The 46,411-nt window shown below is 65.0% G+C and carries 35 protein-coding genes (1 of these 35 running past the window's edge); 17 read left to right on the top strand and 18 right to left on the bottom strand.

Annotated features, from left to right (window positions below; translation table 11 throughout):
* The 8 genes from JQ616_RS25150 to JQ616_RS25115 form a co-directional block, all read left to right on the top strand.
* Window positions 1–3,535: autotransporter domain-containing protein (locus JQ616_RS25150; protein WP_212019077.1), on the top strand; the 3,535-nt coding region annotated here is incomplete at its 5' end.
* A gap of 187 nt (window positions 3,536–3,722) precedes the next feature.
* Entirely contained in the window at window positions 3,723–3,875 is a 153-nt protein-coding gene (locus tag JQ616_RS25145; protein ID WP_212019075.1) for a hypothetical protein, read from the top strand.
* 252 nt (window positions 3,876–4,127) lie between these two features.
* Entirely contained in the window at window positions 4,128–5,420 is a 1,293-nt protein-coding gene (gene oxlT, locus JQ616_RS25140; RefSeq protein WP_212019073.1) for an oxalate/formate MFS antiporter, read from the top strand.
* 242 nt (window positions 5,421–5,662) lie between these two features.
* Window positions 5,663–6,979, top strand: coding sequence for an oxalate/formate MFS antiporter (gene oxlT, locus JQ616_RS25135; protein WP_212019071.1), 1,317 nt, complete (start codon window positions 5,663–5,665; stop codon window positions 6,977–6,979).
* 258 nt (window positions 6,980–7,237) lie between these two features.
* Complete coding sequence (locus JQ616_RS25130; protein WP_212019069.1) at window positions 7,238–7,705, top strand: CBS domain-containing protein; 468 nt, start codon at window positions 7,238–7,240, stop codon at window positions 7,703–7,705.
* 245 nt (window positions 7,706–7,950) lie between these two features.
* Window positions 7,951–8,946, top strand: coding sequence for an NAD(P)H-dependent flavin oxidoreductase (locus tag JQ616_RS25125; RefSeq protein WP_212019067.1), 996 nt, complete (start codon window positions 7,951–7,953; stop codon window positions 8,944–8,946).
* 96 nt (window positions 8,947–9,042) lie between these two features.
* Entirely contained in the window at window positions 9,043–10,035 is a 993-nt protein-coding gene (locus JQ616_RS25120; protein WP_212019065.1) for an alpha/beta hydrolase family protein, read from the top strand.
* A gap of 65 nt (window positions 10,036–10,100) precedes the next feature.
* On the top strand, window positions 10,101–11,069 hold the full coding sequence (locus tag JQ616_RS25115; protein ID WP_212019063.1) for a zinc-binding dehydrogenase: 969 nt from the start codon (window positions 10,101–10,103) through the stop codon (window positions 11,067–11,069).
* A 91-nt stretch (window positions 11,070–11,160) separates the two neighbouring features.
* On the opposite strand, the gene JQ616_RS25110 is transcribed toward JQ616_RS25115, so the two are convergent.
* A complete protein-coding gene (locus JQ616_RS25110) occupies window positions 11,161–11,655 on the bottom strand; it encodes an RlpA-like double-psi beta-barrel domain-containing protein (protein ID WP_212019061.1) in 495 nt (164 codons plus the stop codon).
* A gap of 373 nt (window positions 11,656–12,028) precedes the next feature.
* Window positions 12,029–12,925, bottom strand: coding sequence for a hypothetical protein (locus JQ616_RS25105; protein WP_212019059.1), 897 nt, complete (start codon window positions 12,923–12,925; stop codon window positions 12,029–12,031).
* Window positions 12,926–13,377: 452 nt separating this feature from the next.
* Between JQ616_RS25105 and JQ616_RS25100 the strand changes: the two genes are divergently transcribed.
* Complete coding sequence (locus tag JQ616_RS25100) at window positions 13,378–14,766, top strand: cation diffusion facilitator family transporter (protein WP_212019058.1); 1,389 nt, start codon at window positions 13,378–13,380, stop codon at window positions 14,764–14,766.
* A gap of 192 nt (window positions 14,767–14,958) precedes the next feature.
* Window positions 14,959–17,280, top strand: a complete 2,322-nt coding sequence (locus JQ616_RS25095) for a sensor histidine kinase (protein ID WP_212019056.1) — start codon at window positions 14,959–14,961, stop codon at window positions 17,278–17,280.
* A gap of 8 nt (window positions 17,281–17,288) precedes the next feature.
* Here JQ616_RS25095 and mdoH read toward each other — a convergent pair whose 3' ends face one another.
* The 3 genes from mdoH to JQ616_RS25080 form a co-directional block, all read right to left on the bottom strand.
* The gene (mdoH, locus tag JQ616_RS25090; RefSeq protein WP_212019054.1) at window positions 17,289–19,406 is read right to left on the bottom strand and encodes a glucans biosynthesis glucosyltransferase MdoH; all 2,118 of its coding nucleotides are present in this window, start codon (window positions 19,404–19,406) and stop codon (window positions 17,289–17,291) included.
* On the bottom strand, window positions 19,394–20,908 hold the full coding sequence (locus JQ616_RS25085) for a glucan biosynthesis protein G (protein ID WP_212019052.1): 1,515 nt from the start codon (window positions 20,906–20,908) through the stop codon (window positions 19,394–19,396). The genes mdoH and JQ616_RS25085 overlap by 13 nt, the downstream gene beginning before the upstream one ends.
* Window positions 20,909–21,064: 156 nt before the next feature.
* A complete protein-coding gene (locus JQ616_RS25080; RefSeq protein WP_212019050.1) occupies window positions 21,065–21,961 on the bottom strand; it encodes a LysR family transcriptional regulator in 897 nt (298 codons plus the stop codon).
* Window positions 21,962–22,217: 256 nt separating this feature from the next.
* Here JQ616_RS25080 and JQ616_RS25075 point away from each other — a divergent pair, with 256 nt between their 5' ends.
* Genes JQ616_RS25075 through JQ616_RS25055 form a run of 5 tightly spaced genes read left to right on the top strand, consistent with a single transcriptional unit; the run spans window position 22,218 to window position 28,181 of the window.
* On the top strand, window positions 22,218–22,694 hold the full coding sequence (locus JQ616_RS25075) for a formate dehydrogenase subunit gamma (protein ID WP_212019048.1): 477 nt from the start codon (window positions 22,218–22,220) through the stop codon (window positions 22,692–22,694).
* Complete coding sequence (locus JQ616_RS25070; protein ID WP_212019046.1) at window positions 22,691–24,247, top strand: NADH-ubiquinone oxidoreductase-F iron-sulfur binding region domain-containing protein; 1,557 nt, start codon at window positions 22,691–22,693, stop codon at window positions 24,245–24,247. Before JQ616_RS25075 ends, JQ616_RS25070 begins: the two co-directional genes overlap by 4 nt.
* Before the next feature lie 13 nt (window positions 24,248–24,260).
* Window positions 24,261–27,137 carry a formate dehydrogenase subunit alpha gene (gene fdhF / locus JQ616_RS25065; RefSeq protein WP_212019044.1) on the top strand — a complete coding sequence of 959 codons (2,877 nt, stop codon included), beginning with the start codon at window positions 24,261–24,263 and terminating at the stop codon, window positions 27,135–27,137.
* Between the two features lie 2 nt (window positions 27,138–27,139).
* A complete protein-coding gene (gene fdhD, locus JQ616_RS25060; protein ID WP_212019042.1) occupies window positions 27,140–27,976 on the top strand; it encodes a formate dehydrogenase accessory sulfurtransferase FdhD in 837 nt (278 codons plus the stop codon).
* Window positions 27,960–28,181 carry a formate dehydrogenase subunit delta gene (locus JQ616_RS25055; protein WP_212019040.1) on the top strand — a complete coding sequence of 74 codons (222 nt, stop codon included), beginning with the start codon at window positions 27,960–27,962 and terminating at the stop codon, window positions 28,179–28,181. Before fdhD ends, JQ616_RS25055 begins: the two co-directional genes overlap by 17 nt.
* 245 nt (window positions 28,182–28,426) lie before the next feature.
* Here the strand turns inward: JQ616_RS25055 and JQ616_RS25050 are convergent, their stop codons facing one another.
* From JQ616_RS25050 to ccmI, 8 genes are all read right to left on the bottom strand, one after another.
* Window positions 28,427–31,393: a bifunctional [glutamine synthetase] adenylyltransferase/[glutamine synthetase]-adenylyl-L-tyrosine phosphorylase gene (locus JQ616_RS25050; protein WP_212019038.1), complete on the bottom strand. Its 2,967-nt coding sequence runs from the start codon at window positions 31,391–31,393 to the stop codon at window positions 28,427–28,429.
* Complete coding sequence (locus tag JQ616_RS25045) at window positions 31,390–32,844, bottom strand: sensor histidine kinase (RefSeq protein ID WP_212019036.1); 1,455 nt, start codon at window positions 32,842–32,844, stop codon at window positions 31,390–31,392. The genes JQ616_RS25050 and JQ616_RS25045 overlap by 4 nt, the downstream gene beginning before the upstream one ends.
* Window positions 32,828–33,508 (bottom strand): response regulator transcription factor, encoded by a 681-nt coding sequence (locus tag JQ616_RS25040; protein WP_029878846.1) that lies wholly within the window; start codon window positions 33,506–33,508, stop codon window positions 32,828–32,830. Before JQ616_RS25040 ends, JQ616_RS25045 begins: the two co-directional genes overlap by 17 nt.
* Before the next feature lie 266 nt (window positions 33,509–33,774).
* Window positions 33,775–35,358, bottom strand: coding sequence for a Do family serine endopeptidase (locus JQ616_RS25035; RefSeq protein WP_212019034.1), 1,584 nt, complete (start codon window positions 35,356–35,358; stop codon window positions 33,775–33,777).
* Window positions 35,359–35,529: 171 nt separating this feature from the next.
* Window positions 35,530–36,036, bottom strand: a complete 507-nt coding sequence (locus JQ616_RS25030) for a cytochrome c-type biogenesis protein (RefSeq protein WP_212019180.1) — start codon at window positions 36,034–36,036, stop codon at window positions 35,530–35,532.
* Entirely contained in the window at window positions 36,036–38,021 is a 1,986-nt protein-coding gene (locus JQ616_RS25025; protein ID WP_212019032.1) for a heme lyase CcmF/NrfE family subunit, read from the bottom strand. The genes JQ616_RS25030 and JQ616_RS25025 overlap by 1 nt, the downstream gene beginning before the upstream one ends.
* Window positions 38,018–38,515 carry a cytochrome c maturation protein CcmE gene (gene ccmE, locus JQ616_RS25020; protein WP_212019030.1) on the bottom strand — a complete coding sequence of 166 codons (498 nt, stop codon included), beginning with the start codon at window positions 38,513–38,515 and terminating at the stop codon, window positions 38,018–38,020. The genes JQ616_RS25025 and ccmE overlap by 4 nt, the downstream gene beginning before the upstream one ends.
* A 59-nt stretch (window positions 38,516–38,574) precedes the next feature.
* A complete protein-coding gene (gene ccmI / locus JQ616_RS25015) occupies window positions 38,575–39,702 on the bottom strand; it encodes a c-type cytochrome biogenesis protein CcmI (RefSeq protein WP_212019028.1) in 1,128 nt (375 codons plus the stop codon).
* Between the two features lie 458 nt (window positions 39,703–40,160).
* On the opposite strand from ccmI, the gene JQ616_RS25010 reads away from it, so the two are divergent.
* Complete coding sequence (locus tag JQ616_RS25010) at window positions 40,161–40,967, top strand: Crp/Fnr family transcriptional regulator (RefSeq protein WP_212019026.1); 807 nt, start codon at window positions 40,161–40,163, stop codon at window positions 40,965–40,967.
* Between the two features lie 210 nt (window positions 40,968–41,177).
* Here JQ616_RS25010 and JQ616_RS25005 read toward each other — a convergent pair whose 3' ends face one another.
* From JQ616_RS25005 to JQ616_RS24995, 3 genes are all read right to left on the bottom strand, one after another.
* Entirely contained in the window at window positions 41,178–42,572 is a 1,395-nt protein-coding gene (locus tag JQ616_RS25005) for a hypothetical protein (RefSeq protein WP_212019024.1), read from the bottom strand.
* Between the two features lie 123 nt (window positions 42,573–42,695).
* Complete coding sequence (locus JQ616_RS25000; RefSeq protein WP_212019022.1) at window positions 42,696–44,072, bottom strand: sensor histidine kinase; 1,377 nt, start codon at window positions 44,070–44,072, stop codon at window positions 42,696–42,698.
* 260 nt (window positions 44,073–44,332) lie between these two features.
* A complete protein-coding gene (locus JQ616_RS24995) occupies window positions 44,333–44,995 on the bottom strand; it encodes a response regulator transcription factor (protein ID WP_163154879.1) in 663 nt (220 codons plus the stop codon).
* A 224-nt stretch (window positions 44,996–45,219) separates the two neighbouring features.
* Here JQ616_RS24995 and JQ616_RS24990 point away from each other — a divergent pair, with 224 nt between their 5' ends.
* Window positions 45,220–45,504, top strand: coding sequence for a sigma factor-like helix-turn-helix DNA-binding protein (locus JQ616_RS24990; RefSeq protein ID WP_212019184.1), 285 nt, complete (start codon window positions 45,220–45,222; stop codon window positions 45,502–45,504).
* 486 nt (window positions 45,505–45,990) lie between these two features.
* Here JQ616_RS24990 and JQ616_RS24985 read toward each other — a convergent pair whose 3' ends face one another.
* On the bottom strand, window positions 45,991–46,185 hold the full coding sequence (locus tag JQ616_RS24985; protein WP_212019020.1) for a hypothetical protein: 195 nt from the start codon (window positions 46,183–46,185) through the stop codon (window positions 45,991–45,993).
* A gap of 123 nt (window positions 46,186–46,308) precedes the next feature.
* Window positions 46,309–46,411: the 3' portion of a hypothetical protein gene (locus JQ616_RS24980; RefSeq protein ID WP_212019018.1), read on the bottom strand. It continues 74 nt past the right edge of the window; 103 of the gene's 177 nt are visible here — the last part of the coding sequence; its start codon lies beyond the right edge, outside the window; it ends in the stop codon at window positions 46,309–46,311.

The following is a 46,411-nucleotide window of genomic DNA, read 5'->3' as shown; positions in this document are numbered from 1 at the left end:
CGGCACGCTCTCGGTGGCATCCGACGCCAATCTCGGCGCGGCGGCGGGCGCCCTCACCTTCAGTGGCGGCACCTTGCAGGTGACCGGAACGAGCTACACCGGCACGTCGCGAACCATCAACTGGGGCGGCGGCGGCTTCGACATCGCCGATGCAGCCAACAATTTCGCCGTGAGCAACTCGTTCACAGGCAGCGGCGCGCTGACCAAGGCCGGTGCCGGAACGCTGACCTTCACCGGCAACAACAGCTATAGCGGCGGAACCATCGTCTCCGCCGGCACGCTGCAGCTCGGCAATGGCGGCACCTCGGGCGCGATCACCGGCGACGTCACCAACAACGGCATTCTCGCCGTGAACCGCTCCAACACATATACTTTTGCTGGCAATATCTCGGGCACCGGCGCTTTCGTGCAGAGCGGCACCGGCACCACTGTGCTGACCGGCAGCAACAGCTACGGCGGCGGCACCACACTCGCAGCCGGCATGCTCTCAGTGGCATCCGACTCCAATCTCGGCGCGGCGGCGGGCGCCCTCACCTTCAGTGGCGGCACCTTGCAGGTGACCGGAACGAGCTACACCGGCACGTCGCGAACCATCAACTGGGGCGGCGGCGGCTTCGACATCGCCGATGCAGCCAACAATTTCGTCGTGAGCAACTCGTTCACAGGCAGCGGCGCGCTGACCAAGGCCGGCGCCGGAACGCTGACCTTCACCGGCAGCAACAGCTATTCCGGCGGTACCACGATCGCGGCCGGCACGCTGCAGCTCGGCAGCGGTGGCGCGTCGGGCTCCATTACCGGCGACGTGGTGAACAACGGCACCTTCGCCATCAACCGATCCGACGCCTATACTTTCGGCGGCAACATCTCGGGCAACGGCGGGTTCGTGCAGAAGGGCAGCGGCACCACCATCCTGACCGGCACCAACAGCTATGCCGGCGGCACCACGATCGCGGCCGGCACGCTGCAACTCGGCAGCGGCGGCCCGTTGGGCTCCATTACCGGGGACGTGGTGAACAACGGCACCTTCGCCATCAACCGCTCCGACACCTATACTTTCGGCGGCAACATCTCGGGCAGCGGCGCTTTCGTGCAGAAGGGCGGAGGCACCACCATCCTGACCGGCACCAACACCTATGGCGGCGGCACGACCATTTCGCTCGGCACATTGCAGGTGTCATCGGACACCAATCTCGGCGCTGCATCGGGCGCCCTGAACTTCAACACCGGCGGCACGCTGCGGGTGACTGGCACGAACTTCACCGGCACCACGCGCGCCATCAATCTGGGCACTGGCGGCGGCGCATTCGATATCGCTGATGCCGCCAACAATTTCACCCTCAGCCAGTCGATCGCAGGAAACGGCACGCTGTTCAAGCTCGGCGCCGGAACCCTGACACTGACCGGCAACAGCAGCCTGACCGGAGGCATCGCGATCAGCGCGGGCACGCTGCAACTCGGCAACGGCGGCACCTCCGGCTCCTTCCTGGGCCAGGTGGTGGTTTCCAATGCCCTGTTCGCGATCGACCGCTCCGACACCTATCTCGTCAACGGCCCCATTTCCGGCAGCGGCGCGTTCGAACAGAAGGGTGCCGGCACTACCGTTTTCACCGGCAACAACACCTATGCGGGCGGCACGACGATCTCTCAGGGAACGCTGCAGATCGGCAACGGCGGCACCACGGGCGCAATCGCCGGCAACGTCACCGACAACGGCACCCTCGCCTTCAATCGCGCCGACGCCGTCGCATTCTCCGGAGCGATCAGCGGCACCGGCAATCTGGTCCAGCTCGGCGCTGGCACGCTCACCTTGAACAGCCAGAGCAGCTACACCGGCGCCACCAATGTCAACGCCGGCAAGCTCGTGGTCGGCGATGACAGCCACGCCAGTGCGAGCATTGCCAGCGTCGTCACGGTGAACAATGGCGGCACGCTCGCCGGCATTGGCACCGTCGGCGGCATCACGGTCAATGCCGGCGGCATCGTCGCGCCGGGCAATTCGATCGGCACGTTGAATGTCGCCGGCAACGTTTCCTTCGCGGCCGGCTCGATCTATCAGGTCGAGGCCAACGCGGCCGGTCAGTCCGACAAGATCTCGGCCACCGGCACTGCGACGCTCGCCGGCGGCAACGTACTGGCGCTGGCGCAAACCGGCATCTATGCGCCGCAGACCGTCTACACCATCCTCACCGCAAATGGCGGCGTGCGCGGCACCTTCAGCGACGTCACCTCTAGCCTGACATTCCTCACGCCTTCGCTGAGCTACGACGCCAACGACGTCTTCCTGACGCTTGCCCGCAACACCACCTCGCTCACGAGCGTCGCGGAAACGCCGAACCAGATCGCCGTGGCCGGCGCGCTCGACGCAAGCGGGCAGCAGCGCGATCCGCTGATGGTCGCGGTGCTGAACCAGAGCGCCGCCGGGGCCCGGCAGGCGTTCGATGCACTGTCGGGCGAAGTGCACGCCTCTACGCAGACCGCGATGCTGGACGACTCGCGCTACCTGCGCGACGCCGTGCTCGGTCGTCTGCGGCAGGCGTCGTTCGCCGACGGCACCGGGCCGATGGCGGCGCTCAGTTCGGGCGGCCCGCAGACCGCTGCGATGGACTCGATGGCGGCCGCCTCCGCACTCGCCTATGCCGGCACGGACAGCTCAGCGTTTCCGATCAAGGCGCCGCCGCTCGCCGGCCGTGCGCCAATCCCGGACACCACGTTCTGGGCCCAGGGAGTAGGCGCCTGGGGCAGGCTGAACGGCGACGGCAATGCGGCCGGCATGACGCGCGATCTCGCCGGCTTCTTCAGCGGCGTCGATCGCCGCTTCGCGCCGAATTGGCTCGCCGGCATCGCCGGCGGCTACACCAGCTCGTCCGTTCATGTCGGCGATCGCAACAGCTCGGCCGAGATTGAGACCGCGCATCTCGCCGGCTATGTCGGCGCAAGCTACGGCGCGTTCAACCTGCGCGGCGGCGCCGGCGCAAGCTTCAGCACGCTCGACACCAGCCGCTCGATCATCTTCCCTGACTTCTTCGACACCGCACGCGCCCGCTACAACGCGACCACGGCGCAGGTGTTCGGCGAGATCGGCTACGGCTTCAACGTCGGCAAGACAGCGCTCGAACCGTTCGCCGGCCTCGCCTGGGCCCATCTCAACACCGACAGTTTTAGCGAGACCGGCGGCAGCGGCGCCGCCGCGCTGCGCGGCGCCGGCAGCAACCAGGATGTCGGCTACTCCTCGCTCGGCGCCCGCATAGCGACGAGCTTTACCTTGACGGGCGGCATGCAGCTGACGCCGCGCGCCTCGGTGGCTTGGCAGTATGCCTTCGGCGACGTGACGCCCTCGACAGCGCTTGCGTTCCAGAGCCTGGGAACCAGTTTCACCGTGGCCGGCGTGCCGTTGGCACGCAACGCGGCGCTGGTCGAAGGCGGGTTCGACCTGCGGGTCACGCCGCAGGCAAGTGTCGGCATCGCTTATGTCGGCCAGCTCGCCGACCGGGTGCAGGATCACTCGGTAAAGGCCAGTTTTAACTGGAAATTCTGACCCGGGGGGCCTCCGGGCTCCGCCCCTTCTGCCTCATCTGGGATACCAATCAGCCCATTTTGCTGCATTGCACAGTCGCGTATGCTGCTATGCAAACAAGTCCGTTGTATCTGGCATCTGGTATACATAGTTTGGCTGCAGATGATGAGCCGGCCCGTTGCTGGCCTCCAAGCCAAAGGGGACGACAATGTCCAAGACCACTGCCATCAAGACCACCGCCATCGCGCTCACGCCCTCCGACACCCTGCTCGGCCGCCTGCTGGCCTCGATCGACCGCCTGCTGATGAAGAGCGCGGAGATCTCCAACCGCAACGGCGACCTGCCGCGCTTCGGCCTCTAAGACACCAGGATTCCCCGCGCTTCGCCGAGAGTGTTTCGGCACAAGATGCGACCTGACATTGAACCTTCGACCAATGGCCCCGATTTTCGGGGCCATTTTTTTTGCGTGCTGAACTAGTGTTCGCGCGCGCTTGAGTCTTCTGCGGCATATGCGCACGCTGCCCCTGCGACAGCTTGAACCTTGGCATATCGAATACCAAGATGACGACGCCGCGCCAAAAGCAGAATGACAAAGCGCGCACTGGGAGGATCAATGTCGGACATGGTTCAGGCAACTGCGGCCCCCGCGGCCGCGCGTGTCAGCGATACCTATCGCTGGACGCAACTCGCGATCGGCGTCGCCGCGATGGTGATGATCGCAAACTACCAATACGGGTGGACGTTCTTCGTCCCCGACATCCAGAAGAAGTTTGGATGGGATCGCGCCTCGATCCAGTGGGCCTTTACGCTGTTCGTGCTGTTCGAGACCTGGCTGGTGCCGGTCGAAGGCTGGTTCGTCGATAAATACGGTCCGCGCCTCGTCGTGCTGATCGGCGGCATCCTGTGCGCGATCGGGTGGGCGATCAACGCACAGGCGACCTCGCTGAACGGCTACTATCTCGGCATGATCATCGCCGGCATCGGCGCCGGCGGCGTCTACGGCACCTGCGTCGGCAATGCGCTGAAATGGTTTCCCGACAAGCGCGGCCTCGCCGCAGGCATCACCGCAGCCGGTTTCGGCGCGGGCTCGGCGCTGACGGTGGCGCCGATCCAGGCGATGATCAAGGACTCCGGCTTCCAGACCACCTTCCTGTATTTCGGGCTCGGCCAGGGCATCATCATCGTGCTGCTCGCCTTCTTCCTGCTTTCGCCGAAAGCCGGTCAGGTGCCGGCCGTCGTGGCGAATGCCAACATCATCCAGACCCGACGCAATTATCAGCCGACCGAAGTGCTGCGGCAGCCGATCTTCTGGCTGATGTACTTCATGTTCGTGATCGTCGGCGCTGGCGGGTTGATGGTGACGGCGAACCTGAAGCCGATTGCGGTCGACTGGAAGGTCGACAGCGTGCCGGTCACGCTGATGGCGGTGACGATGACGGCCGTGACCTTCGCCGCCACCATCGACCGCGTCCTCAACGGTCTGACGCGTCCGTTCTTCGGCTGGATCTCAGACATGATCGGCCGCGAGAACACGATGTTCATCGCCTTCGGCATGGAAGGCTTCGGCATCTGGATGCTCTATCTCTGGGGACACGATCCGGTCTGGTTCGTGCTGCTCTCCGGCTTCGTGTTCTTCGCCTGGGGCGAGATCTACTCGTTGTTTCCCTCGACCTGCACCGACACGTTCGGCGCCAAGTTCGCGACGACGAATGCGGGCCTGCTCTACACCGCGAAAGGCACCGCGGCGCTATTGGTGCCGATCGCAAACTACATGCAGCAGTCATCGGGCAATTGGGACAACGTGTTCATCATCGCAGCCGGCGCCAACATCCTTGCCTCGCTGCTTGCGATCGCGCTGCTCAAGCCATGGCGCAAAATCGTGGTCGCAAAATCGGCGACGGCGTAAGCAACGCGCCCGCTCTTCCGCTCGCGAAAACGCCCGGCCAGACGCCGGGCGTTTTTCATTTTTCGGCGTCGCCTCTGCAGTCCGATCAGCCCAAAGTATGCCAGTTTTGCTGCGACGCAGCAGAAAGATACGCTTGCATTCTGGAATATAGTATACCAACCTCCATCGAGCGCTTGCGACGATACGCCACAAGAATTGCGACACTGGGTCTCACGAAGACCAGGCGCGCTCGGGAGGACTTGATGGTTTCCAGCAATACTGCCGCAACACAAGCTCAACCTTCGTCCAGCGGCTTCCGCTGGCTGCAGCTCGTCATGGGCATCGTCTGCATGGCGATGATCGCGAACCTGCAATATGGCTGGACGCTGTTCGTCGATCCGATCGACGGCGCGCATCATTGGGGCCGCGCGGCGATCCAGTTCGCCTTCACGATCTTCGTGGTGACCGAGACCTGGCTGGTGCCGGTCGAAGCCTGGTTCGTCGACAAATACGGCCCGCGGCTGGTCATCATGTTCGGCGGCGTCATGATCGCGCTCGCCTGGGTGCTGAACTCCTACGCCGACTCGCTGACCCTGCTCTACGCTGCGGCCGTGGTCGGTGGCATCGGCGCGGGCGCGGTGTACGGCACCTGCGTCGGCAATGCGCTGAAATGGTTTCCCGATCGCCGCGGCCTCGCCGCCGGCGCAACCGCGGCCGGCTTCGGCGCGGGCGCTGCGATCACCGTGGTGCCGATCGCCAACATGATCGCCGCGAGCGGCTATCAGACCGCGTTCTTCGACTTCGGCATCGGACAAGGCCTGATCGTGTTCATCCTCGCCTTCTTCATCCAGCCGCCCTCGGTCTTGGTGCCGCCGAAGAAGAAGCAGCTCAATTTGCCGCAGACCAAGATCGATTTCACACCGCCGCAGGTGCTGCGCAGCCCGATCTTCTGGGTGATGTATCTGGTGTTCGTGATGGTCGCCTCCGGCGGCCTGATGGCGGCGGCGCAGATCGCGCCGATCGCGCACGACTACAAGATCGCCACGACGCCGGTCTCGCTCGCCGGCTTCCAGATGGCCGCGCTGACCTTCGCGATTTCGCTCGACCGCATCTTCGACGGTTTCGGACGGCCGTTCTTCGGCTGGGTCTCCGACAATATCGGCCGCGAGCACACCATGTTCATCGCGTTCGGTACCGGCGCGCTGATGCTGCTGACGCTGTCGACCTGGGGTCACAACCCCGTGGTGTTCGTGCTGGCGACCGCGGTCTATTTCGGCGTGTTCGGCGAGATCTACTCGCTGTTCCCGGCGACCTCCGGCGACACCTTCGGCTCGAAGTTCGCGACCACCAACAATGGCATGCTCTACACCGCAAAGGGCACCGCCGCGCTGTTGGTGCCGGCCGCCAGCATCGTTGCCGCCAACTATGGCTGGCAGGCGGTGTTCGTAATCGCGGTCGCGCTCAACGCCACCGCGGCGCTGATGGCCCTGTTCGTGATCAAGCCGATGCGCCGCGCCTTCATCCACGGCAACGAAGCCGCCGCCGCAACCGAGACCGCGCCGGGCGCCAAGGTCGCCTGATCTCGCGATCGCCTGCTGGACTGATCGAGGCGCACCCCGGTGCGCCTCTTTCTTTTGACCCCATCAGGGATACCAGATGCCAGACAACCGAGCTCACCGCGATCGCTCGCCAACTCACGGCCGCTCACAATCGCCCGACATGTCAGCAAACCTGCCTATTTAAGCTGTTTCCCGGTGGTACATTCTCGCAACTGGCCCGTTGACAATTGGTATTTTGTATACCAGACTCAACCCATCGATGATCCCAAGGAGGTTGCCATGCAAGTCGGAGATATCCTGCGCAAGAAGACCCCCCGCGTCGCCACGGTCCGCATGAACGAGACGGTCGCGATCGCCGCGCAACTGATGCGTGCCAGCAATATCAGCGCGCTGGTGGTCAAGGATGTCGTTCGCACCGAAGGCAACACCTGCGCCGGCATGTTCACCGAGCGCGACGTGGTGCGCGCGATCGCCGAACACGGTGCGGCCGGCGCCAACATGAAGGTGTCGCAGTTCGTCTCGGTGCAGCAGCTGGTGTCGTGCACGTCGAGCGACACGCTCGAGCACATCCGTCATCTCATGACCAAGCACCACATTCGGCACGTGCCCGTGATCGACAATTACAGCCTGATCGGCGTCGTCAGCATGCGCGACATCGCGGCCGCGTTCGACGAGGAAGCGACGGCTGCGATGGCGCGGACCGTGACGGCATATCAATCATCCGAGCAGGCCCAGCCGACCCAATAACCATCTCAATCTCGTCGCTCTGAAGCCAGGCGCTGCGTGTTTCGATCAGCAGCGCCTGAGCAGATCATCGAAACCTCCTGCCCCGCCCTCGCCTGACTGCCGCGGCCCGTCATTTCCGCATGGGCGCGCCGCAGGTCGCCGGTAGACATTTGCCGGACAGGACTGCATCCTTCCTTCGACATCCAAAAACAACACCGTGCGCGGCCGTCCGCGTCGCGGAAAATTCCGATGGAAACGAGGGCAGAATGATCAAGACACGCTTCACCGAAATGTTCGGCGTCGACCACCCGATCGTGCAGGGCGGCATGCAATGGGTCGGCCGCGCGGAGCTGGTCGCCGCCGTCGCCAATGCCGGCGCGCTCGGCATGATCACCGCGCTGACGCAGCCGACGCCGGACGATCTGCGCAAGGAGATCGCGCGCTGCCGCGAGCTGACCGACAAGCCGTTCGGCGTGAACCTGACGATCCTGCCCGCGATCAAGCCGCCGCCCTACGCCGAGTATCGCCAGGCCATCATCGAGAGCGGCATCAAGATCGTCGAGACCGCCGGCAACAAGCCGCAGGAACATGTCGACGAGTTCAAGAAGCACGGCGTCAAGGTACTGCACAAATGCACCAGCGTCCGTCACGCGCTGTCCGCCGAGCGGATGGGCGCCGACGCGATCTCGATCGACGGCTTTGAATGCGCCGGCCATCCCGGCGAGGACGACACGCCCGGCCTGATCCTGATTCCCGCCGCCGCCGACAAGGTGAAAATCCCGATGATCGCCTCCGGCGGCTTCGGCGATGCCCGCGGCCTGGTCGCCGCGCTGGCGCTCGGTGCCGAGGGCATCAACATGGGCACGCGCTTCATGTGCACCAGGGAGAGCCCGATCCATCAGCTCGTCAAGGAACGCATCGTCGCCAATGACGAGCGCGAGACCGAGCTGATCTTCCGCACCATGCGCAACACCTCGCGCGTCGCCAAGAACGCGATCTCGACCAAGGTCGTGCAGATGGAGAAGGAAGGCGCCAAGTTCGAGGACGTCCGCGAGCTCGTCGCTGGCGCCCGCGGCAAGATGGTCTACGCGACAGGCGATGCCGACGAGGGCATCTGGTCGGCCGGCCAGGTGCAGGGCCTGATTCACGACATCCCGACCTGCGCCGAGCTCATCTCGCGCATCGTCCACGAGGCGGAAGCGATCATCCGCGAGCGGCTCGAGGCGATGATGTCCGGAGCCAAGCGCCAGGCCGCCGAATAACGGACACCGGTTCGTGTAAAGACAACGCGTCAACATAAAAGCTAGAGCTTCGGTTCTGATTCAATCAGAACCGAAACTGCTCCAGCGGAGATTTGCATGCGTCTGTTTCAGTCGGCTGTTGCGGCCGCACTCTGCCTGTCGGCCGCGTGTGCCCACGCAGCAGGTCTGCGGCTGGTCACCGTGGAAGCGGACGGCGCCGCGCCGCTTCAGATGGCGGTGTGGTCGCCCTGCGCAGCTCCCGCGGGCGAGTTCAAGCTCAAAAACTCGACGCTGCCGGGAACGGCGGATTGCCCTGTGGTGGGCGACAAGCTGCCGCTGGTCCTGGTCTCGCATGGTTTCGGCGGCAGCTTCACCGGCCATCACGACACCGCCGAGACGCTCGCGGATGCAGGCTTCGTCGTGGTCGCCGTCAATCATCCCGTCGATAGCGGCGCGGGTGACATGACCCGGGCAGACACGCTCGCCGCGCTGGTCGAGCGCTCCGCCGATATCAAGCGGGCGATCGACTACATGCTCGATACGTGGCCGGATCGCGCGAAGCTCGATCCCGCCAAGGTCGGCTTCTTCGGCTTTTCCCGCGGCGGCTACACCGGCCTCGTCGTCGCCGGCGCCAATCCTGATATCCGAAAGGCCACCGCGTTCTGCGACGTGCCCTATCGCAAGCCGAGTTGCGAGGAATTGCAACGCAACGAGCTTCCGGCGCAGGCCGTCGTGCACGACCCGCGCGTCAAGGCGATGGTGATCGCCGATCCGGCGTTCGGACCGCTGTTCGATCGCAACGCATTAAAGGACGTGACGATCCCGACCCAGCTCTGGGCCTCGGAGCTCAGCGGCGAGGACAAGATCACCGAGATCAATCCCGGCTATGTCACGGCGATCAACCAGGCGCTGCCGATCAAGACCGACTATCATGTGGTCCGCAACGCCGGGCATTTCGTGTTTCTCGTGCCCTGCTCTGCATCGCTCACGGCCAAGCTGCCGAAGATCTGCACGGACCGGCCGGGCTTCGATCGCACCGCATTCCACAAGGAATTGAACGCCGACATTCTCGCCTTCTTCCGCAAGCAGCTGGACGTCCACCAGCCCTGACATCACATCAACAACAGCGCGACGTGCAGCAAGATGCGCCTCGGCAAACAGCTGGAGAGAACCCCATGAAAGCGTATGTCTACGGAGCCAACGGTCCTGAGATCACTGACGTCGCCAAGCCCACACCCAAGGGCACGCAGGTGCTGGTCAAGGTGCACGCCTGCGGGCTGAACCGCGCCGATCTCGGCATGACCAAGGGCCACGCGCACGGCGCGGCCGGCGGCGTCGGCACCGTGCTCGGCATGGAATGGGCCGGCGAGGTCGCCGAGCTCGGCCCCGACGCCAAAGGCGTCAAGGTCGGCGACAAGATCATGGGCTCCGGCGGCGCGGCGTTCGCCGAATATACGCTGGCCGATCACGGCCGGTTGTTTCGCACGCCCTCGAACATGAATTTCGACGAGGCCGCGACGCTGCCCGTCGCGCTCGCCACCATGCACAATGCTGTCGTCACCAACGGCGCGTTACTGGCGGGCCAGACCGTGCTGATCCAGGGCGCGAGCTCCGGCGTCGGCCTGATGGCAATGCAGATCGCGAAACTGAAGGGCGCAAAACTCGTGGTGGGATCCTCGACCGACGCGATGCGCCGCGGCCGGCTGAAGGAGTTCGGCGCCGATCTTGCGGTGGACTCGAAGGATCCCGGCTGGGTCGATCAGGTGTTGCAGGCGACCTCGGGCGAAGGCGTCGACCTGATCGTCGACCAGGTCTCGGGCCCGGTCGCGAACCAGAACCTGAAGGCGACCAAGGTCAAGGGCCGCATCGTCAATGTCGGCCGGCTCGGCGGCACCCACGGCGATTTCAACTTCGACCTGCACGCGGCGCGCCGCATCCAGTATATCGGCGTCACCTTCCGCACCCGCTCGATCGAGGAGATCCGCGAGATCTTCGACGAGGTGCGCAAGGACATCTGGCCGGCGGTCGAAGCGCGCAAGCTGCAGCTGCCGATCGATCAGGTCTACAAATTCGCCGAGATCGGCAAGGCGTTCGAGCACATGGAAGCCAACAAGCACCTCGGCAAGATCGTCGTGACGCTGTAGCTGCGCAGGGCGGATTAGCCAACGGGTCCGCGCAGAGCGCGGCCCGATGACAGGCCCCGCGTAATCCGCCCTCCTCTTTCGCGTACAACGTTCAGCCGACCGGCCCGGGGCTCCAATAGTCCCCCGCAAGCGGGCTGACTTTTACGTCGTGAATGACTCCGAGCTCCAGGCTCGGATCGAAATAGCGCATCGTCCGCTCATTGAGGTCAATGATGCGGCCAGGCCTGAGTGGCCCCACGTCATTTATCTTGACGATGACCTTCTTGCCTGCAGCCTCGACCAGGGCGTATTTCGGCCTCGCGCCGAATTGGACCCCACCAAACTTCCGACGCAGGCTGGTCTTGATGGCAGCCGCCCAGACCGTGCGATCATAGCGCTCGCCTGAGGCTGTGCTCGGACCGCCCTCTTCCTTGCCGGGCTCGAACGGATTGTACATGGATGCAGCGCCAACGATCGCATCCCCACAGGCCGCATTGACGACGTCGCTTGAATGAACCGCACCGATTTCACTTCCAGCAGCTGGGCCAAAAATGGCTAGCGCAACCACGGCGCCGCAAACTGCGGCGCTCGAGCCGAACAGCATCATAACTCCTTGACTGATTTTTCGATCGTTCGGTTCCCGACTCCGCAAGACATGATCGAGCGAACGTGGAGGCGTTAGCTCGGGCCAATCTTTCGCGGATTCGTGCCAATTCCGGCGACGGAACCAATGTGGGAACCGGGCGCGGTCCCACGCAGTGTTTTTAGTTCTCACCCGACTAAGACAGAGAATGCGTCAGCAACATGACTGAACAAAACGTCTTCGACGGCGCGTCAAGAGTGTGTCGACGTCACATTCCGCACCGGAATCGACGGGGCACGTGACCACTACGCTGATGGGAGAACCGAAAGCGGCAATGCGCCGAATTCTCAATCGAGGCGCTGTACCGGATCAGAATCGATGATCACCGCATCGACGGCTACCAATCGTCGTAGAGCCATTCCCTTGGCATTCGAGGCGGCGCTCTCGCGTAGGGCGGCTCATATGTCCGCTGGGGCTTGCGCGGGGTTGGAGCCGGCTGCGTCGGAGGCGCTGACGTCTTCTGCTCGGATACCTTCGCGAGCGCCCGCTTCAATTCATCCTGGCTTGCCTTGAGTTCCTCAATGGCTTTGGAGCTCTCGCGGGCCGCTTGTTGCTGGTCCGCCTTGAGCTGTTCGATGTTTCGCTGCATGTTCGCGAGATCGCGCGCAATGGTTTGCAGCAGCCCGGTTTGATCCGGAGGCGGTGCAGGAGCCGGCGGCGCGGTGTCCTGTGTTGCTTTGGGCACGGCGTCCTGCGTTGGGGTCGAAGGCGCCGGCGCCGGTTGCGGTGGCGCAGCCTCGGCCGCGGCAACTTGAACGACAGGTGGAGCCGGCTGCGCGGGAAGCGGTGGATGCTCCGGCGGCAATGATGGAGCCGAAGCGAGCTGCGGCACCCAGCGGGCGACAACCAGCTTGGCTTTCGCACCATAAGACGATTGCGAAGCCAACACGGCGACAACGATACACGCCGCCAGCGACATGGCGGCGAGGGCTCGGAAAGCCGGCCTTCCGGACGATGATTGCGGGCCAGGTTCTACCGAAACACGTTCTGCCGAAACAGGTTCTGCCGAAACAGGTCCGGTCGGAGCAGGCGCAGGTTCGACCGAGGGCGGGTCAGGCTTAGCCGGCGGTGGCGCCGCAGCGTCGCGCTCCATCCTCGCAAGCTGCTCACTCAAACGCGTGAGCTCTTCATCAGCGCGGGCGATCTGCTTGTGGGCTTCCGCAAGCCGCTCATCGGCGCTCGCGATCGGAGCCTCACCAGGTTCACCTGCATTCGGAATGGGTGCGGAGTTCATTGGCGTGTCCCTCTTCCATCCAATGTCATCCAAGACTGCCGTCTCGGTTATCCGTCAGGGTCGACCAGCCACCAGCCTCCCGTTAAGTCGTGTCAAAGTAGTGGTCATGATAGCGTGCTTGACGTCTCGTGATAAGCAGGATCGTCCTCAAGTCCTGGCGCGGAATACCGGCCCCCCGGCTGGCTGGCCAGAAGCCAACTCCGCCAAAGCCGAGTCCGCATTCCCTGCGCCCAGTTGTTTCGGGGCGAAATGTTTTTGCAAAGCTCGGGCGAAATACGCCGCAAGAACGACGATTGATGTCTGAATGAGACTGGTAAAGTTGCGCAATGCATGCCCTGGATTCGGAATAGTTCGCAACAACTCTGCTCTCGATATTCGCTCTTGCAAGTGAGTGGCGATTGCGCGTCGTGAGTGACACTTGATGTTCACGGATGGCCTGCTACACCGCGCCCATGAGCTCTTCAAAGACCAGCGCATCCTCCTCCAAGACCTCCGTCGCCGCGATCTCGATCCTCGCCAGTGGCAGCATGGCTGTGGCGAAGTTCGTCGTCGGCATCGCCATCGGATCGCTGGCGTTGATCTCCGAGGCGCTGCACTCGTCGATCGACCTGGTCGCCACCATCATCACCTGGGCGGTGGTGCGGGTGTCGGACCAGCCGGCCGACGCCGAGCATCATTACGGCCACGGCAAGTTCGAGAGCGTTTCGGCGCTCGGCATCATCGCCCTGCTCTATGTGCTGGCCGGCGGCATCCTGGTCCAGGCCTATAGTCATCTGCGCGAAGGTGCACCGCCGCCGTCGATCTCGGCGATTCCGTTCATCGTTCTGGTGATCGATATCGGTGTCAATCTGTGGCGCGCCCGCGCGCTGCATCGCGCCGCGCGCGACACCAAGAGCCAGGCGCTGGCCGCCGACGCACTGCATTTCGCCTCCGACGTGATGGGATCTTCCGCCGTCATCGTCGGCCTCGTGCTGGCGGGGTTCGGCTTCTGGTGGGGCGACGCCGCGGCGGCGATCGCGGTCGCCGTGATGATCGCCCTGCTCGGCCTGCGCATGGCGCGCGAGACGGTCGAGACCCTGCTCGACCGCGCGCCCGAAGGCGCGCTGGAAAAGGCCACCGCCGCCATCAAGGCCGTGCCTGGCGTGGTCGACGTCGACCGCTTGAGGGTCCGCATGGTCGGCGCGACGCATTTCATCGATGCGATCGTCACCGTGCCGCGCACCTACCCGATCGACCGCGTCGAGGATATCAAGCGCCGGGCGCAGGAGGCTGTCAGCAAGACCTTCGGCGATGCCGACCTCACCTTCACCGCGGTGCCTGTCGCGCGCAACAATGAGAGCGTACGCGAGCGCATCATGGTGATCGCGCGCAACTCCGGCCTCGCCATCCACCATGTTACCGTTCACGACATCGGCGGCAAGCTGATCGTCAGCATCGACCTCGAGGTCGACAGCGACATGGCACTCGATGCCGCGCACGACATCGCCCACGAACTCGAGCGCGCGATCCGCGAGGACTTTGGCGAGGACGTCGAGGTCGACACCCATATCGAGCCGCTCGAGCCGGAACTGCCGTGGGGAACCGACGCCGCGCCCGAGCGCGTCGACGCCATCAAGGCGGCGCTGACCGGATTTGCCGATGGCGGCGCCATCCATGACATTCATAATGTGCGGGTCCGCAACACCGACGCCGGCGAGATCGTCAATTTCCACTGCCGCGCCGCGCCCACGATGAGTGTGATCAAGGTGCACGAAAGCGTCGACGAGATCGAACGCAAGATGCGCCGCGATTTTCCGACCGTGAAACGTGTGATCAGTCACGCAGAACCCGCGCGCGCGTAATTCTACGGAGCCGTTCCCCTTTCGGACTCACTTTGCGCGTCCCGATTCTGTTTTTGACAAGAATTATTTCGCATTAACGAATCGTTGACTCTCGACAGCCTGCGAAATCTGGATTCAAATCATCATGATTCGGATGCATCGTGGGGAGCATCCGAACCGGGTAAAAATCAGCTTAGAGCGGGGGTCTAAGGCATGGCGCGCGCGCATGCAGCGAACGCGTGCGTCCAATCCGATTCGATCAAAGGATTGGCGCAATCGATCGCAAAACCGGCCTATCACAGGCTCTTGACGGCCGAGCCTGCACTGCGCCGCGCTGTGCCGACCCTCATCATCGCCTTCCTCATCACGATCTGCCTCGGCGCCTTCGTCCAGGTGATCGACCAGAACCGGCAGAAGCGCGGCGCGATGAAGCGCGACCTTGCCGCACTCTCCGACATCCTCGCCGAGCGCCTCGATCGCCTCACCTCGGTGCGGCGCGAACGCCTCGCCAACATCGAGCGGATTCAGGAGCTGCTGCCGGATTTGATTCCGTCCTGGGGCATCGCCTATGGCCGCCACGTCATCATCACCAGTGCCGATCACCGCGTGCTGGCGCGGGTGCCGATCGACGGCACCGGTGAGGCCGACCGCGTCCTCGACATCGTCTCCACCGCGCAGCTCCTGATCGCGCCGGGCCAACAGGGCATCGTCAGCGACATGACGCTGCCGAACGGCACCGGCGCGCTGGCGATCTCTGCGCTGGTCAAGTCGCTGCCCGGCCAGGTCGTCGTCATCCAGGAGATGAACGAGCCGATCTGGGGATCGGACGCCGCGCTCTCGGTGACGCTGTCGGCCACCACGAGCTTCGTGGTGCTGATCCTCGGCTTCGCCTTCCACTGGCAATCGACCCGCGCCCGCGAGGGCGACCTGATCAACGACGCCGTGCGCGGCCGGATCGACACCGCACTGAACCGCGGCCGCTGCGGCTTGTGGGATTGGGACCTGTCGCGCGGCAGGATCTTCTGGTCGCAGTCGATGTTCACCCTGCTCGGCCTCGACACCCGCAACGACCTGCTCACCTTCGGCGAGGTCAACGCGCTGGTGAATTCCGACGACATCAACCTGTTCGACTTCGCCGACCAGTTGATCTCCGGCAAGATCGATCACATCGACCAGAGCTTCCGCATGCGCCATGTCGGCGGCCACTGGATCTGGCTCCGCGTGCGCTGCGAGCTCAGCCACGCCGCGGCCGACGGCGGCCTGCACCTGATCGGCATCGCGGTCGACATCACCGAGCAGAAGAGCCTCGCCGAAAAGTCGGTGGAAGCCGACCTCCGCTTGCGTGACGCGATCGAGACCATTCCGGAGGCCTTCGTGCTGTGGGATGCCGACGACCGCCTGGTGCTCTGCAACACACACTTCCAGAGGCTGCACAAGCTGCCGGATAGCGCCGTCAGCCCCGGCACCTCCTACGAGACCGTGATCGAGGTCGGCAGCATGCCCGAGGTGCGCACCCGCCTGCACGAGAGCGGCGTGCCGGCGCCGGGCGCCCGCACCTTCGAGGCCCAGCTCGACGATGGCAGCTGGCTGCACATCAGCGAGCGTCGCACCAAGGACGGCGGCTACGTCTCCGTCGGCACCGACATCACCCGCATCAAGGCGCACGAACAGAAGCTGGTCGACAACGATCTGCGCCTACGCGCCAGCGTGATCGACCTGCAGCGCTCGCAATCCGAGCTGGAACGCCAGGCCGTCGAGCTCGCCGACCTCGCCGAGAAATATTCGCAGGAAAAGACCCGCGCCGAGGACGCCAACGCCGCGAAATCGAAATTCCTCGCCAACATGAGCCATGAGCTGCGCACGCCGCTCAACGCCATCATCGGCTTCTCCGAGATCATGGGCTCTGGCCTGTTCGGCACGCTTGGCTCCGACAAGTACGAGGAGTACTGCCACGACATCCTGACCTCGGGGAAATACCTGCTCGAAGTCATCAACGACATCCTCGACATGTCGAAGATCGAGGCCGGCCGCATGAAGTTCGACATGGAGCCGCTCGACCTCTCCGGCATCCTCGCGGAGTCACTGCGGGTGGTCTCCGGCCGCGCCGAGCACAAGGGCCTGTCGCTGGAATCGGAGATCGAAAACACGATCTCGGTTGTCGCCGACCGCCGCGCGGTCAAGCAGATCATCGTCAACCTGCTTTCCAACGCGGTGAAGTTCACGCCCGACCACGGCCGCGTGATGGTACGCGGCCAGATGCTGGATGACTCGATCGTGCTCCTGATCGCCGACAGCGGTATCGGCATCGCACCAGACTCGCTGCGGCGGCTCGGCAAGCCGTTCGAGCAGGTCGAAAGCCAGCTCACCAAGAGCTACCAGGGCTCGGGCCTCGGCCTTGCGATCGCGCGCTCGCTCACCAACCTGCATGGCGGCTCGATGAAGCTGCGCTCCAAGCTCGGCGTCGGCACCGTGGTCCGCGTCACCCTGCCCCGCGATCCCCGCGCGCTGCAAACCAGGCTGCCGGAAGCGGCCTGAGCTCCAAGCTACTTCGCAAGCACGCCTTCCAGCAGCACGGGATCGCAGAGAACGGCCAGCGTCTCGCGCGGCGTGAGATGCGCGACCGCCTCGTCGAAACTGCCGCTTGCCTCGATCCGGGCGCAGGCCACCGCAAGATGAAGGTCGATGTCGCCTGGGCCGCCGCGCTGCGCCGGCGGAAGCGACGATAGATGACGATGCAGCAGGCCGGCATCCGCCCGCAGCGTCGCCAGCGCGGGCGCTGATGCGTGGGCAGGCCGCGACGCCAGCTCGTTGGCGCGGACCAGCACGCTCGGCGGTCCGCTCTCCTCCGGCGTCACGAACAGCGCGCGCATCGCGGGCTTGGCCGTCCAGGCGCCGATCGGGATCGCACACAGCAGGCCAACGATCACCGGCGACATCCACAGCAGTAGCGGCAACGACACCGCATAGGCGCTGGCCGCCATCGCGACGCCGCAGGCAGTGGGGACGCCGTACTTCCGGTACAGCTCACGCCGCTCGACCTCGCCGTCGTCGCGCCGCTGCGTCTGCCAGCCTGCGTCGCGGCCGAGCAGGATCTCGATGACGGCGATCGACTGGAACACCATCATGACCGGCGCGATCATGGCCGAGATCAGCACCTCGGCGATGACGCCTGCAAGCGCGCGGAAGCCGCCGCCGAATTGCCGACGCATGTCCGACCGCGCCAGCAACAGGAGGTAGCCAAGCAGCTTCGGCACGATCAGCAGCGCCATGGTGAGACCGAACACCCAGGCGGCGAGCACGGGATCCTGCGCCGGCCAGTTCGGGAACAGCGAGAAGCCTTTCGGAAAATATTCGGGGCGAATGAAGCGCGCCTGCAACGAGATCAAGATCCCAAGCAACAGGAACGACAACCACATCGGCGCGGTGATGTAGGATCCGATCCCGGTCATGAAATGCAACCGCGAGATCCAGTGCAGCCGACGCGTGGTCAGCACCGCGAGATGCTGCATGTTGCCCTGGCACCAGCGGCGGTCGCGCGCGGCAAAATCCAACAGCGACGGCGGCACCTCCTCGAAACTGCCGCCGAGCACCGGCGCCATGTAGATACCCCAGCCGGCGCGCCGCATCAGCGCCGCCTCGACGAAATCGTGGCTCAGGATATGTCCACCGAACGGCTTGCGTCCGGAGAGCTCGGGCAGCCCTGCCTGCTCCGCAAATGCCTGAATCCGGATGATGGCATTGTGTCCCCAGTAATTGCCCTCGGAGCCATGCCACCATGCGACGCCGGCGGCGACCATCGGGCCATACAGCCGGCCGGCAAACTGCTGCAGACGGCTGAACAGGCTGCGCGCGTTGACGATGACCGGCAGCGTCTGCAGCAGCGCCGCCTGCGGATTGCTCTCCATGGCATGAACCATCCGCACGATGGTGTCGCCCGACATCAGGCTGTCGGCGTCGAGCACGATCATGAACTGATAGCCGCCGCCGAACCGCGTGATCCACTCGCCGACATTGCCGGACTTCCGTGCCGTGTTATCGGCGCGATGCCGGTAGTAGAGCCTCCCGCCGCAGGCCTCGCTCAGCGCGAGGAACGCCTGCTCCTCGGCGATCCAGATATCGGGATCGCGGGTGTCGCTCAGCACGAACCAGTCGAAGCGTTCGCCCTGCCCGGTCGCCTCGACGGACTCGTGGATGGCACGCAGGCGCGCCATCAATTGATGCGGATTCTCGTTGTAGGTCGGGAGCAGCACCGCGGTTCTGCTTCCGAGCTGCGGCAGTGGACCATCGTCAGGGATCGGCAACGCGTTGCCCTTGCGCTGAAGCAGCACGAAGAAGCCGGCCAGCCCCGAGGCAAACGAGAACGCGATCCAGGCCAGCAGTGCGACGAACAGCACCAGCACCATCCATTCCATGATCGTCACGCCGCCGACCTGGACCACCATGTACATCTCGTAGGCGCCCGCGCCGGTCAGCGCCGCCGTCAGCATCAGGATGAAGGCGCGGCGCATGAACATGCCGGCGCCGACCGAGACCGGCTTGCTCACCGCAAGCGGCGGCTGACCGAGATCGGCCGCCGCCATCGCAAGCGGGCTCTCGTGCGGCAGGAAGCCTTCGGCCGCCGCGGCGACGTCCGGACGAGGCGACGTGACTATGGCGCCCATCGATAGACCCAGATCTCCGAGAGCGGCTTGTCCTCTTGCGCGAGATGCGCGCGCAGCTCGATCGGCTCCTTCTTGACCGCGCACTGGAAGCTGAGCCGCCATCCGCCGGTGTTCGGGTTCGGCTGCGTGACGATGTTCGTGATCTCGGCCTTCTCGGCCGACACGACGCCCTTGATGCTCGCGGGATCGATCCCTTTCAGATTGTCGCCGAACAGGTCGAGCACGAACAGCTTGCTGCCTTCGCCGCGAGCGCCGATGCCGGTGCGGGTGAAGCGCGCCAGCGAATGCGGCTTCGGCGCATCCGGCCCCCAGTGCAGCCGGTAGGTGAGATTGGTCTCGCTCTTGGCCTTGAGCGACGCCTTCGGCCGCCAGAACGCGGCGATGTTGTCGTGGATCTCTTCCTTGGTCGGAATCTCGAACAGGATCACCGCGCCCTCGCCCCAATCGCCGATCGGCTCGACCCACAGGCTCGGACGCTTCTCGAAGCTCGATTCGATATCCTGATAGGCGAAGAAATTCTTCTCCCGCTGCATCAGTCCGAAGCCGTGCGGATTGATATCCTGGAACGTGCTGATCTGGAGGTCGCGCGGATTGCTCAGCGGACGCCACAGGCTCTCACCCTTGCCGTTGTAGATCGCAAGCCCGTCGGAATCGTGCACCGACGGCCTGAAGTCATCGACCTCGTTGCGATCGTTCGGTCCGAAGAAGAACATGCTCGTCATCGGTGCAAGGCCGGCATGCTCGAGATCGGCGCGCGGATAAAGCGACGCCTCGACATCGAAAACTGTCGTCTTGCCCGGCCTGATCGTGAAGCGATAGCTTGCCGCGCAGCTCTTGCTGTCGAGCAAGGCATGAATCACCAGCGAGGTCGCGTTGGGCACCGGACGCTCGAGCCAGAACGCCTTGAAGAGCGGAAACTCCTCGCCCTTGGCCTCACCGGTATCGATCGACAGGCCGCGCGCCGACAGGCCATAGGTCTCATCCTTGGCGACGGCACGGAAATAGCTCGCGCCAAGAAAGACGCAGACCTCATCATAATAGTCCGGCTTGTTGATCGGCGCGTGGATCCGGAATCCGGCAAAGCCGAGATCCGTCTCGGTGAAGGCAGGCACCGTCTCACCGAACGAGAACATGTCCTTGCTGTAGCTGATTTCGCTGACCTTGCCGTCGGCGACCTCAAAGATCTGGACCTTGTTCTTGTAGAAGAAGCCGCGATGGAAGAACTGCGCCTCGAACGGCAGCTTCGCGCCGCGCCACAACGCGCGCTCCGGCACGAAGCGGATCGAGCGGTACTGGTCGTAGTTCAGGTCGGTCAGGCCATTCGGCAACTTCTCGTCCGGCGGCTCGAACGACTTGGCTGCGAGGTTGCGCGCGAGCTCCCTCACCATCGACGGATTGAAAGGAGCGTCCGACGTGTTCCCTGCAGCTGCGGCCTCACGCTGCGGCAACAGCAATAGTGTCGGCAACACGGCCGAGCCGTGGAGTAACTGGCGACGATTCAAAGCAGCTCCTGCGGGCTAATCGGGACGCCGCAATGAAACCGTTCAACCGTCCGTGAGTTCCACTGTTGCTGCGTGAAGCAAACGATTGCATTCGGCGCCTGGCCCGGCGCTCTGAAGCGGAACCGTCGTGACAGAGCCTCAGCCGATGGCCGCGGGCTACGCGCTCCCCAGCGTCGGCGCGACTTCGCGTGCGACCTGCACCAGGGCCGCGATCAGCGGCGTCATCGGATCACGCTGCGGGATCACGAGGCCAATGCTGTAGTCCACCACCGGATCGACGATCGGGATGCTGCGCACGGCGTCGGCAAGGCCGAGCGTCTCGGCGAGCTTGGCCGGCATCACGCTGGCCCAGCGTCCGGTCTTCACATGGGTGTAGAGCACCAGCAATGAATTCGACGTCAGCGACGGCGTCGCCTCCGCGCCGACCGAGGTCAGCGCACGATCGATGATGCGGCGGTTCTGCATGTCGGGCGTCAGCAGGCACAGCGGCACGGTGCCGACTTCCTGCCACGTCACCTGCTTGCGGTCGCCGAACATCGCATCCGGCGCCGTCAGCAGCCGATAGCTCTCATTGTAGAGCGGGATGGTGCGAACCTTGCCGATCGGCTCGTTCTCGATATAGGTCAGCCCGGCATCGACCTCGAGATTTTCCAACAAGCCGAGCACGTCAGCCGACGTGCACGACTGGATGCGAAACCGGACATCGGGATGGCGCGCGCGGAACGGCGTGGTGAGCGCAGCCACCATGCCGAGCGCGGTCGGGATCGCGGCGATCCGGATCTCGCCCGACAGCTTGTCCTTGAGGCTGTTGATCTCCTGCTTCATCGCCCGCGCATCGCCGACAATGCGCCGCGCCCAGTCCAGGGTCCGTTCGCCCTCCGGCGTAAAACCCTGGAAGCGGGATCCGCGCTGCACCAGCATGACGCCGAGGATCTCCTCGAGCTGCTTGAGGCTGGTCGACATGGTCGGCTGGGTGACGCCGCAGGCCTCCGCAGCCCGGCCGAAATGCCGTTCCTTGGCCAGCGCCAGCAGAAGTTCCAGCTTGTCGATCAAGGTTAAAATCCTCTTCCGAAACGGTGCCCCAGTCGGCAGCCCGACGCGGCCATAGGTAGCACGATCAGGGTGCGATCCCGAAATCCAAAGCGTCCCGGAAGTGCGTGATTCCAGAACATTATTGCGATCCTGCATCGACCGATTTGGCAACGCTATTAATCGCGTTTCGCAATCGCCGCATGAGACAGCTTTATTGATGTTTCGAACGATTCCAACTCTGATGTGCGCAGCAAAAAATGGATCGTGAGAAGCGCTGATGACGGTGGGATACGAACCTTGGGACACGGCGCGCGGCGCCGAGATCATCGCCGAGCATGCCGGGCTTGAAGGCGCCACGCTGGTGATCCTGCACGCGCTGCAGGAAGCGTTCGGCTACGTGCCGGAGCCGGCGATCCCGATGGTCGCCGAGGCGCTCAATCTGTCCCGCGCCGAGGTACACGGCGTGTTCACCTTCTACCACGACTTCCGCAAGCAACCAGCCGGACGCCACATCCTCAAGCTCTGCCGCGCCGAGGCCTGCCAGGCCGCTGGCGGCGACGCCCTTGCGGCGCGCGCGGAAGCCAAGCTCGGCATATCCCTGGGACACACCACGGCGGATGACCGTGTGACGCTGGAGCCGATCTACTGCCTCGGGCTGTGCGCCACCGCGCCCTCGGCGATGCTGGACGGCCGCCTGGTCGGCCGGCTCGATGACGCGCGCATCGACGCGCTGGTCGCGGAGGCGCAGCGATGACGATGCGAATTTACGTCCCCCGCGATGCCGCGGCCGTCGCCGTCGGCGCCGACGATGTCGCCCTCGCCTTCGCTCAGGCCGCAGCGGCGCGTGGCACAGCGATCGAGATTATCAGGAACGGCTCGCGCGGGCTGTGTTGGCTGGAGCCGATGGTCGAGCTTTCGACCGGGCAAGGCCGTATCGCCTTCGGTCCGGTGACCGCCGGGGACGTGCCATCCCTGCTCGATGCGATGGCCGGCAACGGTCAGCACGCCCTGTGGCTTGGTGTCACAGACGAGATTCCCTGGCTGAAGCGCCAGACCCGGCTGACCTTCGTGCGCTGCGGCGTGGTCGATCCGCGCTCGGTCGACGACTACCGCGCCCATGGCGGCTACAGGGGGCTAGAGCGGGCACTGACGCTGACCTCCGACCAGATCCTCGCCGACGTGACCACCTCGGGCCTGCGCGGCCGCGGCGGCGCCGGCTTCCCGACCGGCATCAAGTGGAAGACCGTGGCGCAGGCCAACGCCGACCGCAAATACATCGTCTGCAACGCCGACGAGGGCGACAGCGGCACCTTCGCCGACCGCATGATCATGGAAGGCGACCCCTTCGTCGTGATCGAGGGCATGACGATCGCCGGCATCACGGTCGGCGCCACCAAGGGCTACATCTACATCCGCTCGGAATATCCGCATGCGGTCGAGGCGATGAACGCCGCGATCACAGCCGCCCGCCGTGCCGGCCTGCTCGGCAAACGGATCGGCGGCTCCGCGCATGAGTTCGATCTCGAAGTCCGTGTCGGCGCCGGCGCCTATGTCTGCGGCGAGGAGACCTCGCTGCTGGAGAGCCTCGAGGGCCGCCGCGGCATCGTGCGCGCAAAACCGCCGCTGCCGGCGCATAAAGGCCTGTTCGGCCGCCCGAGCGTGATCAACAACGTGCTGTCGTTCGCCGCGATCCCCTTCATCCTCGACAACGGCGCCAAGGCCTATGCCGATTTCGGCATGGGCCGCTCGCGCGGCACGATGCCGATCCAGCTCGCCGGCAACATCAAATACGGTGGCCTGTTCGAGACCGCGTTCGGCGTCACGCTCGGCGACCTCGTCGACGAGATCGGCGGTGGCACCTTCACCGGACGCCCCGTGCGCGCAGTGCAGGTCGGCGGCCCGCTCGGCGCCTACTTCCCTCGCGCGCTGTTCGACACGCCGTTCGACTATGAGGCGTTTGCCGCGCGCGACGGCCTGATCGGCCACGGCGGGGTCGTGGTGTTCGACGACACCGTCGACATGGTCAAGCAGGCGCGCTTCGCGATGGAGTTCTGCGCGGTGGAATCCTGCGGCAAGTGCACGCCGTGCCGGATCGGCTCGACCCGTGGCGTCGAGACCATCAACAAGATCATCAACGGCGAGCGCGTCGCGGAAAACCTCGCTGTCGTCGAGGACCTCTGCAACACGATGAAGTTCGGCTCGCTGTGCGCACTCGGCGGCTTCACGCCCTACCCCGTGATGAGCGCATTGAAACACTTCCGGGAAGATTTCGGCCCGGCACCGGCCCGGCTGCAGGCCGCGGAATAGCAAGGAAATCACGATGTCGCTGATCCAGGAAACCGATTTCGGCACGCCCAAGTCCAAATCCGAGACGATGGTCACGCTGACCATCGACGGCAACCAGATCACCGTGCCCGAAGGCACCTCGATCATGCGTGCGGCGATGGAAGCCGGCACCCAGATCCCGAAGCTGTGCGCGACCGACATGGTCGACGCCTTCGGCTCCTGCCGGCTCTGCCTGGTCGAGATCGACGGCCGCGCCGGTACGCCGGCCTCCTGCACCACGCCGGCGATGAATGGCCTCGTCGTGCACACCCAGAGCGAGCGGCTGAAGAAGCTGCGCAAAGGCGTGATGGAGCTCTATATCTCCGACCATCCGCTGGACTGCCTGACCTGCGCTGCAAATGGCGACTGCGAATTGCAGGACATGGCGGGCGCGGTCGGCCTGCGAGACGTGCGCTACGGCTATGAAGGTGAGAACCATGTGTTCGCCAAATCGCACGGCTGCGAAAACGACAACTGGATGCCGAAGGACGAATCCAATCCGTACTTCACCTACGATCCCTCGAAGTGCATCGTCTGCTCGCGCTGCGTCCGCGCCTGCGAGGAGGTGCAAGGCACCTTCGCGCTGACGATTTCCGGTCGCGGTTTCGACAGCCGCGTGTCGCCCGGCATGAGCGAGAGCTTCCTCGGCTCCGAATGCGTGTCTTGCGGCGCCTGCGTGCAGGCCTGCCCGACCGCGACGCTGACCGAGAAATCCGTGATCGAGATCGGCCAACCCGAGCATTCGGTTGTCACCACCTGCGCCTATTGCGGCGTCGGCTGCACCTTCAAGGCCGAGATGCGCGGCGAGGAAGTGGTGCGCATGGTGCCGTGGAAGGACGGCAAGGCCAATCGCGGCCATTCCTGCGTCAAGGGCCGCTTCGCCTGGGGCTATACCACCCACAAGGAGCGCATCCTCAAGCCGATGATCCGCGAGCGGATCGAGGATCCCTGGCAGGAAGTGTCGTGGGACGAGGCGCTGAATTTCGCCGCCGCGAAATTCAAGGGCATCCAGCAGAAATACGGCCGCGACGCGGTCGGCGGCATCACCTCGTCACGCTGTACCAACGAAGAGACCTATCTGGTGCAGAAGCTGATCCGCGCCGGCTTCGGCAACAACAATGTCGACACCTGCGCCCGCGTCTGCCATTCGCCGACCGGCTACGGCCTGTCGGCCACCTTCGGCACCTCGGCCGGCACGCAGGATTTCGATTCAGTCGAACAGACCGACGTCGTGCTGATCGTCGGCGCCAATCCGGCCTCGGCCCACCCGGTATTCGCCTCGCGGCTGAAGAAGCGGCTGCGCCAGGGCGCCAAGCTGATCGTGATCGATCCGCGCCGCACCGAGATGGTGGAATCGCCACATGTGAAGGCACTGCATCTGCCGCTGATGCCAGGCACCAACGTTGCCGTGCTGACCGCGCTGGCCCATGTCATCGTCACCGAGGGGCTCGCCAACGAGAGCTTCGTGCGCGAGCGTTGCGACTGGAGCGAGTTCCAGGATTGGGCAGCCTTCGTCGCCGATCCGAAGAACAGCCCGGAGGCGACCGCGATCATGACCGGCGTCGATCCGAACGATTTGCGCGAGGCCGCGCGGATCTACGCGACCGGCGGCAACGGCGCGATCTATTACGGGCTCGGCGTCACCGAGCACAGCCAGGGCTCGACCACGGTGATTGCGATCGCCAACCTCGCGATGGTGACCGGCAATATCGGCCGGCCCGGCGTCGGCGTGAACCCGCTGCGCGGCCAGAACAACGTGCAGGGCTCCTGCGACATGGGCTCGTTCCCGCACGAGCTACCGGGCTATCGCCACATCGCCGGCGACGCCGTGCGCGAGCAGTTCGAGGCGATGTGGAACGTCAAGCTCAACAAGGAGCCTGGCCTGCGCATCCCCAACATGTTCGACGCCGCGATCGAAGGCGAGTTCATGGGCCTCTACGTGCAGGGCGAGGATATCCTGCAGTCCGATCCGAACACCAAGCACGTGGTGGCGGCGCTGTCGGCGATGGAATGCGTCATCGTCCATGACCTCTTCCTGAACGAGACCGCGAACTACGCCCACGTGTTCCTGCCCGGCTCCACCTTCCTCGAGAAGGACGGAACCTTCACCAACGCCGAACGTCGAATCCAGCGCGTCCGCAAGGTGATGACGCCGCTCAACGGCTATGCCGACTGGGAGGTGACGATCATGCTCGCCAAGGCGATGGGCTTCGAGATGAAGTACAACCATCCGTCGGAGATCATGGACGAGATCGCGGCGCTGACGCCGACCTTCGCAGGCGTTTCGTTCGCCAAACTGGAAGAGCTCGGCTCCGTGCAATGGCCCTGCAACGAGAAGGCGCCGGAGGGCACGCCGGTGATGCATATCGGCGGCTTCGTGCGCGGCAAGGGCAAGTTCATCGTCACCGAATACATCGCGACCGATGAACGCACCGGTCCGCGCTTCCCGCTGCTGCTCACCACCGGCCGCATCCTCAGCCAGTACAATGTCGGCGCGCAGACAAGGCGCACCGAGAACGTGGTCTGGCACGCCGAGGACCGCCTGGAGATCCATCCGCACGACGCCGAGCAGCGCGGCGTGCGCGACGGCGACTGGGTGCGGCTGACGAGCCGCGCCGGCGAGACGACGCTGCGCGCCGAGATCACCGACCGCGTGGCGCCGGGCGTGGTCTACACCACGTTCCACCACCCGGACACCCAGGCCAACGTCATCACGACCGACTTCTCGGACTGGGCGACCAACTGTCCAGAGTATAAAGTAACGGCCGTACAGATCTCGCCGTCGAACGGTCCGTCCGACTGGCAGAAGGCCTATGACGAACAGGCGCGAAACTCCCGCCGCATCGCACCTGTCGTGGAAGCCGCGGAGTAGCGATGCGCGAGCCGGTCCACAAGGCGATCCGGAAGGTCTGGCGCGACGGCGTCTTCAGCGACGGCGCGCGCCTGATCCCGGAAGAGACGCCGCTGGCGCTGACCTATAATGGCGGCACCTACGCCGTGATGATGGGCTCGCCTGAGGATCTCGGCGATTTCGCCGTCGGCTTCAGCCTGAGCGAAGGCATCGTGCAATCGGCGGACGAGATCGAGACGCTCGACATCGTCGAGCTCGACGACGGCATTGAGCTCAGGATGTGGCTCAAGCCCGACAAGGCCGAGCAGATCGCCCAACGCCGCAGGAATATCGCGGGTCCGACCGGCTGCGGCCTGTGCGGCATCGATTCCATCGCCGAGGCGGTGCGGCCGGCGGCGGTGGTGCCTGCGGGCCGTGCGTTCTCGCCGCGCGAGATCATGAGCGCAGTGGCGGCGGTCGCGCCGCTGCAGGAGATCAATCACCAGACCCGCGCGGTGCACGCCGCTGCATTCTGGACCGCGACGCGCGGCATCGTCGCGCTGCGCGAGGATGTCGGCCGCCACAATGCGCTCGACAAGCTCGCCGGCGCGCTCGCCCGCGACAAGGTGGTGACGAGTGAAGGCATGGTGCTGCTGACCAGCCGCGTCTCGGTCGAAATGGTGCAGAAGACCGCCGCGATCGGCGCGCCGCTGATCGCCGCCGTGTCGGCGCCGACAGCGCTGGCGGTGCGCATGGCGGATGCCGCCGGCATCACGCTGGCCGCGATCGCCCGGGCCGATGGATTTGAAATCTTTACGCATCCGGAACGCGTCACAGGCGCGGTGCCCGGCAAGGAGTCCGCTTATGTCGTCGTCGCCTGACAAACTGGTCTACATGGCGAACCAGATCGGAAAATTCTTCCACAGCCAGGGCCACGACCGCGCGGTGCAGGGCATCTCCGAGCACATCTGGAAGTTCTGGGACCCGCGGATGCGCAAGCAAATCTTCGCCCATCTCGACGCCGGCGGCGCCGGCCTCGACCCTGATGTGCTCGACGCGCTGCAGAAGCTGAGGCAGCAGGCTTAGCTCGCCGGGCCCTCCTCTATCTCCGTCACCCTGAGGAGGCCGCAACGCGGCCGTCTCGAAGGGTCGACGGCCCGACTTTGGCCGTGCATCCTTCGAGACGCGCTACGCGCTCCTCAGGATGACGGGATTGACATTCGGATTCGTGGGGTGGGCAAAGGCGCGCTGCGCTGTGCCCACCTTCAAGTGCCGTGCTGGAATGGTGAGCACGCTACGCTTTGCCCACCCTACACAGCTACGCAGCTGAGCTATCCCCCGCCTACGATCGCGTTGAACACGCGGCGCACTTCGCTCTGGGTTTCGCGCAGGCGCGCTTCCAGCGCGGAGAAATCCGGCGTGTCGCCGGCACGCGCCATCACGCGCAGCAGGTCTTCACCCGCGGTCTCGGGATTGAACTTGCCGGTCACGCACAGCCGCAGGATCTGCGTCAGGTCATGATAGAGCCGCGCTGCCGAGCGCAGGATCTCGGCCTCGGACTGGCCGAGCAGGCCGAGCTTGGCGGCATGCTCGAGCACCTGCAGCGTCGAGACGCTGAGGATCTCCGGCTTCGCTGATGCGTGCGCGAGCTGGAGATATTGCGCGATGAAATCGATGTCGACGAGCCCGCCGGCGGCGAGCTTGAGGTCCCAGACGTCGTCCTCGCCCTTCTCCAGCGCGATCGCGCGCCGCATGTCGGCCACGTCGGCCGCGGTCGACGCCGCATCGCGCGGCCTCGTCAGCACGCTGCGGATGATCGCCTCGATCCGCTCGCGGAACTGCGGCGACGACGAAATCACGCGGGCGCGCGTCAGCGCCATGTGCTCCCAGGTCCAGGCTTCGCGCTCCTGATAGTCGGCGAACGCGTCGATCCGCGAGGCGACCGGGCCGGCGCGCCCCGAGGGACGCAGCCGCATGTCGACCTCATAGAGCACGCCGTAATTGGTGCGGGTCGTGAATGCGCTGATCAGGCGCTGGGTGAAGCGAGCAAAATACTGCGCGCCGTGCAGCGAGCGCTCGCCATCGGAGTCCGGCGCCTCGCTGTCGAAATCGTAGAGTGTGATCAGGTCGAGGTCGGATGACGCCGTCATCTCGCGGCTGCCGAGCCGGCCCATCGCGACGATCGCGGTCTCCTGCCCCTTGATGCGACCATATTGCGCGGCGAATTGATCGGTGACGAGGCCGTGCACGGTGTGCACGATGCCCTCCGCGACATCGGCAAAGGCCGTGCTGGCGTGCTGCGCCGACACGGTGCCGGACAGGATCCGCGTGCCGATCAGGAAAAGGCTTTCCTGGCCGAACAATCTCAGGCGATCGAGAAAGTCCTCATAGGACGATGCATCCTGCAGCGTGGTGGCAAGCCGCTCCGACAATTCCTTCTTGTCCGGCATCGCGCCGAAGAAGCGCGGGTCGACCAGGCCATCCATGATCTGCGGCTGACGCGCCAGCATGTCGCCGAGCCGCGGCGCAGCACCAAGGATCAGCGCCACCAGCGCGACGAAATCGCGGTTCTGGCTGAGCAGCGAGATCAGCCGCCCGCCCCGTTGCAGCGCGCCGAGGAAACGGTCGAACGCTGCCACCGCATCATCAGGCTCCTCGGCATGCGCGAGGCCGTCGATCAGGCCGGGAATGAATTCGAGGAACGCCGCCCGCGTCGCCTCCACGCGCAGCGCGCGATAGTCGCCCTCGATCCATTGCTGCACGGTGCCGGCGACCGCGACGGGCTTCTTGAAGCCGAGCTGGGCGAGATGTTCGATCAGGCGACCGTCTTCCGGCCCGGCACCGTAGTCGATATCCGGCAGCTTCGCGGTGCCGGTCGGATCGTCGCCCTCGAACAGCTTGCCGTAGTGGTTCTGCACGATCTTGAGCTGGTCGAGCAGGTCTCTGGCGAACGCCTCGCGGTTCTTGTAGCCGAAGAAATGCGCGAACCGTTCGACGTCTTCAGGCGCTTCAGGCAACGAATGGGTCTGCTCATCGGCGATCATCTGCAGCCGGTGCTCGACCCGGCGCAAGAATTCATACGCCGTGGTCAGCTCGTCGCGCGCCTCAAAGGTGATCCAGTTGCTGTTGGCGAGCACGTTGAGCGCCTCCAGCGTCGGCCGCACCCGCAACTCCGGATGGCGGCCGCCGGCGATCAGCTGCTGGGTCTGGGCGAAGAACTCGATCTCACGGATGCCACCGCGGCCGACCTTGACGTTGTGGCCCTCGACCGAGATCTCGCTCTGTCCGCGGTAGGTCTGCATCTGCCGCTTCATGTCGTGGACGTCGGCCAGCGCCGCAAAATCCAGGTGCTTGCGCCAGACGAACGGCGCCAGCTCGCCGATCAGCGCCTCGCCCGCCCTGGGATCGCCGGCGCAGGGCCGCGCCTTGATCATCGCGGCGCGCTCCCAGGTGCGTCCCTCGCGCTCGTAATAATGCAGCGCCGCGTCGGTTGAGATCGCGACCTGAGTCGAGGCCGGGTCCGGGCGCAGACGGAGATCGACCCGGAACACATAGCCGTCGCCCGAGCGCTGCTGCAGCATCCGCGCCATCGCCTGGGTGACGCGCACGAAGAACGGCTGCGGCTCGATGTCCTCGGCGAGCGAGGTGGCGGCGGTGCGATCGAAGAACACGATCAGGTCGATGTCGCTGGAATAGTTCAGCTCGCGCGCGCCCATCTTGCCCATCGCGAGCACGATCAGGCCCGAACCTAGCTCGGGATATTCGGGATCAGCAGCGGTCATCCGGCCGCGCGCGATCTCCTGCCGGAACAGATAGCGCAGCGCCGATTGCACCGAATTCACCGCGATGTCGGTCAGCGCCGCCGTCACCCGCATCACCGGCCAGACGCCGCCGATGTCGCACAGCGCGATCATCAGCGCGGCTTCCGCCTTCATGCGGCGAAGCAGAGCCATCACCTCGGCCTCGCTGCCGGCGGCGAGCACCTCGCGCGAGGTGGTCTCGATCAGGCCCGCGAGATGCGACTCCGGGTCGCATGACAGGATCCGGATCAGCCGCGCGGCATCGGCGCGCGCGAGCTCGAACAGATAGGGCGAGAATTCGGCGATGCCGCGCAGGATGTCCCGTGCAAGGGGATATTCCAGCAATGCATTGAGCGCGCCGGACTGCGCCGGCTCGAGCTCGGCGAACCAGTCAGTCAGGCGCTGATCGGCGGATTGGGGTGCGGCGACATGTGGTCCGTCCGCGAACCGCGCGGCCAGACGATGTCGATCCGCGTTTCCCGGCGCGGCGGCATTCATGCCGCCTTCTGTGGCACATCCTGCGTTTGAGCCGCAAGCCTGTCACTGCCACCGGCCCGCGCGGGCAGCACCAGGGTGGCCACCAGCCCCGGATAGGCATCGCCGAGCCGCAGTTCGCCGCCATGGAGCGTGGCCACCGCCGAGGCCAGGCTGAGGCCGAGACCGGAACCGGGTAAGGTGCGGCTCGCCTCGAGCCGGACGAAGCGCTCCACCGCGTGCTTGCGGTCGCCCTCGGGAATGCCCGGGCCATGGTCGGTGACGCTGAGCAGCACCTGGTCGCCCTCGCGCCGCGCCTCGATCAGGATCTCGCGCACATCGGCCTTCATCGGCTCCACGCCCGGGTCGGGCTTGCCATATTTGATGGCATTCTCGACCAGGTTGGCGACCGCCTGACTGATCAATTCGCGGTTGCCGTAGACAGGCGCCGGTGCGGTCTTGACCTGCAGCGTCATGCCGTCGTCCTCGGCCAGCGGCTCGTACAGCTCGTGGATACCATTGGCGACGTCGGCGCCGTCGAAATCATCCATGTTGCCGCGCGCCTGGCCGGACTCGGCCCGCGCGATCATCAACAGCGCATTGAAGGTGCGGATCAGGCCGTCGGACTCCTCGATCGTTCGCTCCAGCGCCGCGCGATAGTCGGTCTCGCTGCCCGACCGCGCCAGCGCCTCCTCGGCGCGATTGCGCAGCCGCGTCAGCGGCGTCTTGAGGTCATGGGCGATGTTGTCGGAGACCTCCTTGAGCCCCGTCATCAGCGCCTCGATCCGCTCCAGCATGGCATTGAGGTTTTCCGCGAGACGGTCGAGCTCGTCGCCGCTGCGCCCGACCGGCAACCGGCCCGAGAGGTCGCCCGCCATGATCCGCTTGGTGGTGCCGGTCATGGCGTCGATCCGGTGCAGCACGCGCCGTGCGACAAAAATGCCGCCGCCGAGGCCGAGCACGATCACGACCAGGATCGACCATTGCGCTGCCTTGGCGACGATGCCGAACAGCCGCCGCCGCTCCTCGAGGTCGCGGCCGACCAGCAGGCGGAAGCCGTTCTCCATCTGGGTGACCCGCACCAGCGCGCGGTGATCGGTCTGGTCCTGGTCGTCGAGCCGGCGATAGGCGGTCTCGGTCCAGCCCTGCACGCTCATGACGCCCGGCGCCAGCGCGCCGACATTGCCGGCCAGCATCTGCCCGTTCGGCGCCGTCACGAGATAGAGGTTGGCACCCGGCCGCAGCGCACGGTTGCCCATCGTGCCGAGCAGGCCGCGCAGGCCGCGGCGGTTGTAGATGTCGGTGATCTCGCTGATCTCGACATTGACCGTCGTGGTAATCTGCTCGGTGATCAGCCGCCGCGTGTTCCAGGCGAAGTAAGCCAGCAGCGAGGCGGCAAACAGCGCGAACAGGAACAGATAGACCAGCGTCAGCCGAAACGCCGTGGTCCGGATCAGTTTACCGAATGCCGTCACGGATCATATACCCCGCGCCGCGGATGGTATGCAGCAGCGGCCGCTCAAAGCCCTTGTCGATCTTGGAGCGCAGCCGCGAGATGTGCACGTCGATGACGTTGGTCTGCGGATCGAAATGATAATCCCAGACGTTCTCGAGCAGCATCGTGCGCGTCACCACCTGCCCTGCATGCTTCATCAGATATTCGAGCAGGCGAAACTCGCGCGGCTGCAAGGTCAGCTCGTCCTTGCCGCGGGCGACGCGATGCGACAGCCGATCGAGCTCGAGGTCGCCGACCTTGTAGGTGGTCTCCTCGGCCGGCCCGACATTGCGCCGCGACAGCACCTCGACGCGGGCGAGCAGTTCGGCGAAGGAATACGGCTTCGGCAGATAGTCGTCACCACCGGCGCGCAGGCCCTTGATGCGGTCGTCGACCTGGCCGAGCGCCGAGAGGATCAGCACCGGCGTCCGGTTGCCCTTGTCGCGCAGGCTGCCGATCAGCGACAACCCGTCCCGCTTCGGCAGCATGCGGTCCACAACCAGCACGTCGTAGTCGCCGGTTTCAGCCATCGACAGGCCTTCCTCGCCGTCGGAGGCGAGATCGGCGATGTAGCCGACTTCGCGGAATGCCTTGACCAGATAGTCGGCTGACTCGCGGTCGTCTTCGATGATCAGGATGCGCATTTGCGGAGCGGTTGCGGTCACGGGAATGGGCCCTCTGTCAGCATGGCGCGGCCGGCCTGCACATGCAAGACGACCGCGCATATTCTCGAAATGTCGGGAAAAAGTGGGCGGTGAAGCTGGGGGACTTCACCGCCCTGAGACCTTCCGACGGAGGGGGGCATATTCCATCGAAAGGCAACATAGGGAGCGAGCAAGGGGCCCGCCCCCCGGAAAGCGCCGTCGGCGGGGGCGACGAATGCCGGCGACGCTTTCCAACTCATATGTAGTTATCCCTTGGCCAGCGGCACTGCCACAAAGCGCGACGAACCGCCGCTCTTCACGCGCATGAGAACGCTGTTCTTGTTGTCGCTGCGGGCCGCGGTGATCGCATCACGGACCTCACCTGCGGTGCCGACGGACTTGCCGGCGACCTCGAGGATCACGTCGCCTTCCTTGAAGCCCCGCTCAGCGGCAGCACTCTTGGGATCGACTTCGGTCACGACCACGCCTTCCTTGCCGGCGCCGGCCACGCTGTTGGCGGGAGCCACGGTGAGGCCGAGCTTCGGCACATCGGTGCCACGCGACGAGTTGCCCTTGTCGCTGTTGTCCGTGTCAGCCTTGGCTTCCAGATTGTTCGGCAACTGGCCGAGCGTGATGTTGACGACCTTGTCCTGGCCCTTGTGCAGCACGTTCAGCTTCACGGCGTTGCCGGGCGCGATGCCGCCAATGGTGCGGGCGAGTTCGCGCGCATCCTTCACCGTCTCGCCATTGACGGCGGTGATGACGTCACCGGACTCGATGCCGGCCTTGGCCGCGGGGCCGTTGGCCTGCGGTTCGGCGACCAGCGCGCCTTCGGCCTTCTTCATGCCGAGGCTGTCGGCGATGTCGGAGGTCACCGGCTGGATCTGGACGCCGATCCAGCCGCGGCTGACCGAGCCCTTGTCCTTCAGCTGGGCGACCACGCTCTTCACCGTCGCGGCCGGGATCGAGAACGCGATGCCGACGCTGCCGCCGGACGGCGAGTAGATCGCTGTGTTGACGCCCATCACCTCACCCGAGACGTCGAACGCCGGGCCGCCCGAATTACCCTTGTTCACGGGCGCATCGATCTGGATGAAATCGTCATACGGGCCGTTGCCGATGTCGCGGCCGGAGGCGGAGACGATGCCCGCGGTCACGGTGCCACCGAGGCCGAACGGATTGCCGACCGCCAGCACCCAGTCGCCGATGCGCGGCTTGCTGTCGGAGAGCTTGGCGAACTGGAAGTTCGGGCCACCCTCGACCTTGATCAGCGCGAGGTCGGTCTTCGGATCGGTGCCGATCACCTTGGCGGAATAGGTCTTGCCGTCGTCGGTCGTGACTTCGACCTTGTCGGCGCCGTCGACCACGTGATTGTTGGTCACGGCAAAGCCGTCAGCCGAGATGAAGAAGCCGGAGCCCTGGCCCGTAACCACGCCACCGCCACGCGGTCCACCGCGCAGACCCGGAGGCAAGCCATCCGGACCGCCGAAGCGGCGGAAGAAGCGCTCCATCGGCGACCCCGGCTGGAACGGCGAATCTTCGTTATTGCCGTCGTCCTTGGCGACCTTCTCGCGAATGTTGACCTTGACCGAGATCACCGACGGCTTGACGCGCTCGACGATGTCGGCAAATCCGACCGGCTGCTGAACCTTCTTGACCTCGTTATTGACCTGCGCATGCGCGGGGGTCGTGAACAGGTCGGCGGGATTGTGCGTGGGGCTGAAGCCGTAGGTGGCGGCACCGAGGCCGGCCACGACCGACGCCATCAGCGCGAGTTTGCGGGCAGAGAACAGCGAGCGCTTCGGCGCCTTGTAGGACGGGAGGGTCGAGAGGTCGGGACGGTCGGTCATTGGCTGAAATCTCCAGGGCCAGAATCAGTGGTGCGGGGGCGAGCACCTGATGCGCCTGAACATGGGGTCATCAGCCTTACAGCGCGCTGGCTGCGGAATTAAACTTTGGTAATTGAGCCGACCGATGCTGCGGCAGAATAGCGCAGGCAAAATAACGGCTTAAAGCCGGAACTAAACCGGTTTGTCCGGCGCGGAATCGACCGCCAGCAGCCGTTCCAGCCGGGCTTCCTCCTCGGAGGTCAATCCGGGGCTGGAATCACCCCCGCCGGGCTGCGGATTTGCCCTGCGCCGGCCGAGCCGCCAGAGCGCGAAACCGCCCAGCACCAGCGCCAGCGGCGGGGTCAGCCACAGCACCAGCGTATGCTCGTTGAGGCGCGGCTTCAGCAGCACGAATTCGCCGTAGCGGGCCACCAGGAAATCGATCACTTGGGCGTCGCTGTCGCCGGCCGAGATGCGCTCACGCACCAGCAGGCGGAGGTCACGCGCCAGCGGCGCCTCAGAATCGTCGATCGACTGGTTCTGGCAGACCATGCAGCGCAGCTCTTTCGAGAGCTCGCGCGCCCGCGCCTCCTTGGCCGGATCCGACATGATCTCGTCGGGCAGCACGGCGCGGGCCGGCATCGCACCGAGCATCAAGGTCGCCACAAGCACGGCGGCTGCGAGGTTGCGCGACCGCATCATTCGGCCGCCTGCAAGGCACGCGCGGCTGCCTTGGCCGGCTTCGGCGCGCCGACCCGCAAGCGGCGGTCGGACAGCGACAGCAAGCCGCCGAAAGCCATCAGCACCGGCCCCCACCAGATCATCAGAACCAGCGGCTTGTGATAGATGCGCACCGCGATCGTGCCGTCGGCCGAGGCATCGCCAAGCGAGATATAGAGCTGGCTGGCGCCGCGGGTCAGCAGCGCGGCCTCGGTCGTCGAGGCGCCGCGCGTGGTGAAGTTGCGCTTCGACGGGGTCATGACGCTGACCTTTTCGCCGTCACGGGTCACGGTGAACTGCGCGACCATCTCGCGGAAATTCGGCCCCTGCCGCGGATTCAGGCCGTCGAGCCGCAGCTCATAGCCGGCGACGCGGGCGACATCGTCCGGCTTCATGGAGCCGATATATTCGCTGTTCCAGGTGGTTTCGCAGACGATCCCGATCAACGCGACACCGAGACCGGCGTGCGCAAACGCCGTGCCCCAGGTCGCGCGCGGCAGACCGCGTGCACGGCGCAGCGAGAGCGACAGCGGAATCCGGAACAGCGCGATGCGTTCGGCGAGATCGCACAGCGCGCCCATGATCACGAAGGCCGCAAGCCCGATCGCAAGCGGCGCCAGCGTCGCGCCGCCATAGGTCCATGCGAACACCACCGCGATCGCAACCAGCGCAACGATGCCGGCCACCATCAACCGCTGCGCCGCACCCAGCAGATCGCCGCGCTTCCAGGCCAGCAGCGGCCCGAACGGCACCGCGAGCAGCAGCGGCACGAACAGCGGCGCAAAGGTGAAATTGAAGAACGGCGCGCCAACCGAGATCTTCTCGCCGGTCAAGACTTCGAGCGCCAGCGGATACAGCGTGCCGATGAACACCGTCGCGCAGGCCGTGGTGAGCAGGAGATTGTTAAGCACCAGCGCGCCTTCGCGCGAGATCGGCGCGAACAGCCCGCCCTGCTTCAGCGTCGGCGCGCGCCAGGCGTAGAGCGACAGGCTGCCGCCGATGAACACGAACAGGATCAGCAGGATGAACACGCCGCGGGTCGGATCGGTGGCGAAGGCGTGCACCGACGTCAGCACGCCGGAGCGCACCAGGAAGGTGCCGAGCAGCGACAGCGAGAAGGTCAGGATCGACAGCAGCACGGTCCAGACCTTCAGCGCGTTGCGCTTCTCCATCACCAGCGCCGAATGCAACAGCGCGGTGCCGGCAAGCCACGGCATCAGCGAGGCGTTCTCGACCGGATCCCAGAACCACCAACCGCCCCAGCCGAGCTCGTAATAGGCCCAGTAGGAGCCCATCGCGATGCCGAGCGTCAGGAAGATCCACGCCATCAGCGTCCACGGCCGCACCCAGCGCGCCCAGGCGGCGTCGATCTTGCCTTCGAGCAACGCAGCAACGGCGAACGAAAACGAGATCGAGAAGCCGACATAGCCGAGATAGAGCATCGGCGGATGCACGGCGAGGCCGATGTCCTGCAATACCGGATTGAGGTCGCGTCCCTCGATCGGCGGATTGGCGATGCGCAGGAACGGATTCGAGGTGATCAGGATGAACAGATAAAAGGCGCTGGCGACCCAGGCCTGCACCGCCAGCACATGCGCGCGCAGCGACAGCGGCAGATTGTTGCCGAACGCCGCGACAAGGCCGCCGAACAGCGCCAGGATCGACACCCATAGCAGCATCGAGCCTTCATGGTTTCCCCACACGCCGGTGATCTTGTAGAGCAGCGGCTTCAGCGAATGCGAATTCTCGTAGACATTGGCGACCGAGAAATCCGAGGTGACGTGCAGCGTCACCAGCGCCGCGAACGACGCCGCGACGAACAGCAATTGCGCCAGCGCAGTCGAGCGCGCGACGTTCATCAGCGCCGCATCACGCCAGCGCGCGCCGATGATCGGCACGATGGACTGGATCAGAGCAAGCCCAAGTGCGAGCACCAGGGCATAATGTCCGCTTTCAGCGATCACCGCATCGCTCCCTGGGTCGGCGCCGCGGAGGCGCTCGGCATATTGTTCGGCTTCTTGCCGTAATCGTCCTTCCAATGGCCCTGCTTCTTCAGGGCATCGGCGACGTCCTTCGGCATGTAGGTCTCGTCATGCTTGGCGAGTACGGTGTCGGCGCGGAACACGCCGCCAGCATCGAGCGCGCCTTCGGCAATCACGCCCTGCCCTTCGCGGAAAAGATCCGGCAGGATGCCCTTGTAGGCGACCGGTAGCGTCGCGCCGCCGTCGCCGACGGTGAAGGTCACCGCGAGATTGTCGCCGCGCTTCAGCGAGCCCTGCTCGACCAAGCCGCCGAGCCGGAAACGCTTGCCCGGACCGAGATGTTTCTCGGCGACCATCGACGGCGTCGAGAAGAACACGATGGAATCGCGCAGCGCATTCAGCACCAGGCCCGCGGCGATCGCGAGCACGGCGAGCGCGCAGCCGATCAATGTCAAACGCCGTTGCTTCCTGGTCATGGCCTATCCTTGCGCTTGACGTTATCCGAAAACCGCTGTGCTCGTTTCGGCGTCATGCTCTATCCATCCAACCCGAGATTCTTCAGCCCCTCATTGAGCTGCCGCAACCGGTCCGCATCGTTGGCGACAGCCTGACGGGCGTCGGCGAGCGCGCTCATTGCCTTGTCGCGCTCCCCCATCACGAGATAGGCGCGCACCAGCCGCAGCCAGCCCTCGACATCGTCGCCATTGGTCTTCAGCCGCGTCGCCAGCCGATCGACCATGCCCTTGATCATGGTGCCGCGATCGGCCTCGCTCATGTCTTTCGCCGCCGCGACCGCACCTTCCGGCAGCGCCGGGGCGCTGACGCCCGCAGGGACGTCGGGCACGGTGCCGCCGACCCGCACCAGCGCCGCCTGCACCAGCGGTCGCCACGGCGCATCGGATGGCGCCTTCGCCAGCATCTTCTGCCAGAGCGCGGCGGCATCAGTCTTGCGGCCGTCCTGCTCGGCGGCCAGACCAAGGAAGTAATTCGCCTTGGCGTCGTCGCCATTGAGCGCGACCGCGCGCTCGAACTCCGCCTTGGCATCCGCGGTGACGACGCCGCCGGCGCTCCCCATCAAGGCTTCGCCGAGATCGGCGCGGCGATCGGCGCTGTCACCGGCATAGGTGATGGCGTTGCGATAGGCGCGGACCGCGTCGTCGTAGCGGCCGAGCCGCGACAGCACCGGCGCCAGCACGGTCCAGCCACGGCCGTCGGTCGGGTTCTTCTCCAGATGGGCCTCGACCTGCGCCACCAGATTGGCGAGCGGCTGGTTGGCATCGGCGACCCGGCTGCGCTCGGCGAGCGGAAAGTCGCCGAGCCGCGGCGAGCCGAGCGCGAGATAGAAGCCCGAGGCGATCACCGGCAACCCGACCAGGGCCACGACCGCGGCGGCACGCCGCAGCCTGAGACTGCCCTGCACCGGCGCCTCACGTCCGGTCTGGTCGGCGGCGGCCAGCAGTCGCCGGCTGATCTCGACCCGCGCGGCATCGGCCTCGGCGGCGCCGATGATGCCCGATGCCATGTCGCGGTCGATCTCGGCGAGCTGGTCGCGGTAGACCACGACCTCGCTGCCGCCGCTGTCGGTGCCGCGGCGGCTGAGCGGCCACAGCACGGCAAAGATCGCCGCGACCGTCATCAGCGCGAACACAAACCACAGCGTCATCAAGCGGTTCCCAGATGGAACGGCGGCTTCCGGCAAGCCGCCTTAGAATCGCTTTACACTACCGGCGGCGAGCCCGGCAATTGACAATTACTGGATCGACCGAAGGTCGAAATCAGGCGGTTTCCGGTAGCCGTTCCGGCGGTCCGGCAACGGCTTTTTCGGGCAAAGGCGCGCGCTGCAAAAATATCGAAAAACAACCCCATGCAAAGTAGCCGGTGGGCGGCCGCCGGCGCTCGAATGACGACTTGACACGTCGGGCAACTCAGCGGCACAATTCCATTATTCCGAAATTCCGCAAACGTTCGTCCTCCCGCTGGCGGTGCTGCCGACGGTCGCCGGATTCCTTTTCTGCTCTATCTTGCTCTCTCCGAGTCTTTCGTTTGAGTTGACGAGCGCAATGGTTTCATCCGGAATAACCGCTGCCGGTATTGGCTTACACAACAGTTTGGCGAAACCAAATGACGCTTAGCACAGACGTGTCCAGCATACTGGATCGCATCCTAGATGCAGCAACCGACAACCTCAGGTTCGCGAAAATTCTGGTTCAGATGGGGCTCGATCCCAGCAGCGTGACCTGGGACGCCATCTTCAGCCGCCTGCTGGAAATCTTTCTGCACAACATTACCCTGGCAAACATGTTCGCTCTGGTCGGCGCGACCTTCTTTGTCGCCACCCTGCTGACGCACACGATGGTGCCGCTCCGGGTCGCCAACATGATCGGTTGCGCATTCTTCGCGATCTTCGGTGCACTCACCGGAGCCGTCACGACCTTTCTTCTTTATTTCCTGATGATTCCCATCAATGCCTATCGTCTCCGTCAAATGCTCGCTCTCGTGAAGAAGGCGCGCACTGCAACACAGGGCGACATGTCGATGGAGTGGCTCAAGCCGTTCATGACCAACCGCAAGTATCGCAAGGGCGATATCTTGATGAAGAAAGGTGACATAGCCAACGAAATGTTGCTGACGGTTACCGGCAGATTCCGGGTCGTCGAAATCAACGTCGATGTTCCGCCGGGCCGCCTGATGGGCGAACTCGGCTTCCTCACACCTGACAACCGCCGAACCGCGACGATCGAGTGTATCGAGGATGGCCACGTTCTCGCCATCACCTATGAAAAGCTGCTCGAGATCTATTTCCAGAACCCGCAGTTCGGCTACTACTTCCTTGTCTTGACCAGCCAGCGCTTACTGGAAAATCTCGCGCGGGCCGAAGCCATCATCGCGGAGAACAAGATCGCGGTGCAGACGGCCTCGGCGAACTAACGCGCAATTGCGGTGACAGCCGCAGTCAATTGACCGACCTCGCCCCGGCGTGCACCATGCGGCACGGCTCGCCCGTGTCGTGATCCCCGGTTGCGCGCACCATGTCACGCAGCGTGGCAATGGCCGCGCGAACCTTCTTTGGGAGTTACGGTGACGGTGCTGTCACCGTAATTTCTCGTTCTTTCTCGCCCGTTATTTCCCGCGCTCCCGCTACCCCGCGCGCGTCGACTTCCGCTCGCCGGTCACGGCATTCTCGGCCGCCCGGTTCATCAGCGAGGCGTAGTCGTGGCCGAACAGCACCTCGCAGAAGCGGATCGCGGCCTTGACCTGTTGCTGGCGGAAGGTACGGACCCGGGTATCGCCGCCGCGCAATGATTGGACCAGCCCCTCGGTCGACTGCTCGACATAATGTTGCAGGTCCGAGAAGGTCCGCAGCGTCACCTCGTTGATGGCGAGCTCGCTGGCATAGGTGCGGCACACCGCGACGAAATCGATCAGGGCGGCGGCATCCTCGACCTCGGACTGGTCGATCTTGGCGCCGGCCGCGATGTCCTTGTCGGCGCGCTGGCGCAGGATGCGGCGGACCCGGCCCGGCACGCTGTCGATCTCCGATTGCAGCGCGTTGGAGGTGTCGGCGCGAACCGAGGTCAGCTGGCGGCCCCAGGTGGAATCGTTGCGCAGGTCGAGCTCGGTGCGCAGGCCGCGGACGCCGTCATGCAGGGTCTTGAGCTGCTCGCCGACATAATCGAAATGCCCGCGTTTGATGTCGGTGCGCAGACAGGCCGCGACGAACGACAGATCATGCAGCGCGATGGTGACGGCGATGCCGTAGGGCGTGGCCGCGACCCGCAGCTCGTCGTCGGAGGCCGCCATCTTGATCGCGAGCCGGACGATCTGCCATGGCGCGGCGAGCCGCTGCGCAATCAACGACAGCGCGAACGGCAACAGCTGCGGCGTCTGCAGCGACGGCAGCTTCAGCGCGTCGGTGGCGGAGGCGATCTGGGAATCGGCGAATACGCGGATCTGGCTCGGCAGCCGGCTGCCCAGGGTTTCCAGCGCTTCACGCGCCTGTAACACCAGGCCGATCGGCAGCAGGTCCTCGACAACGCTCGGCGGGCCGACGCGCGACAGCGCGCGCTGGCGGTCGTCCTGGCTCGGCCCCGCGACCTTGAGGATGGCTTCCGCAGCCGCCAGCTGGAATTTTCGCGCGGCGACTTCCATCGGACCGCTCTCCGAGGCTGCCGCCAGCGCCGCCTCGAATGCGCGGGCCGCCTCAGGCGCGCCTTCGCGGGCCAGCCACTGCCAGATCGGCAGCAGCGAGGCGCGCCGGAGCTGACCGGGTCGGGTCGGGAAATTGGTCTCGGCGAGGAACGGCTCCAGCGGCCGGAACAGCAGCCGCGCCGGATCGTCGCTGCGCGGCTCGATCCGCTCGTCCTCCTCGGCCCCGCGCGCGATCTTGCGCAGCTGTTCCAGGACCAGACTGGCGACGGCGACGTCGTCGCCGCGTTCGACCGCGCGCTCCAGCTCACGCATCAGCAGCGCCTGCGATTGCGGCGGAAGCTGCGCGAGATAATCCCTCAGCCGCTCGGTCGATTTCTGGCTCATGCGCCCGGTCGTGAAAGCTTGGTGCCCGGCAAACGCCGCAGCCCGTCCGCCCGCGATGATAGAGGTCGGCGCGTTAAGAACGCGTTTAGGAATAATGACCTCATCGGGCCGTCCAAAGGCAGACTAGACCGCCGGCAGCACCAGCTCGGCCCGCAGGCCGCCGATCGGCGCGTCGTTCAGGGTGAGATTGCCGCCATAGAGGCCGGCGAGATCGGTCACGATCGACAGGCCGAGCCCCGAGCCGGGCTTGGACTCGTCGAGTCGCTGGCCGCGCCGCGAGACCTGGGCGCGCTCGGCCTCCGACAGGCCGCGGCCGTCGTCGTCGACCACGATGCGCAGCCTGGGACCGGCGCCCGACGCCTCCGGCGGGACCACACTGACCTCGATGGACACCTGCGAGGCGGCCCATTTGCAGGCATTGTCCACGAGATTGCCGACCATCTCCTCGAGGTCCTGCCGCTCGCCGCGGAACCGCGCCGCCGGATCGGCCTTGGCCTCGATGGTGAGATCGCGATCGCGATGGATCTTCTCCATGGTCCGGCGCAGCGCCTCGATCGCGGGCGCGACATCGGTGATGGTGCTGACAATGGTGGCGCGGGCGGCGATCCGCGCGCGCTCGAGGTGGTGGGCGACCTGGTCGCGCATCAGATCGGCCTGCTCCAGCACCTTGCTGGCGAAGGGATCGGCGGCATGCGCGCCTGCCTCGTTGACGATCACCGACAGCGGCGTCTTGATCGCGTGGGCGAGATTGCCGACATGGGTGCGCGAGCGCTCAACGATCTCCCGGTTGGCATCGATCAGCGCATTGGTCTCGCGTGCCAGCGGCGCGATCTCGACCGGGAACCGGCCCTCCAGCCGCTCGGCGCGGCCGGAGCGGATATCGGCAATCGAATCCGAAATGCGCTTGAGCGGCGCGAGGCCGTAGCGGACCTGGAAGATGGTGGTCAGCAGCAGCACGATGCCGAGCGCGGCAAAGGTACCGAATAGGTAGTAGTCAAAGCTGCGGGTCTCATCGAAAATCTCGGTGGCGTCGCCGGCGACGCTGACCAGGAACTTGCCGTCGGCGCCGAGATCGACCGGCCGCTCCACCACGCGCAGGCTCTGGCCCTCGGGCCCGTCGACATAGCCGAGGCGGACGCCGGCGGCGGTGAGCTCGGCGCCGTGCTCCTCAAGCTTGGGCAGCTTCTTGTCCCACAGCGAGCGCGAGGCCCGGGTCTCACCCTTTTCGGTATCGGTGCGGGTGATCTGCCAGTACCAGCCCGACAGCGGCAGGTCGAACAGCGGCTCGCCGAGCGACTGGAACTGGCGGTCGGCCGGCTCGTCCGGCGTCGCCACCTCGGCGATCAGGGTGCGCAGATAGAGATTGAGGCGGCGGTCGAAGGCGCGCTCGGTGGCGTCGCGATAGACCGACGACAGGATGACGCCTGTTATCGCCAGGATCACCACCACCCAGGCGGTCGCCGAGACGAACAGGCGTGTCGCAAGCGAGCTGCCGCCCATCAGGGCACGAGCTCGAACAGCGTGTCAGCGGCAACAGATATGGACATGGCGAATCCAGTTTCTCCTGGCGCGGATCATGCCAATGCCCGCATGGCGATCAAGCACTCTAGGAGCATGATCCGATTATACAGGATATGCCCTCATCCTGTTGTTTAGCCGCGCTTTCTTTGCGCGAGCGACGAGGTATCCGCGTCGCTCGAAAACGCTTTAAGAGCATGATCTTTTCCGGAAAACCGCTTCGCACTTTTCCGGATCATGCCTTAGGTCGGCGGCGACAGCATGTAGCCGAGGCCGCGAACCGTCTGGATGATATCGACTTCCAGTTTCTTGCGGATGCGGCCGACGAACACCTCGATGGTGTTGGAGTCGCGGTCGAAGTCCTGGTCGTAGAGATGCTCGACCAGCTCGGTACGCGACACCACCCGCCCGGTGTGGTGCATCAGATAATCGAGCAGATTGTACTCGTGCGAGGTCAGCTTGATCGGGTTGCCATTGACGGTGACCCGCTTGGTGCGGGTGTTCAGTGCCACCGGCCCGCAGACCAGCTCGACCTGGGCATGCCCGGTGGCGCGGCGCAGCAGCGCGCGGATCCGGGCCAAGACCTCCTCAAGGTGGAACGGCTTTGCGACATAATCGTCGGCGCCAGCATCGAAGCCCTGCACCTTGTCGCTCCAGCGGTCGCGCGCGGTGAGGATCAGGACCGGCATCACCCGCTTGTTGCGCCGCCAGGCCTCCAGCACCGAGATACCGTCCATCTTCGGCAGGCCGATATCCAGCACCACGGCGTCATAGGGCTCGCTGTCGCCAAGGAAATGCCCCTCCTCGCCGTCGAACGCCCGATCGACCACATAGCCGGCGTCCGTCAGCGCGGTGGTGAGCTGGCGGTTCAGATCCGGGTCATCCTCAACGACGAGCAGACGCACTTTGGCCTCCGAGAGTGAGCATTGCGATAGTCCGGGCATCAAATGAGGCTTCGCGCCGTGAACGGCTTATGAATGGAGCCGCCGGCCAAAGCTAATTTTTTCGTCAGGTGCACCATCCCGGGAACCCGCGCAAGCGCGACCGGTTCCCGCTGAGAGATGCGCGCCAGATCGCGTCGGGTTTCAATTTTGCGTATCTGGATACCTCAATTTCGTCGCAATACTGAATGCTGTCCTCGATCGGACACGCGACAGAACAAATCACGACAGACCGGGAAATCCCGGACAGACGCGACTACCGAAATCTGCAATCCATGATGGCATTTCCAGAACGAAACAATTTGGAGAGCATTTTGCCGGCTTGGGTGGAAGAGGAAGAACAGCGCCTGCTGCGGATGATCCGCGAGACCGATCTCACGCAGCGCGAGATCGCTCAGAAGCTCGGCCGCACCGAAGCCGCCGTCAGCGCGCGACTAACGATCATCAGAAGGCGCCTCGCAGCGGGGAATTAGGATCGCCCGTTAAGCATCCGGACGATTTATTTACCTTTGATTCATGCATGTTAATTGACCAGCTCACACTTTGGTTCGATGATCCAGGGGCTGGGTCGGGCTGTTTCATTAAGTTCAAGTTTTAAGCCCAGAGGGGCCGTCTATTATCGGCAAGCGGCGGTTCGGCGTGAGAATGGGAATACAGAGCGGCCCCGGCATTAACCCTCCAAGGGTGCTGGGGCCGCTTCTTTTGCAGCGAGGAACGTCCGTAGCGACACCCGGTTGACCAGCGGTCCCGGTGCCTAAGACGGACAGCACTTGGACGCGGCCTCAGCGTTTCTCCGGCGCTGGGGCCGTTTCCTTGTAGAAACCACGAGGCGGTCTCACCGCATAAACAGCCACGCCACGCTCGCGGCCAGGGCCACAAACGACACTGCCGCAGCGCAGACAAAGGCGATCTCGACGCTGTCGATACGGTGATGATGGTGGGCATGCATGACAGACCTCCTAAGCGGAGCTGGACGAGCGTAGCCACTCACTCATGCTTTCCCCGGCGTCGGCTTGCCGGGCCAGCTTGAGTATAGCCTTTTTCTCGATACCTGGGGCTAGCGCTGCGGCCTGCTCGCGCAGGCTCTCGGCTCGTGCGATGAGGCGTTCTTCAAGCGAATGGGTTTGCTCGAAGCGATTGCGTCGCTTCGTCATGTCGGCTCCGTTGCCATTCAGCAGGCCAGAGCGCGACATGCGATCCAATCGCCGGGTGCCAGGGTGATGCGCGGCGATAGCGGTCAATTGTCAGGTTGGAGTAAGGTTCCTAAATCGAAACCATCAACTCGGCCTGGACTGGCCGATGGCCTTTTCGACTTCGGCAGCCAGCGTGCGGTGATGCGCGGCCAGCTTGGCGAACAGCTCTTTCTTGGCCTGATTGGTC

It is taken from the genome of Bradyrhizobium tropiciagri, assembly GCF_018130545.1.
GTDB classification, from domain to species: domain Bacteria; phylum Pseudomonadota; class Alphaproteobacteria; order Rhizobiales; family Xanthobacteraceae; genus Bradyrhizobium; species Bradyrhizobium tropiciagri_A.
This window is presented reverse-complemented; position numbering and strand designations above follow the sequence as displayed.

Excerpts from the sequence above, each read along its gene's own strand:
- ccmI (WP_212019028.1), bottom strand. The coding sequence starts at position 39,702 with ATGACGCTGTGGTTTGTGTTCGCGCTGATGACGGTCGCGGCGATCTTT.
- JQ616_RS25000 (WP_212019022.1), bottom strand. The coding sequence starts at position 44,072 with ATGGGCGGCAGCTCGCTTGCGACACGCCTGTTCGTCTCGGCGACCGCC.
- fdhD (WP_212019042.1), top strand. The coding sequence starts at position 27,140 with ATGCGCGAGCCGGTCCACAAGGCGATCCGGAAGGTCTGGCGCGACGGC.
- JQ616_RS25110 (WP_212019061.1), bottom strand. The coding sequence starts at position 11,655 with ATGATGCTGTTCGGCTCGAGCGCCGCAGTTTGCGGCGCCGTGGTTGCG.
- JQ616_RS25005 (WP_212019024.1), bottom strand. The coding sequence starts at position 42,572 with ATGAGCCAGAAATCGACCGAGCGGCTGAGGGATTATCTCGCGCAGCTT.
- mdoH (WP_212019054.1), bottom strand. The coding sequence starts at position 19,406 with ATGGGCGCCATAGTCACGTCGCCTCGTCCGGACGTCGCCGCGGCGGCC.
- JQ616_RS25120 (WP_212019065.1), top strand. The coding sequence starts at position 9,043 with ATGCGTCTGTTTCAGTCGGCTGTTGCGGCCGCACTCTGCCTGTCGGCC.
- JQ616_RS25105 (WP_212019059.1), bottom strand. The coding sequence starts at position 12,925 with ATGAACTCCGCACCCATTCCGAATGCAGGTGAACCTGGTGAGGCTCCG.
- JQ616_RS25030 (WP_212019180.1), bottom strand. The coding sequence starts at position 36,036 with ATGCGGTCGCGCAACCTCGCAGCCGCCGTGCTTGTGGCGACCTTGATG.
- JQ616_RS25035 (WP_212019034.1), bottom strand. The coding sequence starts at position 35,358 with ATGACCGACCGTCCCGACCTCTCGACCCTCCCGTCCTACAAGGCGCCG.
- JQ616_RS25130 (WP_212019069.1), top strand. The coding sequence starts at position 7,238 with ATGCAAGTCGGAGATATCCTGCGCAAGAAGACCCCCCGCGTCGCCACG.
- JQ616_RS25040 (WP_029878846.1), bottom strand. The coding sequence starts at position 33,508 with ATGCGCATCCTGATCATCGAAGACGACCGCGAGTCAGCCGACTATCTG.
- JQ616_RS25115 (WP_212019063.1), top strand. The coding sequence starts at position 10,101 with ATGAAAGCGTATGTCTACGGAGCCAACGGTCCTGAGATCACTGACGTC.
- JQ616_RS25010 (WP_212019026.1), top strand. The coding sequence starts at position 40,161 with ATGACGCTTAGCACAGACGTGTCCAGCATACTGGATCGCATCCTAGAT.
- JQ616_RS24990 (WP_212019184.1), top strand. The coding sequence starts at position 45,220 with ATGCTGTCCTCGATCGGACACGCGACAGAACAAATCACGACAGACCGG.
- fdhF (WP_212019044.1), top strand. The coding sequence starts at position 24,261 with ATGTCGCTGATCCAGGAAACCGATTTCGGCACGCCCAAGTCCAAATCC.
- JQ616_RS25055 (WP_212019040.1), top strand. The coding sequence starts at position 27,960 with ATGTCGTCGTCGCCTGACAAACTGGTCTACATGGCGAACCAGATCGGA.
- JQ616_RS25145 (WP_212019075.1), top strand. The coding sequence starts at position 3,723 with ATGTCCAAGACCACTGCCATCAAGACCACCGCCATCGCGCTCACGCCC.
- ccmE (WP_212019030.1), bottom strand. The coding sequence starts at position 38,515 with ATGACCAGGAAGCAACGGCGTTTGACATTGATCGGCTGCGCGCTCGCC.
- JQ616_RS25125 (WP_212019067.1), top strand. The coding sequence starts at position 7,951 with ATGATCAAGACACGCTTCACCGAAATGTTCGGCGTCGACCACCCGATC.
- JQ616_RS24985 (WP_212019020.1), bottom strand. The coding sequence starts at position 46,185 with ATGACGAAGCGACGCAATCGCTTCGAGCAAACCCATTCGCTTGAAGAA.
- JQ616_RS25070 (WP_212019046.1), top strand. The coding sequence starts at position 22,691 with ATGACGATGCGAATTTACGTCCCCCGCGATGCCGCGGCCGTCGCCGTC.
- oxlT (WP_212019073.1), top strand. The coding sequence starts at position 4,128 with ATGTCGGACATGGTTCAGGCAACTGCGGCCCCCGCGGCCGCGCGTGTC.
- JQ616_RS25075 (WP_212019048.1), top strand. The coding sequence starts at position 22,218 with ATGACGGTGGGATACGAACCTTGGGACACGGCGCGCGGCGCCGAGATC.
- JQ616_RS25100 (WP_212019058.1), top strand. The coding sequence starts at position 13,378 with ATGAGCTCTTCAAAGACCAGCGCATCCTCCTCCAAGACCTCCGTCGCC.
- JQ616_RS25050 (WP_212019038.1), bottom strand. The coding sequence starts at position 31,393 with ATGAATGCCGCCGCGCCGGGAAACGCGGATCGACATCGTCTGGCCGCG.
- JQ616_RS25095 (WP_212019056.1), top strand. The coding sequence starts at position 14,959 with ATGGCGCGCGCGCATGCAGCGAACGCGTGCGTCCAATCCGATTCGATC.
- oxlT (WP_212019071.1), top strand. The coding sequence starts at position 5,663 with ATGGTTTCCAGCAATACTGCCGCAACACAAGCTCAACCTTCGTCCAGC.